58 protein-coding genes (2 of these 58 running past the window's edge) are annotated in these 54,833 nt (G+C 68.9%); 27 read left to right on the forward strand and 31 right to left on the reverse strand.

Annotation, left to right across the window (positions count from 1 at the left end; all coding sequences use genetic code 11):
- A protein-coding gene (locus ACWEN0_RS08440; protein WP_451970336.1) for a type II toxin-antitoxin system antitoxin SocA domain-containing protein crosses the window boundary here: on the reverse strand, positions 1 to 105 show its 5' end (the start). Its footprint begins 468 nt before the window's first position; only the first 105 of its 573 coding nucleotides appear in the window; it begins with the start codon at positions 103 to 105; its stop codon lies beyond the left edge, outside the window.
- Positions 106 to 528: 423 nt separating this feature from the next.
- Between ACWEN0_RS08440 and ACWEN0_RS08445 the strand changes: the two genes are divergently transcribed.
- Entirely contained in the window at positions 529 to 975 is a 447-nt protein-coding gene (locus tag ACWEN0_RS08445; protein WP_451970339.1) for a hypothetical protein, read from the forward strand.
- Positions 972 to 1,631: a hypothetical protein gene (locus tag ACWEN0_RS08450; RefSeq protein ID WP_451970342.1), complete on the forward strand. Its 660-nt coding sequence runs from the start codon at positions 972 to 974 to the stop codon at positions 1,629 to 1,631. The genes ACWEN0_RS08445 and ACWEN0_RS08450 overlap by 4 nt, the downstream gene beginning before the upstream one ends.
- 64 nt (positions 1,632 to 1,695) lie before the next feature.
- Here ACWEN0_RS08450 and ACWEN0_RS08455 read toward each other — a convergent pair whose 3' ends face one another.
- Positions 1,696 to 2,499, reverse strand: coding sequence for a hypothetical protein (locus tag ACWEN0_RS08455; protein WP_451970345.1), 804 nt, complete (start codon positions 2,497 to 2,499; stop codon positions 1,696 to 1,698).
- Between the two features lie 173 nt (positions 2,500 to 2,672).
- Here ACWEN0_RS08455 and ACWEN0_RS08460 point away from each other — a divergent pair, with 173 nt between their 5' ends.
- Positions 2,673 to 3,554 carry a hypothetical protein gene (locus ACWEN0_RS08460; protein ID WP_451970349.1) on the forward strand — a complete coding sequence of 294 codons (882 nt, stop codon included), beginning with the start codon at positions 2,673 to 2,675 and terminating at the stop codon, positions 3,552 to 3,554.
- Positions 3,555 to 3,571: 17 nt separating this feature from the next.
- Here the strand turns inward: ACWEN0_RS08460 and ACWEN0_RS08465 are convergent, their stop codons facing one another.
- The 3 genes from ACWEN0_RS08465 to ACWEN0_RS08475 form a co-directional block, all read right to left on the reverse strand.
- On the reverse strand, positions 3,572 to 4,756 hold the full coding sequence (locus ACWEN0_RS08465) for a hypothetical protein (protein ID WP_451970352.1): 1,185 nt from the start codon (positions 4,754 to 4,756) through the stop codon (positions 3,572 to 3,574).
- A gap of 229 nt (positions 4,757 to 4,985) precedes the next feature.
- Positions 4,986 to 5,789, reverse strand: coding sequence for a hypothetical protein (locus ACWEN0_RS08470; protein WP_451970355.1), 804 nt, complete (start codon positions 5,787 to 5,789; stop codon positions 4,986 to 4,988).
- A 125-nt stretch (positions 5,790 to 5,914) separates the two neighbouring features.
- Positions 5,915 to 7,345: an ATP-binding protein gene (locus ACWEN0_RS08475; RefSeq protein WP_451970358.1), complete on the reverse strand. Its 1,431-nt coding sequence runs from the start codon at positions 7,343 to 7,345 to the stop codon at positions 5,915 to 5,917.
- A gap of 590 nt (positions 7,346 to 7,935) precedes the next feature.
- Between ACWEN0_RS08475 and ACWEN0_RS08480 the strand changes: the two genes are divergently transcribed.
- Positions 7,936 to 8,175, forward strand: a complete 240-nt coding sequence (locus tag ACWEN0_RS08480; protein WP_451970360.1) for a DUF2188 domain-containing protein — start codon at positions 7,936 to 7,938, stop codon at positions 8,173 to 8,175.
- 431 nt (positions 8,176 to 8,606) lie between these two features.
- Here ACWEN0_RS08480 and ACWEN0_RS08485 read toward each other — a convergent pair whose 3' ends face one another.
- The 4 genes from ACWEN0_RS08485 to ACWEN0_RS08500 form a co-directional block, all read right to left on the reverse strand.
- On the reverse strand, positions 8,607 to 8,999 hold the full coding sequence (locus ACWEN0_RS08485) for a nuclear transport factor 2 family protein (protein ID WP_451970363.1): 393 nt from the start codon (positions 8,997 to 8,999) through the stop codon (positions 8,607 to 8,609).
- Positions 9,000 to 9,109: 110 nt separating this feature from the next.
- Complete coding sequence (locus tag ACWEN0_RS08490) at positions 9,110 to 10,297, reverse strand: RNA polymerase sigma factor (RefSeq protein WP_451970366.1); 1,188 nt, start codon at positions 10,295 to 10,297, stop codon at positions 9,110 to 9,112.
- A complete protein-coding gene (locus ACWEN0_RS08495; RefSeq protein WP_451970368.1) occupies positions 10,294 to 10,644 on the reverse strand; it encodes a YciI family protein in 351 nt (116 codons plus the stop codon). Before ACWEN0_RS08495 ends, ACWEN0_RS08490 begins: the two co-directional genes overlap by 4 nt.
- A gap of 153 nt (positions 10,645 to 10,797) precedes the next feature.
- The gene (locus ACWEN0_RS08500; RefSeq protein WP_451970371.1) at positions 10,798 to 11,448 is read right to left on the reverse strand and encodes a hypothetical protein; all 651 of its coding nucleotides are present in this window, start codon (positions 11,446 to 11,448) and stop codon (positions 10,798 to 10,800) included.
- A gap of 88 nt (positions 11,449 to 11,536) precedes the next feature.
- Between ACWEN0_RS08500 and ACWEN0_RS08505 the strand changes: the two genes are divergently transcribed.
- Complete coding sequence (locus ACWEN0_RS08505) at positions 11,537 to 11,914, forward strand: nitroreductase family deazaflavin-dependent oxidoreductase (protein WP_451970374.1); 378 nt, start codon at positions 11,537 to 11,539, stop codon at positions 11,912 to 11,914.
- 8 nt (positions 11,915 to 11,922) lie between these two features.
- Positions 11,923 to 12,459: a GNAT family N-acetyltransferase gene (locus ACWEN0_RS08510; protein WP_451970377.1), complete on the forward strand. Its 537-nt coding sequence runs from the start codon at positions 11,923 to 11,925 to the stop codon at positions 12,457 to 12,459.
- Here ACWEN0_RS08510 and ACWEN0_RS08515 read toward each other — a convergent pair.
- From ACWEN0_RS08515 to ACWEN0_RS08530, 4 genes are all read right to left on the reverse strand, one after another.
- Positions 12,449 to 12,775, reverse strand: coding sequence for an MmcQ/YjbR family DNA-binding protein (locus tag ACWEN0_RS08515; protein ID WP_451970380.1), 327 nt, complete (start codon positions 12,773 to 12,775; stop codon positions 12,449 to 12,451). The genes ACWEN0_RS08510 and ACWEN0_RS08515 overlap by 11 nt on opposite strands.
- A gap of 38 nt (positions 12,776 to 12,813) precedes the next feature.
- Positions 12,814 to 14,508, reverse strand: a complete 1,695-nt coding sequence (locus ACWEN0_RS08520; RefSeq protein WP_451970383.1) for a bifunctional metallophosphatase/5'-nucleotidase — start codon at positions 14,506 to 14,508, stop codon at positions 12,814 to 12,816.
- A 213-nt stretch (positions 14,509 to 14,721) separates the two neighbouring features.
- A complete protein-coding gene (locus ACWEN0_RS08525; protein ID WP_451970386.1) occupies positions 14,722 to 15,501 on the reverse strand; it encodes an alpha/beta fold hydrolase in 780 nt (259 codons plus the stop codon).
- Positions 15,502 to 15,552: 51 nt separating this feature from the next.
- Positions 15,553 to 16,632, reverse strand: coding sequence for a Gfo/Idh/MocA family protein (locus tag ACWEN0_RS08530; protein ID WP_451970389.1), 1,080 nt, complete (start codon positions 16,630 to 16,632; stop codon positions 15,553 to 15,555).
- A 168-nt stretch (positions 16,633 to 16,800) separates the two neighbouring features.
- Here ACWEN0_RS08530 and ACWEN0_RS08535 point away from each other — a divergent pair, with 168 nt between their 5' ends.
- Together ACWEN0_RS08535 and ACWEN0_RS08540 are read left to right on the forward strand one after the other, a co-directional pair.
- Entirely contained in the window at positions 16,801 to 16,926 is a 126-nt protein-coding gene (locus tag ACWEN0_RS08535; RefSeq protein WP_451970392.1) for a hypothetical protein, read from the forward strand.
- A 92-nt stretch (positions 16,927 to 17,018) separates the two neighbouring features.
- Positions 17,019 to 17,654, forward strand: coding sequence for a VanZ family protein (locus ACWEN0_RS08540; protein WP_451970396.1), 636 nt, complete (start codon positions 17,019 to 17,021; stop codon positions 17,652 to 17,654).
- On the opposite strand, the gene ACWEN0_RS08545 is transcribed toward ACWEN0_RS08540, so the two are convergent.
- Entirely contained in the window at positions 17,595 to 17,771 is a 177-nt protein-coding gene (locus tag ACWEN0_RS08545; protein ID WP_451970399.1) for a hypothetical protein, read from the reverse strand. The genes ACWEN0_RS08540 and ACWEN0_RS08545 overlap by 60 nt on opposite strands.
- A gap of 66 nt (positions 17,772 to 17,837) precedes the next feature.
- The gene (locus ACWEN0_RS08550) at positions 17,838 to 18,482 is read right to left on the reverse strand and encodes a class I SAM-dependent methyltransferase (protein WP_451970402.1); all 645 of its coding nucleotides are present in this window, start codon (positions 18,480 to 18,482) and stop codon (positions 17,838 to 17,840) included.
- Between the two features lie 27 nt (positions 18,483 to 18,509).
- On the opposite strand from ACWEN0_RS08550, the gene mug reads away from it, so the two are divergent.
- The 5 genes from mug (at position 18,510) to ACWEN0_RS08575 (ending at position 22,950) form a co-directional block, all read left to right on the forward strand.
- Positions 18,510 to 19,064: a G/U mismatch-specific DNA glycosylase gene (gene mug / locus ACWEN0_RS08555; protein ID WP_451970405.1), complete on the forward strand. Its 555-nt coding sequence runs from the start codon at positions 18,510 to 18,512 to the stop codon at positions 19,062 to 19,064.
- Positions 19,065 to 19,348: 284 nt separating this feature from the next.
- Positions 19,349 to 20,134: a response regulator transcription factor gene (locus ACWEN0_RS08560; protein ID WP_451970408.1), complete on the forward strand. Its 786-nt coding sequence runs from the start codon at positions 19,349 to 19,351 to the stop codon at positions 20,132 to 20,134.
- Positions 20,135 to 20,273: 139 nt separating this feature from the next.
- Entirely contained in the window at positions 20,274 to 22,109 is a 1,836-nt protein-coding gene (locus ACWEN0_RS08565; protein WP_451970411.1) for an acyl-CoA dehydrogenase, read from the forward strand.
- Between the two features lie 121 nt (positions 22,110 to 22,230).
- On the forward strand, positions 22,231 to 22,506 hold the full coding sequence (locus ACWEN0_RS08570) for a GlsB/YeaQ/YmgE family stress response membrane protein (protein WP_451970414.1): 276 nt from the start codon (positions 22,231 to 22,233) through the stop codon (positions 22,504 to 22,506).
- A gap of 150 nt (positions 22,507 to 22,656) precedes the next feature.
- Positions 22,657 to 22,950 carry a GlsB/YeaQ/YmgE family stress response membrane protein gene (locus ACWEN0_RS08575; RefSeq protein WP_451970417.1) on the forward strand — a complete coding sequence of 98 codons (294 nt, stop codon included), beginning with the start codon at positions 22,657 to 22,659 and terminating at the stop codon, positions 22,948 to 22,950.
- On the opposite strand, the gene ACWEN0_RS08580 is transcribed toward ACWEN0_RS08575, so the two are convergent.
- Positions 22,940 to 24,322 (reverse strand): MFS transporter, encoded by a 1,383-nt coding sequence (locus ACWEN0_RS08580; protein ID WP_451970420.1) that lies wholly within the window; start codon positions 24,320 to 24,322, stop codon positions 22,940 to 22,942. The genes ACWEN0_RS08575 and ACWEN0_RS08580 overlap by 11 nt on opposite strands.
- Before the next feature lie 118 nt (positions 24,323 to 24,440).
- Between ACWEN0_RS08580 and ACWEN0_RS08585 the strand changes: the two genes are divergently transcribed.
- Positions 24,441 to 25,277 (forward strand): helix-turn-helix transcriptional regulator, encoded by an 837-nt coding sequence (locus tag ACWEN0_RS08585; protein WP_451970422.1) that lies wholly within the window; start codon positions 24,441 to 24,443, stop codon positions 25,275 to 25,277.
- Positions 25,274 to 25,981, forward strand: a complete 708-nt coding sequence (locus ACWEN0_RS08590; protein ID WP_451970425.1) for a leucine-rich repeat domain-containing protein — start codon at positions 25,274 to 25,276, stop codon at positions 25,979 to 25,981. The genes ACWEN0_RS08585 and ACWEN0_RS08590 overlap by 4 nt, the downstream gene beginning before the upstream one ends.
- A gap of 4 nt (positions 25,982 to 25,985) precedes the next feature.
- On the opposite strand, the gene ACWEN0_RS08595 is transcribed toward ACWEN0_RS08590, so the two are convergent.
- Genes ACWEN0_RS08595 through ACWEN0_RS08605 form a run of 3 tightly spaced genes read right to left on the reverse strand, consistent with a single transcriptional unit; the run spans position 25,986 to position 30,178 of the window.
- Positions 25,986 to 27,998: a VanW family protein gene (locus tag ACWEN0_RS08595; RefSeq protein ID WP_451970428.1), complete on the reverse strand. Its 2,013-nt coding sequence runs from the start codon at positions 27,996 to 27,998 to the stop codon at positions 25,986 to 25,988.
- Between the two features lie 25 nt (positions 27,999 to 28,023).
- On the reverse strand, positions 28,024 to 28,356 hold the full coding sequence (locus tag ACWEN0_RS08600; RefSeq protein WP_013230909.1) for a GroES family chaperonin: 333 nt from the start codon (positions 28,354 to 28,356) through the stop codon (positions 28,024 to 28,026).
- Position 28,357: 1 nt separating this feature from the next.
- On the reverse strand, positions 28,358 to 30,178 hold the full coding sequence (locus tag ACWEN0_RS08605; protein WP_451971944.1) for an NHL domain-containing thioredoxin family protein: 1,821 nt from the start codon (positions 30,176 to 30,178) through the stop codon (positions 28,358 to 28,360).
- Positions 30,179 to 30,344: 166 nt separating this feature from the next.
- Here ACWEN0_RS08605 and ACWEN0_RS08610 point away from each other — a divergent pair, with 166 nt between their 5' ends.
- Entirely contained in the window at positions 30,345 to 30,920 is a 576-nt protein-coding gene (locus ACWEN0_RS08610; protein WP_451970430.1) for a hypothetical protein, read from the forward strand.
- Between the two features lie 38 nt (positions 30,921 to 30,958).
- Here the strand turns inward: ACWEN0_RS08610 and ACWEN0_RS08615 are convergent, their stop codons facing one another.
- Genes ACWEN0_RS08615 through ACWEN0_RS08630 form a run of 4 tightly spaced genes read right to left on the reverse strand, consistent with a single transcriptional unit; the run spans position 30,959 to position 35,977 of the window.
- The gene (locus ACWEN0_RS08615) at positions 30,959 to 33,271 is read right to left on the reverse strand and encodes an oxidoreductase (RefSeq protein WP_451970432.1); all 2,313 of its coding nucleotides are present in this window, start codon (positions 33,269 to 33,271) and stop codon (positions 30,959 to 30,961) included.
- A 53-nt stretch (positions 33,272 to 33,324) separates the two neighbouring features.
- Positions 33,325 to 34,098, reverse strand: coding sequence for an amino acid ABC transporter ATP-binding protein (locus ACWEN0_RS08620; RefSeq protein WP_451970435.1), 774 nt, complete (start codon positions 34,096 to 34,098; stop codon positions 33,325 to 33,327).
- Complete coding sequence (locus ACWEN0_RS08625) at positions 34,095 to 35,027, reverse strand: amino acid ABC transporter permease (protein WP_451970438.1); 933 nt, start codon at positions 35,025 to 35,027, stop codon at positions 34,095 to 34,097. The genes ACWEN0_RS08620 and ACWEN0_RS08625 overlap by 4 nt, the downstream gene beginning before the upstream one ends.
- Positions 35,028 to 35,044: 17 nt before the next feature.
- Positions 35,045 to 35,977 (reverse strand): ABC transporter substrate-binding protein, encoded by a 933-nt coding sequence (locus ACWEN0_RS08630; protein ID WP_451970441.1) that lies wholly within the window; start codon positions 35,975 to 35,977, stop codon positions 35,045 to 35,047.
- Positions 35,978 to 36,125: 148 nt separating this feature from the next.
- On the opposite strand from ACWEN0_RS08630, the gene ACWEN0_RS08635 reads away from it, so the two are divergent.
- From ACWEN0_RS08635 to ACWEN0_RS08645, 3 genes are read left to right on the forward strand one after another with little or no spacing between them, the layout of a single operon-like run.
- Positions 36,126 to 37,781 carry a circularly permuted type 2 ATP-grasp protein gene (locus ACWEN0_RS08635; RefSeq protein ID WP_451970444.1) on the forward strand — a complete coding sequence of 552 codons (1,656 nt, stop codon included), beginning with the start codon at positions 36,126 to 36,128 and terminating at the stop codon, positions 37,779 to 37,781.
- A gap of 10 nt (positions 37,782 to 37,791) precedes the next feature.
- Entirely contained in the window at positions 37,792 to 38,739 is a 948-nt protein-coding gene (locus tag ACWEN0_RS08640; protein WP_451970446.1) for an alpha-E domain-containing protein, read from the forward strand.
- Entirely contained in the window at positions 38,736 to 39,578 is an 843-nt protein-coding gene (locus tag ACWEN0_RS08645; RefSeq protein ID WP_451970448.1) for a transglutaminase family protein, read from the forward strand. Before ACWEN0_RS08640 ends, ACWEN0_RS08645 begins: the two co-directional genes overlap by 4 nt.
- Positions 39,579 to 39,633: 55 nt before the next feature.
- On the opposite strand, the gene ACWEN0_RS08650 is transcribed toward ACWEN0_RS08645, so the two are convergent.
- Positions 39,634 to 41,052 (reverse strand): M20/M25/M40 family metallo-hydrolase, encoded by a 1,419-nt coding sequence (locus ACWEN0_RS08650; protein WP_451970451.1) that lies wholly within the window; start codon positions 41,050 to 41,052, stop codon positions 39,634 to 39,636.
- Between the two features lie 370 nt (positions 41,053 to 41,422).
- Here ACWEN0_RS08650 and pdhA point away from each other — a divergent pair, with 370 nt between their 5' ends.
- The 5 genes from pdhA to ACWEN0_RS08675 all read left to right on the forward strand — a co-directional run bounded on the left by pdhA (position 41,423) and on the right by ACWEN0_RS08675 (position 47,610).
- Positions 41,423 to 42,628 (forward strand): pyruvate dehydrogenase (acetyl-transferring) E1 component subunit alpha, encoded by a 1,206-nt coding sequence (pdhA, locus tag ACWEN0_RS08655; RefSeq protein WP_451970453.1) that lies wholly within the window; start codon positions 41,423 to 41,425, stop codon positions 42,626 to 42,628.
- Entirely contained in the window at positions 42,628 to 43,620 is a 993-nt protein-coding gene (locus tag ACWEN0_RS08660; RefSeq protein ID WP_451970456.1) for an alpha-ketoacid dehydrogenase subunit beta, read from the forward strand. Before pdhA ends, ACWEN0_RS08660 begins: the two co-directional genes overlap by 1 nt.
- Before the next feature lie 16 nt (positions 43,621 to 43,636).
- A complete protein-coding gene (locus ACWEN0_RS08665; protein WP_451970459.1) occupies positions 43,637 to 44,941 on the forward strand; it encodes a dihydrolipoamide acetyltransferase family protein in 1,305 nt (434 codons plus the stop codon).
- 123 nt (positions 44,942 to 45,064) lie between these two features.
- Complete coding sequence (locus ACWEN0_RS08670; RefSeq protein ID WP_451971946.1) at positions 45,065 to 45,649, forward strand: TetR/AcrR family transcriptional regulator; 585 nt, start codon at positions 45,065 to 45,067, stop codon at positions 45,647 to 45,649.
- A gap of 14 nt (positions 45,650 to 45,663) precedes the next feature.
- Entirely contained in the window at positions 45,664 to 47,610 is a 1,947-nt protein-coding gene (locus tag ACWEN0_RS08675; RefSeq protein WP_451971949.1) for an ABC transporter ATP-binding protein, read from the forward strand.
- On the opposite strand, the gene ACWEN0_RS08680 is transcribed toward ACWEN0_RS08675, so the two are convergent.
- Positions 47,607 to 48,506 (reverse strand): quinone oxidoreductase family protein, encoded by a 900-nt coding sequence (locus ACWEN0_RS08680; protein ID WP_451970462.1) that lies wholly within the window; start codon positions 48,504 to 48,506, stop codon positions 47,607 to 47,609. The two genes, ACWEN0_RS08675 and ACWEN0_RS08680, sit on opposite strands and share 4 nt — an antisense overlap.
- Before the next feature lie 81 nt (positions 48,507 to 48,587).
- Between ACWEN0_RS08680 and ACWEN0_RS08685 the strand changes: the two genes are divergently transcribed.
- Together ACWEN0_RS08685 and ACWEN0_RS08690 are read left to right on the forward strand one after the other, a co-directional pair.
- On the forward strand, positions 48,588 to 49,139 hold the full coding sequence (locus tag ACWEN0_RS08685; protein WP_451970464.1) for a TetR/AcrR family transcriptional regulator: 552 nt from the start codon (positions 48,588 to 48,590) through the stop codon (positions 49,137 to 49,139).
- 39 nt (positions 49,140 to 49,178) lie between these two features.
- Positions 49,179 to 49,640, forward strand: coding sequence for an FxsA family protein (locus ACWEN0_RS08690; RefSeq protein WP_451970467.1), 462 nt, complete (start codon positions 49,179 to 49,181; stop codon positions 49,638 to 49,640).
- On the opposite strand, the gene ACWEN0_RS08695 is transcribed toward ACWEN0_RS08690, so the two are convergent.
- The 6 genes from ACWEN0_RS08695 to ACWEN0_RS08720 form a co-directional block, all read right to left on the reverse strand.
- Positions 49,641 to 50,825, reverse strand: coding sequence for a YDG/SRA domain-containing protein (locus tag ACWEN0_RS08695; RefSeq protein ID WP_451970470.1), 1,185 nt, complete (start codon positions 50,823 to 50,825; stop codon positions 49,641 to 49,643).
- Between the two features lie 73 nt (positions 50,826 to 50,898).
- A complete protein-coding gene (locus tag ACWEN0_RS08700) occupies positions 50,899 to 51,378 on the reverse strand; it encodes a SitI3 family protein (RefSeq protein ID WP_451970472.1) in 480 nt (159 codons plus the stop codon).
- 25 nt (positions 51,379 to 51,403) lie between these two features.
- Positions 51,404 to 52,891, reverse strand: coding sequence for a CdiA C-terminal domain-containing protein (locus ACWEN0_RS08705; RefSeq protein ID WP_451970474.1), 1,488 nt, complete (start codon positions 52,889 to 52,891; stop codon positions 51,404 to 51,406).
- Between the two features lie 3 nt (positions 52,892 to 52,894).
- Positions 52,895 to 53,185, reverse strand: a complete 291-nt coding sequence (locus tag ACWEN0_RS08710; protein ID WP_451970476.1) for a WXG100 family type VII secretion target — start codon at positions 53,183 to 53,185, stop codon at positions 52,895 to 52,897.
- Positions 53,186 to 53,252: 67 nt separating this feature from the next.
- Positions 53,253 to 53,783, reverse strand: coding sequence for an SCP2 sterol-binding domain-containing protein (locus tag ACWEN0_RS08715; RefSeq protein WP_451971952.1), 531 nt, complete (start codon positions 53,781 to 53,783; stop codon positions 53,253 to 53,255).
- 96 nt (positions 53,784 to 53,879) lie between these two features.
- Positions 53,880 to 54,542 (reverse strand): SCP2 sterol-binding domain-containing protein, encoded by a 663-nt coding sequence (locus ACWEN0_RS08720; protein ID WP_451970479.1) that lies wholly within the window; start codon positions 54,540 to 54,542, stop codon positions 53,880 to 53,882.
- A gap of 127 nt (positions 54,543 to 54,669) precedes the next feature.
- Between ACWEN0_RS08720 and ACWEN0_RS08725 the strand changes: the two genes are divergently transcribed.
- Positions 54,670 to 54,833: the 5' end (the start) of a TetR/AcrR family transcriptional regulator gene (locus tag ACWEN0_RS08725; RefSeq protein ID WP_086670992.1), read on the forward strand. It continues 493 nt past the right edge of the window; 164 of the gene's 657 nt are visible here — the first part of the coding sequence; its start codon is at positions 54,670 to 54,672; the stop codon falls past the right edge of the window.

Consider the following 54,833-nt stretch of genomic DNA (forward strand, 5'->3'; position numbering starts at 1 on the left):
CGGCATGGAGTGGAACACCAAGTGCCAGGCCTGCGAGTAGTAGACGAGCTTCTGCAGTTTCATCGTCGTCACCGGCCCAGTCTCGGCCAGCAGCGCCGCTGCCACGTCATGCACCCTAGCCACAGCAACACCACCTCCAAGACGGCCCGTGACCAGCACGTTTGCTTTGCCGTTTAAACGTCAAAACCTACTCTAAGTCTACAGGCACCCGACAGTTAGACACATCCACAGCGGCGTGTCGTGTTGACTCCGCCGCCGCGACCACAAATGCCGCGGAAGGGACTGTTCCCGGTCGGGTGAAGGTGACCAGAACGCCGCCGATGAGACGCGCGCGCATCAAGCTCGGCGGCTGTCCGGGCGACTATGGCCAGAGGTGACCAGCGCGGCCGCGGCATCGATGATCTATCGCGGGCACGTTCGAGAACGTTCATAGCAGGACCCGCAATTTCGCGGGCCTTGAGTGTGTAACGCGCCGTGTTCGCGCCGCGACTTGCGTGAAGCGGCAGGACGAGGAAAGGTGGTCTGGCTGTGAGTGGCTGGATGTCGACCGGGGCCGCGCTCGTCGCGGCACTGGCGGCAGTGATCGGAGCTCTCGTGTCGGCGGCGGCGGCGCGTCGGAGTGAGCGGAAGCTCATGGCGTCCACCGAGCGGGCGCTGGCCCGGTTGCGCGCTGAGGCCGCCCAGAGCGCTCTGCTGGCTGCCGGTGTGGAGTCCGCCGCGGACAGTCGTGCCCTGCTGGAGCTGTTGCTGCGTGCGGACGAGATTCAGATCCTGATGCGCACGAAGCAGGGTGTGGCATTGGATTTGGCGCAGTTATGCAGCGCGACCGCGTTGCCGCCGAGCCGGGCACGAGATTCGATCACGCGCCTGATGGGGCTGGGTCTGCTGGGCGCCGAGCACGACAAACATGGTGCCGGGTCTGCTGTTCGATACCGCAAGCAAGTAGCTGACTCGCTCATCGGAGGAGCCGGATGAGCGCGACGATGCCTGGTTTCCTATCGGCTGGAGTGCTGTCGGTTGCGGTGACCTCGATCGAGTTGAACTCGTCGCTGACCAAGCCGCTGGCCTATCGGCGACCAAACATTCTGGGGTGGCTGGCCGCCCGCGTCGGGCTGGACCTTGTGGCAGCCGTGCTAGTGCTGGTTCTGGTCCTGCCGCTTCTGGATCGACCGGGAACCTGGTCGGCTGGGTTTGTCGGCGGGATCGTCGCCGGCTTGAGCGGGCCGGTGTTGCTGCGCGCGCAGTTGGCAACGCTGAAGTCCGGCAAGGAACACACCGCTTTGGGGCTGGGGCAACGCTACCGAGAACTCCGGAAGATCATCGACGAGGCACTCGACGACCACGGCGCGGTAGCCCAATCCTCGTGGTTGACCACGGTCGTGATGCCCAAGATCGGAGAACTGCCCCTAGGCGAGATTGAGCGGTTCACCTGCAACTACATTCGCGGCGTAGACCGGTTCTCCGAGCGCGACAAGAAGAACCACCTCAACGCGATCGAGGCAGCCTGCGCGGACACCCGCACGCAGGAGAGCGAACGCAAACGGGTAATCGTGCAGAACATGCTGGACATCGGAGGGAGGCGGATCATCGCGGAAATGATCCGCGCCAGCAAAGGCACAGTCGCACGCTAGAGGCAGCACAACCTGGGAAACCACGTCCCTCGCCACGCCGCCGGGAGACAGAACACCCTGCCCCTCATGACTGGCCGCTGGCGAGCGAGGCCGGCCAGCCTTGCGCGGTTTCCCTCAGCAATAGGCGTTGCAGCCGCGGATCGGTCCAGATGTTGAGCTGATCGGCCAGCACCGGCACCAACTCTTCATCCTCGTCCGCCGCGTCCCGCAGCAACGCGACCAGCCCGGTGAGAACATGCTGGCTCATCTCCGCCACCGCACCGGCCATCGTCCGATCGCGATCGCCGGCCAGCAACACCGCCCGCTTGCGGTCGGCCTCCGATGCGTCGCGCATCGCTAACTTGCGTGCAGCGTCAACATGCTGCGGCACCGGCCCCAGGCCAGGCTCATCCACAACGCGGTACCGGGCGATCTGCGACCACGGCAACCCCGACATCATGTCGATGCCGCCACCATCGCGGATCAGCCATGACTCGACGCGGTCCCGGCCGGCGCGAAGTTTATCCAGCAGGCGGGCATGCCGAAGCTTCGGATCGCCCAGAGCCGTGACCACACGTTCCAATTCCTGCCACAGCTCATCATCACTCGGTGCCGGCTGGCTCAGCGCCATTAAGCGGTGCAGTACCCGAGACTGAACATCGTCCGGCACCTCGTCTGGCGGGTTCTCGATCCACGCAATGCGAAGCTCGCGGACCTCGTCCCGATCGGCTGGTGGCCGGCCCGCGCGAATCGCCGCATCCCGCTCCCGCCACTGCTCGAGCGTGATCTCGCCGTCCCACGCCCGGTCTCGCAAGATCCACAGCTCGTCGAGAACGTCGACCGGCCAACCCCACAACTCTTGGGCTGTCAGCACTTCATCAACATCCATAACGCCTACCCTGCCAGACCAGCACCCCGCCATACTCACTGACGCGCACCCGCCGGTAACGAGCGCCGTCCGCGCCCGCCAGCAGGCCCACACGGCTGGCATGCTTGCCGAAACGGCTGGCCTTCACCACCGCTGGTCACGCTCAGCCGGGAACCTAACCACCAAGAGAGTGGATGCGCGCGGAATGGGTCAGCGTCGCGTCGCTGGTGATCGCGCTCGGGTCGCTGCTCTACAGTCGCCGCAGCGCGCGCACCGGCCGGCGGTCCCTCGACGTGGCCAGTGTCATCGGGCAGGTCAACTACGAGAACGCCCGAGCCGGCCACACTCCGGCCGCCACTCTCGTGCTGACCGAGGTCGAACACCGGCCCGCCACCGCCCGCGACCAGGGCGGCATCGTCGGCGCTGAGGCTCGAACCTGGGCCGAACAGCACGAAGCCGACAGCCTGGAGGTCGTGGCCCGCGGCCAGTTGACCAACAACACCGGCCACGAACTGCTGGTGACCCTGCGCGACCACCCCCGCTCGCGCCGGCAGGGCAGATACAGCTTTCGTAACCAATCGGTCTTCATTCTCGACTGCGCGGAAGTCGACCTCGGCCGAACGGTCCTGCCCGCCGGAGCCGACGTCACGTTTGAGTGGATTGACCGCCGCACGCGGCAGGAGTGGACCGTGATCCATGGCCTCGGCGACGCCTGCGACGGAACAAGCTCCCCGTTCGCCGTCGGTTTGTCCTGGCGCGACTATCTGAAAGCCCCGTTCGACTCCTACGCCGCCGAACGGGTCCGGCAGCGCACGATCGCGCGGTCCGGCTTCTACATTGTCTGCGAATCCCGGGCCACTGAACGGGTCGCCACCATCTGGCACGCCGAAGTCGTCCAGGCACCGATCGCCATCTCAGGCCACAACCCGGACACCGGCCGAGTTACCTACGGACCGGCCGCGCGCTCGGTCACCGGCCCCATCGACGATGACATCATCCGCTACCGAGTCACGGCCGACCCTGCGCTCGCGCTCCTGCGCCCACCCCGACTACGTTACCTGCGCGGCCGTGACTAGCTGCGAGCGTCAACGATTCAGCGATGCACGCCATCTGGCATTACGTCGAGGCGATCATCAGCGGCAGGAACTGGCAGCCGCACCGACGCGGTGACGTCTTCGTCGTTGTGTGTATCGATTATGGGCGGAGTGTCCCAGGATTTCGGGTTCTCGAAATGGATAACACACCCGCCATAGCTGGCCCGGTGCACCCCGACGTAGCCGCCGGCGAACTCGGCCTGGCCGAACTCGACACTGCCCCGGTTAAACGAGCAGTCACCGAAGGCCAAGGTTCCGGCGAGGAACTTGGCGTGCCGGAAATCAGCCCAGGCGCCCTCGAACCTCGCGCAACTGAAGGTGACGCGAGTCCCGGAGAACTTCGCGTTGCCAAAGTCGATGCTGCCGCCCGCGAGGTTCATGTCATCCAAGTTCAGGGCGCCGCCGGTCAGCCACGAGTAGCTGAAGTCCAGGAAGCCATCACGCAGTTCCGCCCCGTGGAAATGCACGACAGATCCGGCGAGCTTCACGCACCCCAGGTTGAGGGTTCCTCCCGACACGATCGCGCCGCTGAAGTCGAGGACCCCGCCGGACAGGACAGCCCCGTCAAAGTCGACCTTGCCGCCCGGGAACACCGCCTTCTCGAAGGACACTGTGCCGCCGGTGACCCGGATCGCGTGGAAGTCCGCACTATCGATGAGCGCACCGGTGAAGTCGAAATCATGCCCCTGCCACGAGACAGGCACATCGCCGCGGAGATGGTCGGCGATCACCCGAAAGATGCTCTGGCGGACTTCACGCTCCCCATGCCACTGCGCCAGGCCGGCAACGGAGCTGGGCGGCTGCGGCTCGCAGTGCATTCTCAGGTGGGCGCACAGCACGTTGATGCACATCTGACGGCGCTCGATCGTTTCATCAGCGAGTTCGGCCATCGCGTATACCCCGGCCAGCCGCACCGTGGCGATCGCGTGGCCGAGTTGTTCGGCGGCTTTCATGAACCTGTCGGTGAATAGCTTGGTCTCTTCCCGCCTGCTGGCGGCCACCTCTCGCTGCTCGGCGACTTCGCCCAAGCGCTGCTTGCGGTAGGCGACCATCAGGAAGATGACACCGCCGATGCCGCCGGTGAGGGTCAACGCGATCTTGAGAAGATCGAGCACTTGCTGCCGGTCTCCGGCGGAGCTGGCGAGCCCGGAGCCGCTCAACAGCCACCACAGCAGCGCCGACATCCCGGCAAAGACGGCTATCCCGAGAGTCAGCCAATAGGCAATGTGCCGAGCCAACGTCGTCCTCAGCAGTGAAGGACGTGGTTCTGTCTCGCCGTCCAGTACTGCCGAGCGGCCACGGTGGGGCATGTCGAGACCTTCTTCGTCGTGAGCAACCGGACCCGAAAGCATTCCCACCCGCAGCAAGGCACACCACCACGGCGGTGTGCACCGCCCGGCGCGACCGGACGGGCTACGGCTCGAGATCCTCATCGGACAACTGCCATCCATGCGATGTCTCCCGCATCAGCAGCCCCTGCACCAGCGGATCTCGCCAAATATCCACCTGCTTGGCGAACGCCGGCTTCAGTTCGTCATCCCCGACTGCGGCGTCCTTGAGCAAGTCCACCAAGCCCAGCAAACCAGCCCGGTTGAAGTCCGCCATCGCCTCGTCCATCCGACGGTCACGATCGTCAACAAACAACGCAGCGCGGCGACGCTCGTCCTCGGACGCCTCGCTCAACGCCATTTTTCGTGCCGAGTCCACGTACTGCGGCACCGGCCCTAGGACCGGATCTTCCACCACCCTGTAGCGCGCAATTGTCGCCCATGGCAAACCTGACAACATGTCGACACCGCTGCCGGGCCGGGCCAGCCAGGACCGGACGGTGTCCCGGCGGGCCCCCAGCTTGCGCTGCAGATCCGCCCGGCGAAAATCCGGATCACTCATCGACTCGACGATCTCCGCCAGTTCCTGCCACAGATCTTCGTCAGTCGGTGCGGGCACAGTGAGCACCATCATGCGGTGCAGCAGCCGGTCACGGGCATCGCGCGGCACATCCGCCGGCAGGTCCATCAGGCAGGAAAGCCGGAACTCGCTGACTTCCTCGACGTCCACCCGCGGGTGGCCAGGCCGCAGTGCGGCGTCTTGTTCACGCCACTGCTCGAGCGAAAGCTCACCATGCTGCGCCCGCGACCGCAGCTGCCACAGCTGGTCAAGCACCTCGACCGGCCAGCCCCACAGCTCGTCAGCGGTCAGCGCCTGCTCAAAGTCCATCCGCCCAGCATTCCAGACCCTGACGCCCCAGGTCGCGAGTCGGCGCAGCGGCCCGCCCGAAGCCCTGGCTGATCACTCGACAGCCGTGGCCCTTCCAGGTTCGCGCCACACAACCAGCCGGCCGGTCAGGAACCGTCGATCAGCTCCCACACCGCCCGCGGGTCCTGGGGCGACTTCCCGATCCGGCGGACCAGGCCGAACTTCTGCAGAGCCCTTAGCCGGGTCATCGTCGCCGGACGGCTCAGCCCCAGCGCGTCCACAATGTCTCCCGTCCCCAGCGATCCGCCCGCCGTCCGCAGGATCGCCAGGACACGCTGACTGCCCGACGGCAGCTGGGCAGCCAGCCGCGGATCAAGACTGGGCACGTTCACCAAGCTCAGCCGCACCGTGCCCGCGGTCTGCCGGTAGATCGGATCGGTCAACCCCACGCGGCGCATCTCCGCGAAGATCCGCTTGATGCCCTCACCAAGTTCCTGCCCGATCCGCAGGTCCGCGCACACCCTGGCGATCCTGGGGTTGCGGGCGAACCGGCTGATCTCCAGCGGCTTAGTGGGGCTGGCCAAGCCGGGGAACCGCCCCGGGCTCTCGATCTCGATCCGGTTCGGGTAGATCTCGACCCGAATATGATCCCCGGCGAGACTGTACGAGCGGTGAATGACCGCGTTTACCAGCCCCTCCAGCCAGGCATCACGCGGCACGATCGGTGTTGGGCCGAACGTCCCGTCAGGCTGCAACGCCCGCCTCTTGGGCATCAGCTTCTCGATCTCGGCACTGGCTCGCTGCACCACAGTCGGGATCGGACCCTCGATCCGCAGATCCATCCCCTCTTCGATGTTCAACCCGGCACCCGTGCCGCGCTCGGTATCGAGGAACCGCAGGACACGAACATAGGCCTGAGGGAACAGCAGACCCGGCGTCCGGCCGAACAGCAGATACCCGCCGTTGGTCATCTTCTCGTCGCGGGTGAGCAGGCTCCGTGCCTGCAGGATCTTCTGTACCGACGACGCCCCCATCGATTTCTTGTAGTGGTTCAGCAGGTTGCCGTCCACGTCCGACAAGTCCACACCCGGCGCGGGCTGGCCGTCGTACTGGCTCTGCCCCTTGTCGAACTGCAACTCTTGGCGCTGCACGAACGTCAGCCGCCGACTCTCGTCGCCGACCCGCAGATAACAGTCACCCGACTGGGTCTCATGCACGTGTTCGCTGGGATCGATCCGGATCACCAGCACCACGTCAGGATCGCCAGCCTCATTCACGCAGGCGACCTCTTCGAACGTCGCCCGCACAGGCGGCGCGGTGAAGTCGAAAGGCGCTTGCCGGAAGTCGTTCAGCTTCTGCCTGCTGCCGGCGAAGCCCTGCACCTTGCCGTTATGCAAGCCGACGACGACCGTCCCGCCCTCGGCATTGGCGAACGCGACCAGCGCCGGCGCGAGATCCTTCGCCGCCATCCGCGAGGACTTCCGGTCGAACCACTGGTCCTCGTCCGCAGCGATCAGCAGAAGGCCGATCCGCTCGGGTTCCGCCACCAGGGCCTGATCGATCTCGTTCGCAGTCACAAGCCCTACTCTAAACTCTTACTAGTAGCGAGGACTCGTCTGGCCCGCTAGCAGGTCTGGTTTCTAGTGCGCTAGCGACTAGAGACGTTTTACCAGCTCAGGAGCCACTTGACTCCTTTCTAGTAACGTTACTAGTAGCTGTCAGCGAGTAATCTATGCACATCGTGTAACCGACTCGACGTCCGGATGAGGGTCGCTTCGAGCGTCATGCGCCACCTCCCCGAGTGACGGCTTCCTGACACGGCCCCGTAGTAGCTCGGCCTTCGGGCCACCACCAGTCGATCTACGGACCACACCGGACCGCTTCGCGCAGGGGCAGCACGAGCCCGGGCAGCTAGGGTCCGATCGAAGATCCCCGGTAGCGCTCGCGCAACTCAGTATCACTTTCTGTAACACACTCAGCGCAGGCCGGGAGCGATCAGTCCGCCAGCAGCCTCACTATGGCCTCACTTGAGCTGCAGAAACAGAGCCTTCAGATCGCACAGCAGCCACCGTTCACCCGGAAACTGATTGTGATCATGCCTCCTACGGTGATCTCCTCAAGAGCAACACCTTGCGCCCTGCGCGCAGGAGGACACGAGGAGCAGAGCATGAGCGACGACGACCGGCATGTGGTGCCCAACCCAGACGGCGGGTGGGACGTGAAGAAGCCCGATGCGCAGCGGTCCAGCGGGCACTACGACACCCAGCGGGAAGCGACAGCGCGGGCACGGGAGATCACCTCGAACACCGGCGGCGAGACGGTGATCCACCGTCCGGACGGCACGATTCGGGACAAGGACACCTCCCGCCGCGGCAACGACCCCTTCCCACCTCGCGACAAGCACTAGAAAGCCGGATGCTGGCCGGCTCGCGGCGACGCGGGCCGGCCAGCATCCGGCCCTCGAACAAGGCGGTCAAGCAACTCCACCAGCCGGGCCCACAGGTCGTGAACCCCGGGCCCGCTCAAAATCCATCCGCCGACTACCCCAGACCACGCATGCGACCCGCGGCTCACCACGCGATGCGCCAGAGGGAACTGGCGAGCTGAGCAGTCTCACGAATTCCCAGCTCACCAGCCTGATCTCCAGCAACATCCCAACAACATGCCCCGGTCAAACCGGGGCAACCACGGACAACCCCGGGAACGAGGATTCCCTGCTCAGGACCACTTTCCTGGGGCCGGATTTGGGTTCCCAAGCTGAATACGCGGGTTCGATTCCCGTCATCCGCTCTGGAACGAAAGCCCCGGACGTGGAGTCCGGGGCTTTCGCACTTCTTTTCAGGCCCAGAAATTGTCGTCGGCGGCTTCGTCGCTCGAGACGTCCGTCAGTTCCGTCGCCTGGCCGTCGCGGATGCGGAAGACCAGGGCGTGGCGCGTGTCGAGCTGCTTTCCCGCACGGGTGCCCGTCGAACGGTAGACCGTGACGACTTCCTCGTCGTTCGCGTAGACCTCCTCCAGCTCCACCTTCAGCGTTCCGCCGCTTCGCTCGGCCAGTTGCCCGTACATGGCGAGGATCGCGTCGCGGCCCTTGTGGTCGCCGGAGAACACGTTGTGCCCCGGCATGTGCTGGACGGCGTCCGGCGCGAGGATTTCCGACAGCGTCGCGACGTCGCCCGTGGAAAACGCCGCGTAGCCGCGACGGATGAGTGTGGCGTTCTGGTGTTCGGCCATGGGTGGCCTCCTCGGATAGGACGTCCGTTCATGGAACGCGCCCGTCCGGACGACGGTCAAGCCGCGGTTTTTCACTGAGCGGTAAGGAAAACACCCACAACAGGACTCGTCTACTGTGGACTCAACCGGCGACGCAGGTGCGCCGCGTGGGCGGCCGGGAGCCCGGTTTCCACCGCGCGCTCCAACGCCTCGGACGCCGACGGCGAACCCAGGCGGTGCAACAATTCCGCCCGCGACGCGTGCCACCACGGGTAGTCGTCCAAGTCCGGCAACGCGTCCACCAACGCCAATGCCGCCGCCGGGCCGTCCCGTTCCGCCACCGCCGCCGCGCGGTTCACCCTGACCACCGGGGTGTCCTGGACCGACAACAGCACGTCGTACCAGGAAATCACCGCGTCCCAGTTCGTTTCCGCATAGGACGGCGCCAAATCGTGGCAAGCCGCGATCGCCGCCTGGACCACGTACGGGTTCGGCACCGAAGGTGTTCGGCGCAACCCCACGCCGACCAGTTCGACGCCCTCCTTGATCAGCGCGAAGTCCCACGCCGAACGGTCCTGGTCGGCCAGCAGCACCGGCATCCCCGACGAGAACCGGGCCGCGCGACGGGCGTCCTGCAGCAGCACCAGCGCCAGCAGGCCCAAGGCCGTGGGCTCGTCGGGCATCAGCGAAACCAGCAGGCGCGCCAGCCGGACCGCTTCCGCGAGCAGGGCCTCGCGGCCCGTGTAGCCCTCGTTGAAGATCAGGTACACCGTCGCCGCCACGCCGGCCAGCCGGGACGGCAGTTCTTCGGCGGGAGGCACCCGGTACGGGATCCGCGCCTGGGCGATCTTCTGCTTCGCCCGGGTCAGCCGCTTCGCCATCGTCGCTTCGGGGACCAGCAGGCCGCGCGCGACCTCCGCGGTCGACAACCCGCCCAACGTCCTGAGCGCCAGCGCCACCTGGGCGTCCAGGGACAACGCCGGGTGGCAGCACGTGAAGACCAGGCGCAGCAGGTCGTCGCGGACGGAAACCGGGTCCGGGAACGGGTCGACGGCCGGCATCGCGTCCGCCTCCTTCCCGAGCCGCTTCGCCTCACGGCGGACGACGTCCACCGCGCGCCGGCGGGCCGCCACCAGGAGCCAGCCGCGGGGGTTGCCCGGGACGCCGTCGCGCGGCCACGTCTCCAGCGCGCGCACGACGGCGTCCTGGACCGCGTCCTCGGCCAGGTCGACGCTGCCGGTGACGCGGACCAGCGTGGCCAGTACCCGGGTGCCCTCCTCCCGGACCAGCCGCGCGACCGCGTCCCCGGCGTCGGTCACTGGCCGAAGTCGACGACCGGCCGGACCTCGATCGCGCCGTCCCAGGCGCCCGGGATGCGCGAGGCGACCTTGACGGCTTCGTCGAGGTCGGCGCACTCGAGGAGGTAGAAGCCGGTCAGGGCTTCCTTCGTCTCCGCGTACGGGCCGTCGCTGGTGACGACGTCGCCGCCCTTGCCGCCGGTGACGCGGACCGTCGTCGCGGTGGCCGTCGGGTACAGGGCCGCGCCGCCGCGGATCACGGCCTGCGCGCCGTCGTGGAACTCGTTGTAGTCCTTCATCATGTCGACGGCCTCGGGCTTGGTCGGGTCGACGTCGGAGGCGTAGATGATCGCGGCGTACTGGGGCATGGCTGCTCCTCACAGGTCCTGACCGGCGCCGATCGCCGGCTATCACTGTAAGGACGAACGGGCGAAGGCGCGGCTGGACACTTGCCGCGGAGAAAGTTTCCCGGGCGGGGTGGCGGGCATGGGCCTGCCGCTCGACCACCTGCCGATCCGGCTCTAGCCTTCGACGAGCTCCCACTCGGCGTCCGGCGTCGCACGGTCGTACACCTGGCCCGGGGCGGCCTTCAGCACGCTGCGGACGTCCGGGTACAGGTTCGCGACGTGCTCCAGCTCCAGGCCCTCGACCTCGAAGTCCTCCGCTTCCGGGACCTCGAAGCCGACGAACAGCCAGGTGCCGTCCTGTTCGCGGACGACCTGGCGGACCGCGCGCACCGGCTGCTGGGGGCCGGTCGGGATCTCCGTCAGGCCGCTGCTGATCTGCGCCTCGTCGTCCGGGGAGCCTTCGAACTCCCAGGCGGCGCGGCGCTGGGTGAGCAGCCGGATGTCCTCGTCCTCGTCGTCGGAGCCGGTCACCGACGAGAGCAGCCACGTGCGGTGCTCCGGGTCCCAGTCGGCGGCCATGCCCGTCGGCAGGCCGGCCAGCGCGGCCAGTTGCGGCAGCAGCTCGACGGCTTCGCGCAGCGACATCTTCCGGAAGCTCTCGCGGTTGACCAGCACGTCGTCGGACAGCTCGGTGCCGTCGCTGATGAACCAGTCGTCCTCGTCGTCCAGCACGACGAAGCCCAGTGCGTCCGGGTCGTTCACCAGGGCCAGCGCGATGATGACCGGCCCTTCCGGGTCCTGGCGCAGCGGCCATTCGGTCGACATGCGCCATATCCCACCATCGCCGCGGCGCGCGCCGGGAGCCGGGGTCACCCGTTCGGTTAATTCATCAATCGTTGATATCATCGGGCCCATGGTGCTTCCGAAGGGACTCGCCCGCTTCAACCGCGTGGTGACCAACCGGGTCAACAAGTACGTCGTCAACTGGGCCCCCGGGTTCGGCATGCTCGTCCACAAAGGACGGAAGTCCGGCAAGGAGTACCGGACGCCGCTCAACGTCTTCCGCACGGAAGACGGCTTCGTCGTCGCCCTGACCTACGGGCCCGACACCGACTGGGTGAAGAACGTGCTGGCCGCCGGGAGCTGCACCGTCATCACCCAGCGGAAGAATTACCGCGTGCATTCCCCCGAACTTGTGCATGATGAGACACGCCGAGCCATGCCGACACCCGTGCGGCAGTTCCTCGGCCTGCTGAACGTCCAGGACTTTCTGCTGCTCAAGCGGGACTAGGGGGAGAAATGCTGCTCGAGGGGGAGCTCGTCCGGCTGCGCGCGCTCGAACCGGAGGACGCCGAACGCATCCACGGCTTCGTGACCGACCCCGAGGTCGGCCGCTGGATGGAGAACGGCCACCCGCTCTCGCTCGCCCAGGTGCGCAAGCGCTGCGAAGAGCGCGCGGTCAACACGTACGAGAAGGTCGTCCTCGGCATCGAGGCCAAGGCCGAGCGGAAGCTCATCGGCATCGTCGACCTGCGCGACGCCGAGCCCGAGGTCGGCGAGGCCTACCTGGACATCTACGTCGGCGACGCCGAATACCGCGGCGGCGGCGGGTACGGCACCGAAGCGCTGCGCCTGATGTGCCGCTACGGGTTCGACAACATGCGCCTGCACCAGATCTCGCTGTGGGTCGTCGCCGAGAACGAGGTCGCCCGGCACGTCTACCGGAAGGTCGGGTTCGTCGAAGAGGGCCGGCACCGCGAGTCGTTCGTCGGCCTCGACGGGCAGCGCCACGACATGATCCTGATGAGCATGCTCAAAGGCGAGCTCACCTGGTGAGCCGGGGCGGTGCCTTCAGCCGCCACGCCTCTTCGAGCAGCTCACGCAGCTGATCGACGTCGACGTGCTCGAGGTCGACGATGATCGAGCCGTGGCCGTCGTAGTGCGGTGTCGTGAAGAAGGCCGCGTCGCCGGATTCCAGCAACGCGGCCTTCTCGTCGAGCCCGCACATCACGACCAGGCCGCCTTCGGCCTCGGTGCGCAGCCGCGCGAACCCCTTGCCCGCGACTTTCAGCGCGGGGGTGCGATACCACGTCGCCGCCTCGACCTCGGGCAGTGCCGAGGCCAGGCGGACGACGTCTTCCCAGGTCGTCATGGGTCCATTGTCGACCCGGTGGCTTGCAAAAACGGGAACTACGGCAGCTTCGTGATCCGGTCCGCCGCGGGCGGGGCCAGGTTCGGGTGGGCGCCCAGGTACGCGACCAGCGCGTCCAGGTCCACCGGCCCGCCGGCCAGGTTCGTGCCCTTGGTGAACTCGGTGAAGCCGTCCCCGCCGGCGGCGAGGAAGTTGTTCACCGACACGCGGAACGTCGCCGCCGGGTCGACCGGCGTGCCGTTCACCGTGATGTTCGAGACCCGCGAGCCCTGCGGCGCGGACGCCGAGTAGCTGTAGTGCAGCGAGCTCGAGATCTGCAGGAACTTCGGGTTCACGCCCGGCGCCCACTGCTGCTCCAGCACGTTCTTGAGGTTCGCGCCGGTCAGCGTGATCGTCTGCATGATGTTCGAGAACGGCTGGACGGTGAACGCCTCGCCGTAGGTCACCACGCCGTCGCCTTCGCCCTTGTCGGACGACTTGTAGGTCAGGTCGGCGCGGATGCCGCCCGGATTGGTCATCGCGATGACCGCGCTGTTCGACTGCGTGCCCGCGAGCTGCGCGTCGGCGATGACGTCGCCGAGGGCCGATTCGCCGGCCGCGTTGCCCGCCGCCTTCAGGTCCTCGGTGATGGTGCCGACCTGCTTGTTCGCGATCGGGCCGGACTTGGCCTTCGCGTCGTCGACCAGGGCCGTCACGGCCGGGTCCGGCGTGACCGTCCGCGTGACGATCTCGTTGAACGCCTTGGTCTGCGACCGGACGACGTCGCGCGTCTTCAGGCTGATCTTCAGGTCCACGACCGACAGCAGGCGGCCGAACGACGAGCCCTGGATGACCGGGCGCGGCTGGCCGGCCGGGTCGTTGATCACGCAGTTGTACTGCTGGTGGCTGTGGCCGGTGAAGATCGCGTCGACCTTCGGGGTCACCGCCTTCGCGATCGCGGTGGCCGGGCCCGGCAGGACCTTGCAGTCGTTCGGACCCTCGAGCTCGGTGCTGTCACCCTGGTGCAGCAGCACGATCTGGGCCTTGACCCCGAAGAAGTCGAGCAGGTTCGCGGTGCGGTTGATCGCCTCGACCTCGTCGCCGAACTTCAGGCCCTTGATCGCCTCCGGCGTGACGACCGACGGCAGGTCCTTGAGCGTCGCGCCGATGACGCCGATCGGCACGCCGCCCTCGAACTTGACGGTGAACGGCAACAACGCGGGCAGGCCGTTGGTGAAGTACACATTGGACCCGAGGAACGGGAACTTCGCACCGTCGAAAGTCTTCTGGAACTGGCAGCCGTCCGTGGGGTGGCAGCCCCCGAACTGCATGCGCTGCAGTTCCTTGTAGCCCTCGTCGAACTCGTGGTTCCCGACGACGGACGCGTTGACGCCCAGCATGTTCAGGAAGTCGATGGTCGGCTCGTCGTGGAACAGCGCCGAGGTCAGCGGCGACGCGCCGATGTTGTCGCCGGCGGACACGACGAACGAGTTGCGCACCTGCGAGCGGAGCTGCTTCACGTGCGTCGCCAGGTAAGCGGCACCGCCGGCGTCCACAGTGGTCCCGTCGGACTGCGTGACGCGGCCGCTGGAGCCGGACGGCGGCTCGAGGTTGCCGTGCAGGTCGTTGAACCCGATGATCCGGACGTCCGTGGTGGGGTCCGGGCGCTGGCCCGCGGACGCGGGCGCGGTGGTCACCGCGGTCGTCGCCAGCGCGGCCGCGGCGAGCACCACGAGCCGGGTTGAAAGCCTCATGCGTGTTTCCTCCGATTCGCGCCCAAGGTCCCCAACGGGCGCACGGCGGAGGATTCTGCCTCGCGAAGCGGTCAGCTACCAGGGTCAAAAGACGGACGTGCTGTGTGATCGTTACCAATCCGACCGGCAGCCACGGCGGAACGGGTCCTGTTGAGCGGATTCACTCCAGTCCGTGCCGCCTGCTTTCGGCCGGATTGGTAACGGGAACGTCACCTAACGGCTCCCCTCGAGCAGCACCCGCGCGACGAGCGCCGGGTCGTCGTTCATCGGCACGTGCCCGCAGCCGGGCAGCAGCTTGAACGTCCCGTTCGGAGCGATCTTCCGCAGGTCGGCGAGGCGCGGGCGGGCGAGGATCCGGTCGTGCTCGGCCCACGCGACCGTCACCGGGACGCCGGTGACCGGGCCCGTGAAGCGGAAGTCGCCGCGGGACTCGGCGGCAGTGGGCTCGAAGCCCGGCGCGGTCGCGAGCGCGTGGGCGTCCTCGACGACGGCGTCCGGGGTCAGCAGCGCCGGTTTCCCGACGATCATCCCGGTCAGCGCCGTGCGCCCGGCGGCCGTCGCGGCGATGCGGCGCACGACGTGCGGTGGCGTGCGCAGCGCGAGAGCGCGGTGGGCCTTGAGCGTGGCGATCGCGTAGAGCTTCTGCGGCCGGGTCCACAGCCCGGCGGGCGACAACGCCGTGACGCTGCGGACGAGCCCGGCCTGCCCGAGCGCCAGCGACAGCAGGCCGCCGAGCGAGTTGCCCGCGACGTGCGGGCGGTCGATGCCGAGCTCGGTGAAGAGCTCCTTGAACATCACGAGCGCGGGCTCGACGCCGTACCCGCCGGCCGGCTCGGGCGACTCCCCGAAGCCCGGCAGGTCCACGGCGATGACGTCGCGATGCGGCGTGAGCAGCGGGAACACCGGCGCCCACGCCTGACGGCGGTGGCCGATGCCGTGGATCAGCACCAGCGGTTCGCCGGTGCCGGCGCGGTCATAGACAACGTCGTCCATGACCCGAGAGTAAGACGGGGATAGCGGAAAAGCTACAACCGCCGGTAACAGTTACTCTGCGTCCGGGTGAACCCGCGTGCCGGAGTCGGCCGCCCGCTGGACGGCGTCGAGCACCCGGTGGACGCGCCGCGCGTGCGCGAAGTCCGGCAGGTCACCCTTGAGGTGCCGCGCGTAGGCGTGCGCGACGTTGTAGGACGGCTCGGCGGCGCGCCCGGCCAGCTGCGGCAGCTCGTACCGGCCGGGCACGGTGAGCCGTTCGAGCGTGCCGGTCCGGCTACCGCGCAACGTCAGCTTCGCGATCCAGAACAGCGGGTCCGCGGCGTTGACGACCAGGGTGCCCTCGGTGCCGTTGATCTCCCAGTGGAAGTCGGTGGCGGGCGAGGACCCGCCGCGCAGGTGCAGCGACGCGACCGCGCCGCCGGTGAGCACGCCGGTGACGGCGATCTGGTCCGGCGCGGTCATCGGGACCGACTCGCCGGTGACCTCGTCGCGCACGCGCGGCCGGACGGTCGCCATCGTCGCCGACAGCTCGCTGAACCGGCCGAGGACCATGTCGAGCGCGTCCACGGTGTGCGCGAACGGGATCGTCAGCATGGTCGCGCCCCCCTCGGGGTGCAGCTGGTAGTCGCGGCCGGCGCGGACCCTGGGTCCCCAGTTCCCGCCCGAGCCGATCAACGACGTCGACAGCACACGGCCGACGTAGCCGTCCTTGATCAGGTCACGGAGGTAGCGCAACGCGGGCGCGGACCGCCCTTGGAGGCCGACCGCGGTCTTCGCGTCCTTCGCGGCTTCGGTCAGCGCCTCGGTTTCGGCCAGGCTCACGCCGAGCGGCCACTCGCTCAGGACCTGCTTGCCCGCGGCCAGCGCGGGCTCGATCAGGGCCCGGTGCTCGGCCACCTTGACCGCGACGACCACCAGGTCGACCTCCGGGTGCCGGGCGAGCTCCCCGGCGTCGCCGAAGGTCAGCGGCACGCCGTACTTCTCCCCGGCGACGCGCGCCGACTCGGTACTGCTCCCGCTCAGCGCGCGGAGCTCGTAGCCCTCCACCGCGGCCAGCGCGGGCACGTGCGCGGTGGCGGCCCAGCCGCCGTTCGCGCTGAGCCCGACGATGCCGACCCGGACCGGTGCCATCAGTGTTCCTTTCGTTGCCCCCACAAGACTTCGACGTGCTGAGCGTCGTGGTCATTCCCGCTCGAGCGCAAGCCGCATCCGGTTACGTCTTCCGTTGCCGTGACGAATTCGACTCGCCGGGCGGTTCGGTAACACCCCTTGCCCCCGCAGCGATGACGGTGCATTCCGGTGACTGGGGGACGAATGGGCATCGAGGTCGTACTCGTGGTGCTGGCCGTCGTCGTGCTGCTGATCGGCGGCACGGTGTTCAGCGCGTGGCGGGCCGAGCGCTCCGAGGAGCGCGACGACGACTGACCGATCGGCCCGGCCGCGGTCGGCCGAGTGGCCGATGGGGTCCGGCTCTTCGACCGAAGTGGCCCCGGGGCAAGATCCATAACGTCGGTGGCATGACGAACGCACAGGTCACCGCCCTGCAGTACGGGTTCATCGGCTTTCTCGCGCTGTGGTCCGTGGTGCTGGTGCCGCAGCTGATCACCCAGCTCGCGCGCCACGGCGGCCTGCGCCTGCGCGGCATCGTCACGACCGCGGCGGTGCTGCTGTACGGCTGCATGACCTTCGCGGTCGTCTTCCTGCCCCTGCCCGGCCCCGGCACCCGCCGGCTGAGCCAGACGGTGCAGCTGCACCCGTTCCAGTGGATCACCGACATCCACACCGAGCTGCTCAAGCACGGCGAGCCGCTGTCGCAGTGGTTCATGACGCAGACGTTCCAGCAGGCGTGCCTGAACGTGCTGCTGTTCGTCCCGCTCGGGGTGTTCGCGCGGATCCTGTGGCGCCGCGGCCTGGTCGGCACGACGCTCATCGGCTTCGGGGCGTCGCTGCTCATCGAACTCACGCAGGTCACGGCGAACTTCGGCACGGCGCCCTACGTCTACCGCATCTTCGACGTCGACGACCTCATGAACAACACGCTCGGCGCCGGGGTCGGCTGGGTGTTCGGCGCGCTGCTGCTCACGCTCCTGCGTTCACCGGTCCGCGTGCAGCCGGCCCGGCGCGAGCGGGTCCACCTCGCCCAGTCGCGCTAACCGCGCCTTCCGCTGCAGGGCCGCCCGCTTGGCGGCCCGCCGGTCTTCGAGGACGACGACGAGCGTGGCGACGGCGAGCACCAGCGCGACGAGCCCGAGGACGATCGGAAGCTGCACGAAATCCTCCTCGGTACGGCGCTGTGCGGGAGATCACACAGGGTACGCAGGTCCGTGGCGACTTCGCTACCCCCCGCGACGGGCTCGGGCGGCGAACCAGGTCCGGTCGGGGGTGAGCCAGCGCTCGAAGACCAGGTCAGCCCCGGCCAAGGCCTCGTCGAGAACCAGGCGGCGGCAGGTGAACTCCTGGTCCCACCGCCGCCCGCCGGCCGAATAGCGGACCGTCGCCGACAGCAGGTCGCCGTCGCGGACCACGTCGGCCAGCTCGAGGTCCACTTCCCCGAGCCGCCCGCCCTGCCCGGACGCGACCGAGCCGAACCACTCGGGCGGGTGCCACTCGACGACCAACCGCCCGGAAGGGGCGAGGTGGCGCCGCGCGGCGGCGAGCAGCGCCTGCCGGTCCCGCACCCGCGCCGTGTTGATCAGGTGGCTCCCCAGCAGGACCGCGTCGAACGTCCGGCCGAGGTCCAGCTCGCCGATCCGCGCGCACACCCTCTCCGCTCGGACGTGCGCGAGCATCGCCGGCGAATCGTCGACGGCGACCACGGGATGCCCCAGCTCCAGCAGCGGGTGCGTGACCCGGCCGGCCCCGCAGCCCAGCTCGAGGATCGACGCCCCGGGCGCGACCGCGTCGTGCACGATCTCCGGCTCGCCCGCGGCGGGCAGCAACCGGTAGACCTCGACCGAACACCCGTCCGCGGTGACCTCCATCCCACGAGCATGCCGGAAACTGAGCCCGTGAGACCGACCAAGGACCAGCTCGCCGCCGCGCACGACACCACCATCCCGGACGTCATCGCGCCCGGCCTCGACGTGCTGTTCTGCGGCATCAACCCCGGCCTCTACTCCGGCGCGCTGCAGCAGCACTTCGCGCGGCCCGGCAACCGCTTCTGGCCCGCGCTGTACCACGGCGGCTTCACGCCGCGGCTGTACGCGCCGAGCGAGCAGGACGCGTTGCTCGACCTGAAGCTCGGCATCACGAACGTCGTCGCCAGGACGACCGCCCGTGCCGACGAGCTCACCGGCGACGAACTCCGCGAAGGCGGGAAGCTCCTCGAAGCGAAGGTGCTCGAGTACCGGCCGCGGTGGCTGGCCGTCGTCGGGATCACCGCCTACCGGACCGCCTTCGGCTTCCCGAAGGCGCGCGTCGGCCGTCAGGAGCACCGGATCGGGAGCACGCGCGTGTGGGTCCTGCCGAACCCGAGCGGCCTCAACGCGCACTGGACGCCGGCTGGGCTGGCAGAGGAGTTCGCCGCCCTGCGGAGCGCATCCGAAGCGCGTCGAAATCGTTGAACAACCGGCGAGCCACCCTCAGTAGCACCAACAGCCCCATCGGGTCCTCCCCAGCTCGGCCGAGCCACCTCTTCAAGATCGTCTTCTACCCATAGTTTGCTGTGACCAGCGGATTGGGCCATGAGGGGGAATTGGCGTCATGAGCTGCGCAATCGCGACTCGTACCAAGCAGGAGGAGTCACTTTTGGCCGGTCCCGCAGGGGGGACCGGGTGGTGCCGGACGCGTGAACCGAGGGGACGCGTCAGGCGTCCCAGGAGCGACGGCGCAGAGACGGAGGCCCGCGATGCACGGCATCGAGCCCACCCGCAGGCCCGCTGGGCCGATCGGACCCGGCGGGCGCAGTCTCGGCGTGGCGGTCGTCGATCCGGTCCCGATCTTTCGCGACGGCCTCGCCGCGCTCGTCCACCGCAGCCAGGGGCTGCACTGGGCGGGCCAGGCGGCCAGCCACCACGCCGCGCTGCAGCTGTGTGAGCAGGTCAAGCCGGACGTCGTCGTGCTCGATTCGGCACTCGACCCGAACTGCCACCTGACGAAGCTGCTCAACGCCGGCGACCCGGCACTGATCCTGGTCACGTTGATCCGGGACACGAACCGCACGCAGCAGTACCTCGCGGCCGCGATCGCCGCGGGCACGCACGCGATCGTGCCGCGGTCGATCGATTCACGGCGGCTCGCCGAAGCGATCCGGCGTGCGCACACCGAGCGCCGGTACATCGACCCGGCGCTGGCCGCGCTCACCGCCCGGCCGAAACGGGCGACCGTGCCGAAGGACGGCCTCGCCCACGACAGCCCGCCGGCGCCGCGCGGCGGGATGCCGCTGTCCCGACGTGAGTACCAGGTGCTCCAGCTGGTCGCCGAAGGCCTGGAGAACTCGGCGATCGCGAAGCTGCTGTTCCTGTCCGTCGAGACGGTCCGGACGCACGTCAAGAGCATCCTGCGGAAGCTTTCCGCGCGCGATCGGACGCACGCGGTCACCATCGCCTTCCGCGGCGGGATCCTCATCGCCCGCGCCGAAGACGGCCACGTGCCGGTGACCGCCGACACAACGGCCCTCCCGGGCCAGCGCTGACCCCGGAAACCACCCGGATTTCCGTACCCGGAAGTGCGGATCTGCTTGCTCCAGTTACCCGCAGGTAATATCCTGAAGTTACCGGCGAGTAAGGCGAACATGTGCCCGGCCGGGGAGCCGAACACATTGGAGTGACGACATGGGCCACTACAAGAGCAACGTCCGAGACCTGGAGTTCAACCTCTTCGAGGTCCTGGGCGTGCAGGAGCGCCTGGGCAAGGGCGTACTCGCCGAGTCCGACGAAGAGACCGCGCGCGGTGTGCTGTCCGAGCTGAACAAGCTCGCCACCGGTCCGCTGGCCGAGTCCTACGCCGACGCCGACCGCAACCCGCCCGTGTACGACCCGAAGACCTTCAGCGTCAAGATCCCCGAGTCGTTCAAGAAGAGCTACCAGCAGCTCATCGACGGCGAGTGGTGGCGCCTCGGCCTGACCAACGACCTCGGCGGCTTCGGCCTGCCCCCCACGGTCCAGTGGGCCGCCTCCGAGCTGATCCTCGGCGCGAACGCCCCGCTGTTCATGTACATGGCGGGCCCGAACTTCGCGATGATCGTCGACAAGAACGGCACCGAAGAGCAGAAGCACTGGGCGCAGCTGATGATCGACCGCGCCTGGGGCGCGACGATGGTGCTGACCGAGCCGGACGCCGGCTCCGACGTCGGCGCGGGCCGCACCAAGGCCGTCAAGCAGGAGGACGGCTCCTGGCACATCGACGGCGTGAAGCGCTTCATCACCTCCGCCGAGCACGACATGAGCGAAAACATCATGCACCTCGTGCTGGCGCGCCCCGAGGGTCCGGGCATCGAGACCAAGCCGGGCACCAAGGGCCTGTCGCTGTTCCTCGTGCCGAAGTTCCACTTCGACACCAAGACCGGCGAGCTGGGCGAGCGCAACGGCGCCTACGTCACGAACGTCGAGCACAAGATGGGCATCAAGGCCTCGACGACCTGCGAGCTGACCTTCGGCCAGCACGGCACCCCGGCCAAGGGCTGGCTGCTCGGCGAGGTGCACGACGGCATCGCGCAGATGTTCCAGGTCATCGAGTACGCCCGGATGATGGTCGGCACCAAGGCCATCGCGACGCTGTCGACGGGTTACCTCAACGCGCTCGAGTACGCCAAGGAGCGCGTCCAGGGCGCCGACCTGCCGAACATGCTCAACAAGACCGCGCCGCGCGTCACCATCACGCACCACCCGGACGTCCGCCGCTCGCTGATGCTGCAGAAGGCCTACGCCGAGGGGCTGCGCGCGGTGTACCTCTACACCGCGTCGTTCCAGGACCAGCTGTGGACCGGCGAGGGTGACCAGAAGGTCGCGCACGGCGTGAACGACCTGCTGCTGCCGATCGTCAAGGGCGTCGGCTCCGAGCGCGCCACCGAGCAGCTCGTGCAGTCGCTGCAGACCCTGGGCGGGTCCGGCTTCCTGCAGGACTACCCGATCGAGCAGTACATCCGCGACGCCAAGATCGACTCGCTCTACGAGGGCACCACGGCGATCCAGTCGCTGGACTTCTTCTTCCGCAAGATCGTCCGCGACAAGGGCGCGTCCCTGGCCTTCGTCGCCGGCGAGATCACGAAGTTCATCGAGTCCGAGGCGGGCAACGGCCGGCTCAAGAACGAGCGCGGGCTGCTCAAGCAGGCCCTCGAGGACACGCAGGGCATGCTCGGCTCGCTGATCGGCTACCTGACCGCGTCGCAGGAGGACCCGCAGAGCATCAACAAGGTCGGCCAGCACACGGTCCGCCTGCTGATGTCGGTCGGCGACCTGCTCATCGGCTGGCAGCTGCTCAAGCACGCCGAGGTCGCCATCGGCAAGCTCGACGCGGGCGCGTCTGCCAAGGACGTCCCGTTCTACGAGGGCAAGATCGCCGTGGCCTCGTTCTTCGCGAAGCAGGTGCTGCCGGAGCTGACCGCCCGCCGCGCGATCGTGGAGGCCGCCGACAACGCGCTCATGGAGCTCGACGAAGCCGCGTTCTGATCGTCACGAAAAGGGCCCTCCTCGCGTGAGGAGGGCCCTTTTCGTGTTTCAGCTTCACCCGATGAGGGCATTCCGGTCACCGAGTTCGCGGCGCGGCCGCGGATCCTGGAGAGGAGAAGCGATGACCATCGGCAGCATCCTTGGCGCCATCATCATCGGGTTGATCATCGGTGTCCTCGGACGGTTGGTCGCCCCCGGCAAGCAGAGCATCCCGATCTGGCTGACCATCGTGATCGGCATCGTCGCCGCCTTCATCGGCACGGCCATCGCGCGCGGTCTCGGCTACGCCGACACCAAGGGGATCGACTGGCTGGAGATCCTCACGCAGGTCGTCGTGGCCGCGATCGGCGTCAGCATCGCCGCCGGCGCGTATGGCCGCCGAGGCGTCAGCAGGTAGCGCTTTCCCCAGCCGGCCCGGTCCGGTCCGTCGTCGGGGGCGGACCGGCCCGGGCCTTTCTTCGCCGCTCACTCCATCGGGGGGCAAGGCGGGCGACGAGCCCGCATCGGTGCCACCGTGGCGCTTATTGCGCAATCCGAGGAGGCAACCGTGCTCGGCGGACTTTGGGGCATCATCTCGACGATCATCGTGGGCCTGATCCTGGGCGTCCTGGGCCGGCTGTTCGCGCCGGGCGACCAGAAGATCCCCATCTGGCTGACGATCGTCGTCGGCATCGTCGCGGCGTTCATCGGCAACTGGCTGGCCGGGGTGTTCGGCGTCCGGGACACCTCCGGCATCGACTGGATCCGGCACATCTTCCAGATCGTCGCCGCGGTCGTCGGGGTCATCCTGGCCTCGGGGATCTACGCCAAGGTCAAGGGCGGCAGCCGCTCTACCGCCTGAGCGCCAGGCCTGCGCCGGCGAGCAGCAGCCCGGCGGCGCAGGCCATCGCCGTGGTGAGGGCGGTCGCGGACGACGTCACGGCCAGCGTCAGGAACAGGCTGCCGAAGGTGGCGACGCCGACGACCTGGCCCAGCTGCAACGTGGTGGTCAGCAGGCCGCTGACGTCCGCCGCGCGCTCGGGCGGCACGTGCGTCAGCGCGTTCACCATCAGGGAGCCGAACGCCGGTCCCATCGACAGGCCGAACAGCAGCAGGGCGACGACGAACAGGGTCCCGCCGTCCCGGCCCAGCCCGAGCAGCACGTAGGCGACGGCGGACCCCACGTACCCGCACGGGGTCAGCCAGGCGTGCACCCGCCGCGGCAGCCGGTTCCAGAAGAACCCGCACAGCCCGAAGACGACCCCGCCGGGCGCCATCGCCAAGCCGGCGGCCATCGCCGTCTTGCCGAGGCCCGACTGCAGGTGCAGCGCCACGCAGAAGAGGAACCCGCCGTAGGACGCGACTCCCGCCGCGAGCGTGGCCAGCCCCGGGGCGACACCGCGGATCTTGAGCACGGCGAGGTCGACGAGCGGTTCGCGCACCCGGCGTTCGACGACCACGAACAACACGGCCAGCAGCGCGCCCACGGCGATCGAGGCGAACGTCCAGGCGGGCCAGCCGGTTTCGTGCCCGAGCACCAGCGGCAGCACGACGAGCACCACCGCGGGCGCGGCGATCCCGAGCCCGGCCAGGTCGAGCCGTCGGCCCGCCTTCGCGGCGCCGGCGGGCAGCAGCTTCCCGGAGAGCACGGCCACGAGCACGCCGAGCGGGACGTTCACCAGGAAGACCGGCCGCCAGCCCGTCCCGAACAGGTCGGCGCCGACGAGCACCCCGCCGAGCACCTGGCCGGACACGAACGCGACGGAGATGACGGCGGTGTACGCGCTGAGCGCCTTCGCCCGCGCGGCCCCCGTGAACTGCGCCTGGATGACGCTGACGACCTGCGGCATCATCAACGCGGCCCCGGCGCCCTGCGCGACCCGCGCGACGACCAGGACCGCCGCGCCGGGCGCGAGACCGCAGAGCAGCGAACAGACGGTGAACGTGACGACGCCGGTGACGAACAGCCGGCGCCGCCCGAACAGCTCGCCGAGGCGAGCACCGGTGATCAGCAACATCGCGTAGCCCACGGTGTAGCCGGAAACGACGAGCTGCAGCGCGGCGCCGGAGGCGTGCAGGTCGGTGCGGATGCCGGTCATGGCGACGTTCACGACGGTGACGTCGAGCAGCGCCATGAACTGGCCGAGCAGCAGGACGGCCAGCATGAACCACGGCCGCCGGTCTCCCCGGGCGGCCCGGTCCGGGGTGGCCGGGGCAGAGGTGGTCAGTGTCATGCGGCTGACCTTGGTTCTCTTCGGCTTCGCGCGGAGAGAGCCTGCGGGTGCTGGTGCCGGGAGTACCTGCTTCGCCGGGTCTTCCGAAACTGTCGTACCCCTCGGGCACCATGTCCCCATGACCGACACGCAGGTTCGCACGAGCCGGGAGGAACTCGGCCGGTTCCTCAAGGCGTGCCGGGCGCGGATCGGCCCGGAAGAGGTCGGGCTGGCGCCCGGCGTACGCCGTCGTACGAGCGGGTTGCGCCGCGAAGAGGTGGCGCTGCTCGCCGGCGTCGGCGTCACTTGGTACACGTGGCTCGAGCAGGGGCGGCCGATCAACGCGAGCGCGCAGGTGCTCGACGCGGTGGCGCGCACGCTGAGGATGGACCACATCGAGCGGGAGCACCTGTACCGGCTGGCGGAGCTGACCCCGTCACGGCTGCCGTCGTCGGCCGAAGTGGTGCCGGACGCGGTGCGCGAGGTGCTGCGCGCGCTGGATCCGTTGCCCGCCACGGTGGTCAACGGCCGGTTCGACGTGCTGGCGTCGAACGCGGCGCAGGAAGAGCTGTTCTGGGAGTGGCACAGCCTGCCCTGCCTGCACAAGAACCTGCTGTGGTGCTGCGTGACCGAGCCGAAGGCGCGGGAGTTCCTGCTGAACTACGACGAGGAGGTCCCGCACATGGTGGCGCGGATGCGGGCCGAGTACGGCGGGCACGTCGGCGAACCGTCCTGGGAGGAGGACATCCGCCGGCTGTCGGCGCTGAGCCCGGAGTTCGCGGCGCTGTGGGAGCGGCACGAGGTGGCCGAACCGCGGGCGCGGCTGCGCCGGCTGCACCACCCGCGGGCCGGGCGGATGACCTTCCGGCTGACCGAGCTGGCGGTGTCGGAGGTGCCGGGCCTGCGGGTCCAGGTGTCCACTCCGGACGACCCGGCCACCTGGGCCCTGCTGCCCTCCACACGGCGGTCGTCATGACGTCGGTCGAGCTGAGCGGCCGGGGGCTGACGTCGTTCCCGGCGCTGCCCCCGGGGGTGACCTGGCTGGACCTGTACGAGAACTCGCTCACGGCCGTGCCCGCGTCGCTGTGGGAACAGACCGGGCTGGAGGTGCTCAACCTCGCGGCCAACCGGCTGTCCTCGCTGCCACCGGGCATCTCGGCGCTGAAGTCGGTGCACACCTTGGACCTGGCGCACAACGAGTTCGGCTCCCTGCCGGACGAGCTGGGTGAGCTGGCCGGGCTGACCGAGTACCTGTACGTCAGTGACAACCGGCTGTCGTCGTTCCCTTCGGCGTGGTGCCGGCTGGACCGGTTGCGGTACCTGGGGTGCACGGACAACCGGCTGACGGCGCTTCCCGCCGATCTCTCGGGCTTCGCGTCGCTGCGCGAACTCCGGTTGTACCGCAACGCGTTGGACTCCCTGCCGGAGTCGATCGGTGCGCTCGGCGCGTTGCGGGAGCTGCACCTGCGCGGGAACCGGCTGAGTTCGCTCCCGGACTCGATCGGCATGCTGACCGAGCTGCGTCAGCTGGACCTGCGGGAGAACGCGTTGACGACGCTGCCGGCGTCCGTCGCCTCCCTGTCCAAACTGGACAAGCTGGATCTGCGGTGGAACAAGGATTTCCGGGAGCCGGCGTGGCTGCGCGACTTCGAGGAGGCGGGGTGCATGGTCCTTCGCTGACGGCTCAACAGAGGATGGTCGGACGCGGACCGTAGGTCGCGGTGTGCGACGTCCGCCGGACTTCGGCGCCGCTCGCGATGTCGTAGAGCACGCGCGTGTCGGTGACGCTGAAGCCGGGTGTCCCGATCGACGGCACGCACGGATCGGTTCCGCCGAACTGCACCGGCGGCGGGTCACCGGGGGTCTGCGCGCCGGTCTGGCTCTCGACGCGGTAGTGGCGGGTGCCCCAGATCCGGACCGTCACGGAGTCGCCGGAAACCGTGGCTTGGATGGCGATCCCGGTCTGGGTGTCGTTGGTCAGCTTGAGCTCGACCGGACTGCCGTCGGCGTTCACGGCCTTGGCGTCGCGGCCGGCGGGGTAGCGGTCGAGGTAGTGGTCGTGCTCGAGGTGCCCGGCGTCGGCCAGGCCCGCGAGGTAGCCCGCGTTGTACAAAGTGGACGCCAGCTGCGAGACGCCACCGCCGACGACGGTCGTGCCGGTGCCGTCCTCCTCGACCGGGGCGGGCACGTAGCCGTTGTCGGCGGTGCGCGGGCCGGAGCGGGCGCCGAGGCTGAACGTCTCGCCGGGCTTGACGATCGCGCCGGACACGCGGGCGGCGAGCGTCCGGTTGTTGGTCGCGGCCGGGCCGGCCAGGCCACCGGTGGTGAACTCGCCGACGACCTCCTTGATGCCGAGCGCGCCGGCGTCGTCGGTGCTCACGCTGGGTTTCGACGCGCTGTAAACGACGGGCAGGTCCCGGCCGTCGGTCTTCTCGAGCACGTCGATGAGGGGCAGGAAGGTCTTTTCCCAGTTGACCTTCCGGGCGTCCTCGGACGGCTCGACGGCCGGCTGGTCGCCGGTGAAGACGATCTGCGCGTCCTTGCCGTCGGTCTCGGTGCTCGCGAGGCCGTCCTTGAGCGCGGCCTGCAGCTTGCCCTGGTCGATGCGGACCTCGACGGCCCCGCCTTCGACCGCGGCGAACTGGAACGACCCGGCGATGGCGTCCGGCTTGAGGGGAACGTCCTTGCCCTGCCCGTGCACGACGACCGGCTTCGCCACCGCGGGCACGACGATCTGCTGGTAAGCGGCCTGCACCCCGGCCGCGGTCGCCTTCACGGGCGTGATCGCCATGGCGAGCTTGACCCCGCCGGCGTCGAGCCAGTGGTCGGTGACGGTGTGCACGGCACCGGCGAGGTCGGTCAGCTGCTGGCCCTGCCGCGGCAGGATCGGGTAGGGCGTGACGCCGCCGTCGCTGCCCTGAACGGGCGTGAACCCGACGGCACCTTCGGTGGCCGGGTGGTTCAGCTTGCCCTCGGCGAGCTCGCGCACGGCCTGGCCGATCTGGTTCGGATCGGTCCGCGTCGCGACGCCGACTTCGCGGCTGGTGAAGAAGGACATGATCCGCGTGATCGGGCTCAGCGGCTGGTGCCCGGCGAGGCCGAGGGTGTTCGGCCAGTCGAGCCCCAGCCCGGACTGCGCGGGAACGAGCGTCGCCTGCACATCACCACCGTGCACGACGACGGGCCGCGTGAGCCGCGGCTCGAGTTCCTTGCGCAGCTTGGCTTCCGCCTCGGCATGGGTAAGCCCCCCGACATCGATGCCGGCAACGGTCACCCCGCGCGGCACGTCCCCGGCGCTGGTGATGAGGTCGAGGGCGTAGAGGATGACGAAGAGCCCGAGCGCGATCCCGATGGCCATCATCGTGCGCGCAACCCCCTTGCGCATCCGAGCACCCGAAGTCTCGGGCGCCCGCGGCGGCGCAGGGGTTTCGAGGAGTTCACCGAGCAGATCATCGGCGAAGAGATCGGTAGCGGGCTCCGCGACGACGGTCGCGGGTTCTTCCGGCTCGAGCTCGGAACCCGGCTCTCCAGCAGGTTCCAGGACGGCAGGCGCCTCGGCGACCGGCGGCTCGGCGGCGCCCGGCTCCTCGGCGGCGCTCGGCTCCTCGGCCCCCGCCGGTTCGGGCTCGGTGGATGCTTCGGCGGCCGGATTGCTTTCGGCCACCGGCTCCTCCGAGGGTGCCTCGTCGTCTGCCACGCCCCCGCCCTCCGCGGGACCCGACCTACAGGTAGAGCCCCGTGCCGTGCTCGGTGCGCTCGGTCGCCACGGCGTGGATGTCGCGTTCGCGCATCACCAGGTGCCCTTCGCCCTGGATCTCGACCTCGAGCTGGTCCTCCGGGTTGAAGAGCACGCGGTCGCCGGTCTTGACGTTCCGCACACTGTTGCCGACGCCCAGTACATCACCCCAGGCGAGCCGCCGCGCCACCTGTGCGGTGGCGGGGATCACGATGCCGCCGCTGCTGCGGCGCTCGCCCTCTTCCGGGGACAGCCGCACGAGCACCCGGTCGTGCAGCATCTGGATCTCGAGTTTCGGCCCGTCAGACACGGCCTGCATGTTACTCGGCGGGCCGGGGTTCCCCCGCCATGACCAGGCTCAGCTCGTGCGCGCCGTCCGCGGCGAGGCGCACCGGGACGCCCCAGTCCTGCCGGGTGATGCGGCACGCCGGGTGGTCGCCGCCGTCGTCGCAGCTCGCCGCCTGCGCGACCACCTGCAGCACGCCTTCCGTCACGCCTGGCGCGAGCTGGATCTTGCGCGTGAGGTCCGTGCCGGTGCCGTCGCCGCCGGCCAGCAGCGACGGGGGTGAGGCGCTGATCTCCAACCGCGTCGACGGGCCGAAGCGGTCGTCGAGCTTCTCGCCCGGCGGCGCCGTGAACACCACCGAAAAGTCGATCTCACCAGGGGCCAGGACCGTCGGCGGTCTGCGGACGGCGTGCGCGTCGCCCGAGACGACCGTCGGCTCCGAGGACGAGTCCAGCGGGGCGATCCGGTTGCCCGCGGACTCGACGACCAGCAGTTCGCCGTCGTGCAGCAGGAGTCCCTGCGGCTCCGAGAGCCCGGTGGCGATCGTGGTCACTACGCGGGTGAAGACGTCGAAGCTGCGGACGGCGCCGTTGTAGGTGTCCGCGATCGCGATCTTGTCGCCGGGCAGCACCGCGAGGCCGAGCGGGTGCTGCAGCAGCGCCTGGTCGGCCGGGCCGTCGGTGTGACCGAACGAGAACAGGTCGACGCCGATCGCGGTGTGCACCGTGAACGACTCGCCGTCGGGCTCGATCCAGCGCAGGGCGGACGTCTCCGCGTCGGCGAGCCACAGCTTGTCGCCGTCCGCGGCGAGACCCGAGGTCTGCGCGAAGAACGCCTCGGCGACATCGCCGTCCTTGAGGCCTTCGACGGTCGTCCCGGCGAAGCGGCGGATCGTGCCGGAGACCGGGTCGAACACGCTCAGCGTGTGGTTGCCCGCCATCGCGACGACGACCCCGCCGGCCGGGCCCCACCAGGCGACGTCCCACGGGCTGCTCAGGTCGACGTCGGGGCCCTTGCCCGAGTCCGGGCCGGTGCGCCACTGGGCGCCCCTGCCGGCGACCGTCTTCACCTCGCCGGTGATCAGGTCGAGGCCGCGCAGCCGGTGGCCGGCGGTGTCGGCGACGACGGCGTGGTAGCCGGCGCGCTCGGCGACGTCGTAGGGCAGCAGCGCGATGCCGGACGGCTCGGCGAAGGTCGCGACGTCGAACGGGCCGTCCTGGCCGCCGCGCTCGCCGCTGCCGAAGCGCCGGATGACGGTCTCGCCGTCCGAAGCGAACTCGACGACGGAGTGGTGCCCGGTGTCCGCGACGAGGACGCGCCCCTCGGCGGTCGCGACGGCTTTGCTCGGGAACCGCAGCTCGCTGACCTGCTCTTCGACCGCCACGTACGGGCTGCCGCCACGCCGGAGCGTCCCCTTCGCTTCGTGCTTGGTGACGAGATCGGCGATGACGCGGCGAAGCGCCTCTTCGTGCCCTTCGCCCGCCGCGACGTGCACGACGTACCCCTCGGGGTCGACGACGACCAGCGTCGGCCACGCGCGGACCGCGTACTGCGACCACAGGTCCATTTTCGGGTCGTTGACGACCGGGTGGTGCACCTCGTAGCGCCGGACCGCGGCCTCGATCGACGCGCGCTCGCCCTCGTGCAGGAACTTCGGCGAGTGGACGCCGATCGTGACGAGCACGTCCGCGAACTCGGCTTCGAGGGGACGCAGCTCGTCGAGCACGTGGAGGCAGTTGATGCAGCCGCTGGTCCAGAAGTCCAGCAGGACGATGCGCCCGCGCAGCTCGGCGAGGGTCAGCGGGCGGCCGCCGGTGTTCAGCCAGACGTCGCCGCGCAGCTCGGGAGCGCGCACGCGGGCCTGCGGTCGGGGTGAAGTCACGGCAAGAGTGAACTACACGCGTTCACGCCCTGTTCCGAAGTCCGGCCGATGAGAGAACAAACTCACCCCACGGGGGTGCCCCGTGAAGACGGCGGAAAAGAACGCGCGGCGGGGTGAGCCGCCGCTTACGCTCGTCGTCATGACCCCCGTCCAGCCGGCCGGCGCCCTCTCGTTGGAGGAGGCCCGGCACCTGCAGGAGAACCTCCGGGAACCGGTGCGTCCCGGGCTGACCGAACCCGAGCTCGACGACGTCGAGCGCCGGTTCGGTTTCCGCTTCGCCGCCGACCACCGGACGTTCCTGGCCGCCGGCGTGCCGATCGGCGACCGCTGGCCGGACTGGCGCTGCGGCAACCCCGAGCAGCTGCGCAAACGATTGGCCTGGCCGGTCGACGGCGTGCTGTACGACGTCGAGCACAACGGCTTCTGGCTGCCGGAGTGGGGGACCCGCCCGGTCGGCCCGGAGGACGCGGTCCGCGAAGCCCGCCGGCGGCTGGCCGACGTCCCCCAGCTGGTGCCGGTCTGCGGGCACCGCTACCTGCCGGGGCTGCCCGGCACGACCGGCTACCCGGTGCTGTCGGTGTACCAGACGGACATCATCGTCTACGGCTGTGACCTGCGCGACTACCTGCACCGCGAGTTCGCGACCGGCGGCATCAGCACGGCCCCGCCGGACGGGCCGCGGTACATCGACTTCTGGTCGCGCTTCATCGACTAACCGGCTATTCGCTCGTCTAGCACCAGGACTAGAAAGACTTAGCTTTCCCTGCGCAGCATCCGGCTGACGCCCGCCGCCACCGTGGTCGCCAGGATCCAGCCCGACGCCGTGAAGCCCGCGGCCACCCAGTTGTCCGCGCCGTGCATGTACCACCGCGACTTGTTGCCGAAGTCGACGATCGGCACCAGCAGGTCCGCCGTGTAGATCACCGCGTTCCACTGCAGGCCGGTGTCCTGCTGGTTCACCACGCAGCGGGGGCCGTTCGCGATGATCTGGTGCGTTTCGTCCGACTTCCAGTGCACGCAGTCGTCGGTGCCCAGGCCGAACCACAGGCTGCCCAGCACCAGCAGCGTGAACAGCCAGCCGAGCGCGCGCACCGGGCGGTAGCCGTAGCCGACCATCGAGCGCTGCAGCCAGCTCCACAGCCGCACGCCCGGGCCGAAGAACTTGAACCCCCCGGCCAGCGCTTCGTAGCGGAACTGCTGCTTGCGCAACGCCACCGTCGAGGCGTGCTCTTCGTTCCCCGCCGCGCGCAGCATGTGCGCCAGCTGGTCGTACGGTCCCGGGCGGTAGCCGCGCATCGCCCGGCTCAGCAGCTCGATGCGGTGGTCGAGCGCCTTGTCGTCGTCGAGCGGGATGCTCTTGCCGAGCGCGTCGTAGCGGAAGTCCTCCAGCTCGATGCCCTCGGCCGCGGCCCAGAACGCCTCGTTGTCGGTCAGCGTCCCGCAGTGGGCGCGGCGCAGCACGACCCGGCCGGCCGGCGGCACGCTCGGCGTCAGCGTGAACTCGTCCGCCGCGACGTCACCGGCGTCGAGCGCCACGAAGAACGGCGAGAGCGACCCCAGCTGCGAACCCCGCAGGTCGACGCGCCGGGCGACCTGGGCACCGTCGAGGTTGACGCCGCCCTCGGCGACGAACGGACGGCCGTTGTTGTCCCGCAGCGTCAGGTCGCGGCCGACCCGGCCGGTCCGGACGTCCAGGGAGAAACTGCTGGTCGCGCGGCGTCCCGGGTCGGTCAGCCGGGTGCCCGCGAGGTTGATGCTGCCGCCGACCTCGACGCCCTGCAGGCGCAGCGTGCCGTGGATCGTCGCGTCCGTGAGCTGGAAGTTCCCCGCGATCCGCGAGCGGCGCGCCGAGAACACGTCCCGGCCCGGGTGGCGGAACATCGAGTTCCAGGCCAGGAAGTTGCCGCCGACGGTGACGTCGGCCAGCCGCAGCTGCCCGGCCGGCACGCGCAGGCTCGTCGCCTCGATGTCGCCGCCGATCTCGGTGCCGTCCAGGTGCAGCGCGCGGTCGTAGTAGGGCTGCGACTTGCCGCGCACGACGGTCACCTCGGCGCCGGCCAGCCGCAGCGAGCCGCCGATCCGGGCGTTGACCATGCGCAGCGTGCCGAGCGCCTGCAGGCCGTCGGACAGCTCGACGTTCCCGTCGACGCGCATCCGGTCGAAGACCAGCGCGGGCCGCGGGTCCAGGTAGGGGTCGTTCGACTTCCACGCGTCGACGGCGATCGGGCCCTGCTGGGACACCGTCAGCTTGGCCTCGCGCAGCACGATGTCGCTGGCCACCGTGGCGCTCGGCAGGTACATGATCCCGGTGGCGGAGAAGCGTTTCCGCTGGCTGGCGGGGCCGTAGTTGTCGACTTCGCAGAGCAGGCTGCCGCCGATCTGCAGGCCGTTGCCGTTGAGCGCGAAGCCGTCCGGGTTGTTGAGCGTGGCGCCGGAGAAGTTGACGTTACCGCCGGTCCGCACGCCGGGGAGCCGGACTTCGCCGTTCGCGACCATCCGGTACGCCAGCAGCGCGCCGGTCAGCACGAGCCGGTCGGCCTGGATCGCCTTGCCGTGGGGGTGCGAGATGACGGTGCGCGTGAGGACCATCGACCCCTCGATCACCGCGTCGGTCAGGTTGACCGCGGCGTTCGGCATCCCGCGCTCGCGGTCGTCGCCGCGCTGGACGGTGGTTTCCTCGATCTCGCGGTCGGCGCCGTCGACCTGCACGACGCTGCGGATCAGCCGGACGTCGTTGCGGCTGCGCATGTTGCGGGCCTTGAGCCCGGGCAGCCAGCACTTGCGGAACACCAGGCCGAGCAGGTTCGCCTCGCGCACGTCCGGCGGCTGCTCGAACCGGCAGCGCTCGAACCGGAACAGGTACTTGAGGTCGGCGGCCCGCAGGTCGAGCGTGCCGGTGATGTAGGCGTCCTCGACGTAGACGATCGGGGCGTTCGTGGCCTGCCGCCGCCAGCGCAGCAACCCGCCGTTGCCGGGTTTGAGCAGGTCCGACGCCTTGACCTCGTACCGGCGGTCGGGAATGCCCGCGAAGGGGTCGAGAGGTGGCAGCGCATTTTCGGTCGTCATGAGCCGCCCCCTCCCTCACCCTCCTTCAAAGTAGCGAACGTGAACGGTGTTCGTCAGGCATTCGGGTTGAGGACACGGGCGAGGAACGACTTCGTCCGCTCCTCGCGCGGGCTTCCGATGACCTGGTCGGGCGGGCCCTCTTCGACGACGACCCCGCCGTCCATGAACAGAACCTTGTCCGCCACCTCGCGCGCGAACTGCATCTCGTGCGTGACGACGACCATGGTCATGCCGTCCTTGGCCAGCTGCTTCATCACGCCCAGGACGTCGCCGACGAGCTCCGGGTCCAGCGCGGACGTCGGCTCGTCGAACAGCATCAGCTTCGGCTGCATCGCCAGCGCCCGCGCGATCGCGACCCGCTGCTGCTGCCCGCCGGACAGCTGCGACGGGTAGTTCTTCGCCTTGTCCCCGAGCCCGACGCGCTCCAGCAGCTCCAGGGCACGTTGCCGCACCTGGGCCTTCGGCTCGCGACGGACCTGGATCGGCGCCTCCATCACGTTTTCCAGCGCGGTCATGTGCGGGAAGAGGTTGAACCGCTGGAACACCATCCCGATGTCCTTGCGCTGGAACGCGACCTCCTTCTCGCGCAGCTCGTGCAACTTGTCGCCACGCTGCTTGTAGCCGACGAGCACGCCGTCGACGTAGAGCCGGCCGGCGTCGATCTTCTCGAGGTGGTTGATGCAGCGCAGCAGCGTCGACTTGCCCGAGCCGGACGGCCCGATCAGGCAGAGCACCTCGCGTTCGTGCACCTCGAGGTCGATGCCCTTGAGGACGTCGACAGAGCCGAAGCTCTTGCAGATCCGCTGTGCGGACACCACAGGGGTCATTGGGCGTTCCCTCCACCCCGGCTGAACATCCGCGCCGCCCAACCCTGCCGCCGGACCACGTCCCGCGACGTGCCACGCGAGAACCGCTTCTCGATCTGGAACTGGATCAGCGTCAGCACCGACGTCATGAACAGGTACCAGGCCGCGGCCGTGATGAGCAGCGGCACGGTCTTGTAGTTCTGCGAGTAGATGGTCTGCACCGCGACCATCAGCTCGAAGTAGCCGATGACCACGACCAGCGACGTCGTCTTCAGCATCGAAATCGTCTCGTTGCCGGTCGGCGGGATGATCACCCGCATCGCCTGCGGGAGGATGATCCGCCGCAGGGTCTTCGTCCGGCTCATACCGAGCGCGCTCGCCGCCTCCAGCTGGCCCGAGTCGACCGACTGGATGCCGCCTCGCACGATCTCCGCCATGTACGCGGCTTCGTTGAGGCCGAGCCCGAGCAGCGACGCCGTGAACTGGGTGATCAGCTGGTTGGTGTCCCAGCTGACGAACTCCGGCCCGAACGGCACGCCCAGCCCGAGCCGGGGGTACGCCAGCGCCAGGAAGTTCCAGATGATCAGCTGCGTGATCAGCGGCGTGCCGCGGAACAGCCAGATGTAGATCGCCGCCGCACCCGAGGTCAGCGGGTTCGGTGACAGCCGCATCACGGCGAGCAGGATGCCGCCGGCGATGCCGATGATCATCGAGATCACCGTCAGGATGAGGGTGTTCTGCAGGCCGCGCAGAACCCGGTCGTCGAAGAGGTAGTCCCCGACGACCGGCCACTGCAGGGCGTCGTTCGTGATCACGCTGCGGATCACGATGAACGCCAGGAAGACGATGATCACCCCGGCCACCCAGCGCCCGTAGTGGCGCACCGGGACGGCCGTGATGGGCTCGGCGTCGATCGGCGCCTCGGCGGGAGGCGCTTCGGAGGAACTCACGAAAATCGGTCCTTAACTCAGGAGGCCGGGTTGATCTCCGACTTGGTGACCGCGCCCGCGGCGTTCAGGCCCCACTTGTCCAGGATCTTCTTGTAGGCGCCGCTGTCGATCAGCTTCTGGATCGCGCCCTGGACGGCCTTGCCGAAGTCGCCGCTGTTCTTCGGCAGCACGATGCCGTACGGCGCGGTGTCGTAGGGCGCACCGACCGACTCGAGCTGGCCGTTGGTCTGCTTGACCGCGTAGTCGATGACCGGCGAGTCGGCCAGCTCGCCCTGCACGCGCTTGGCGGTGAGGGCCAGGTTGACGTCCGTCTGGGCCTGCAGCTGCGTGACCTCGATGGCCGGCTTGCCCGAGCCGGTGCAGGCGGCGTTCTTCTTGTCGAGGTCTTCGACCTGGGTGGTGCCCTTCTGGACGGCGATCTTCTTGCCGCACAGGTCGTCGGCCTTGAGGCCGTCGGGGTTGCCCTTCAGCGCGGCCAGCGAGGTGCCCGCGCTGTAGTAGGAGATCATGTCGACCGACTGCAGCCGGTCCTTGTTGATGCTGAACGACGAGATGCCCATCTCGTACTTCTTGGCGCCGATGCCCGGGATGATGCCGTCGAACGAGGAGTTCTGGAACTCCATCTGCACGCCGAGCACCTGGCCGATGGCGGTGCCGAGGTCGACGTCGAAGCCGGTCGCCTTGCCGCCGTCCTGGAACTCGTTCGGCGGGTAGCTCTGGTCCTGGCCGACCACGATCTTGCCGTCGGTCTTGACGTCGGCGGGCACCATCGCGGCGAGCGAGTCGTCCTTGGCCACGGTGCCGGTGTCACCCGACGACGCACCGGGCGCGGCACTGCTGGACGCGACACCACCCGCGCCACTGCCGCCGGCCCCGCACGCCATGGTCAGTCCGACCAGGGCGAACGCAGGCAGCAGCGCGATCGCCTTGAGCTGGGTTCCTCGGGCCACGTCGTCACTCCTCGTAGTTCTCAGTTCGTGAGAGCACGCATAATGCCACTCATCCATACCAAAGCACAGCACTGGTGAGTTACGGCGACGTTTCACACCGCGCCCACCAGCGTGGGAGTGTCGCGCGTTCGTGGCCACGTGGGTCAGGATGTCGTTCATGAATCCCACCCCGCCTCGGCTGCCCCCGTCCGGTCGACGCGCGAGGAAGGCGACGACCCGCCGGATCACCCGGCCCGGGGCCCGGTTCGACGGGTACCTCTCGCCGGAACGCCCGCACGCCGGCGCGTACGACGAGATGTTCGCGCCCGACGGCACGGTCCGCGGCCCGTACCGCGCGTTGTACGAGTCGATCGCCGCGCTCGACGCGCACGACCTCAACTCGCGGTCGCTCGCGCTGGACCGGGCGATGGTCGACCAGGGCATCACGTTCTCGCTGTCCGGGCAGGAGCGGCCGTTCCCGCTCGACCTGGTCCCGCGCGTGATCCAGGCGGCCGAATGGACCAAGCTCGAGCGCGGCGTCGCCCAGCGCGTCCGCGCGCTCGAAGCGTTCCTCGCCGACATCTACGGCGACCGGCAGATCCTGCGCGAAGGCGTGCTGCCGCGGCGGCTGATCACGTCGTGCGAGCACTTCCAGCGGGAGGCGTTCGGCATCAACCCGCCGAACGGCGTGCGCATCCACGTGTCCGGAGTGGACCTGGTCCGCGACGAGGAGGGCACGTTCCGGGTGCTGGAGGACAACCTCCGCAACCCGTCCGGGGTGTCGTACGTGATGGAGAACCGGCGGACGATGGCGCGGGTCTTCCCGGACCTGTTCGCCCAGCACCGCGTCCGGCCGGTCGGCGACTACGCGTCGCACCTGCTCCGGGCCCTGCGCGCGGCGGCCGCGGCGAACGTCGCCGACCCGATGGTCGTCGTGCTGACCCCCGGCGTCTACAACTCGGCGTACTTCGAGCACTCGCTGCTGGCCCGGCTGATGGGCGTCGAGCTGGTCGAAGGCCGCGACATGTTCTGCCGTGACAACGTCGTCTACCTCCGGACCACCGAGGGCGAGCGCCAGGTCGACGTCATCTACCGGCGCATCGACGACGAGTTCCTCGACCCGGTGCACTACCGGCCGGACTCGGTGCTCGGCATCGCCGGCGTCCTCAACGCGGCGCGCGCGGGCAACGTCGTCGTCGCGAACGCCATCGGCAACGGCGTCGGCGACGACAAGCTCGTCTACACCTACGTGCCCGAGATGGTGAAGTACTACCTCAACGAGAAGCCGTTGCTGCCCAACGTGGACACCTACCGGTGCTGGCTGCCGGACGAGTTCGACCACGTGATGGCCCACCTCGACGAGCTGGTCGTCAAGCCGGTCGAAGGCTCCGGCGGCTACGGGATCGTCTTCGGGCCCGAAGCGACTCCGGCGGAACTGGCGACGCTGCGGCGGAAGGTGCGGGCCAACCGGCGCGGCTGGATCGCGCAGCCGGTGGTCCAGCTCTCGACCGTGCCGTCGAAGGTCGAGGACCGGCTGGCGCCGCGGCACGTCGACCTGCGGCCGTTCGCCGTCAACGACGGCAAGGACATCTTCGTCCTCCCCGGCGGCCTGACGCGGGTGGCGCTGCCGGAGGGCAGCCTGGTCGTCAACTCGTCGCAGGGCGGCGGCTCGAAGGACACGTGGGTGCTCGCGTCCCGCGCGTCGACGGCCGAGCGCGAGCTCGAACAGCCCGCGCTCGGTGCGATGTCCACTGTGGACGGCCTGACCGCCGAGCAGGGGCCCGAGCTGACCTCGTCGCAGCAACAGCAGCAACAGCAGAGCTAGGGAGGTTCGGATGCTCGCCCGCAACGCGGAGTCGCTCTACTGGATCGGCCGGTACGTCGAACGCGCCGACGACACATCCCGGATCCTCAACGTCTCGGTCCACCAGCTGCTGGAAGACGCGACCGTCGACCCGGACTACGCCAGCCGGCAGCTGCTGGCCGTCCTGGGCATCGATTCGGAGGGCACGGACGCCCTCGACGTGTGGAAGCTGACCGAGCTGGTGGCGTACGCGAAGGACAACCCCGCCTCGATCGTCGGCTCGATCAACTCGGCCCGCGAAAACACGCGCGGCGCGCGCGAAGTCGTCTCGACCGAGCTGTGGGAATGCCTGAACGCGACGTGGAACGCGGTGCCCGATCGACAGCGTTACGCCCGGCGCGCGGGGCCGCACGCGTTCCTGTCGTTCGTGGAGGAGCGCGCGGCGATGTTCGCCGGCCTCGCCGACTCGACGATGTCCCGCGACGACGGCTGGCTGTTCATGGTGCTGGGCCGCTCGATCGAACGCGCGGACATGGTGGTGCGGCTGATGCTTTCCCGGGTCGCGGACCGCGCGTCTTCGCCGGGCTGGATCACCGTGCTGCGCTCGGCCGGCGCGCAGGACACGTACCTCCGGACGTACCGGGGCGCGCTGGACGCCGGCCGCGTCGTGCAGTTCCTGGTGCGGGACACGCTGTTCCCGCGCTCGGTGTTCCACGCGCTGCGGCAGGCGGAGGAGTGCCTGCAGCGGCTCGACCCGGGCGGCGGCTCGCGCAGCAACGAGAAGTCCGAGGCGTTGCGCCAGCTCGGCCGTGCCCGCAGCGAGCTGGAGTTCCTCCGCCCGGCGGACCTGCTGACCGACCTGCCGCGGCGGCTCGGGGCGTTGCAGACGACGATCAAGGAGATCGGGGAAGCGGTGTCGTTGCAGTACTTCAGCACGTCGCCGTGGGTGGCGTGGAGCGGTGCGGAGGTTTCTCTGTGACGTGGCAGCTGCGGGTGGCGCACCGCACGGGGTACCGGTACGCGACACCGGCGACGCAGTCGTACAACGAGGCGCGGCTGACCCCGCGTTCGGACCGCCGCCAGACGACGGTCGCGACCCGCATCGAGACGACCCCGGCGACGCGCGCGTACCGGTACACGGACTACTGGGGCACGGTCGTGACGTCGTTCGACCTCCACGCACCGCACACGGAGTTCACGGTCCTGGCGACGTCGGTGGTCGAGACGGCGGACGAGGCCGAACCGATCCGGACGGCGTCGTGGACGGAGCTCCGCAGCGACACGGTCGTCGACCACCGCACGGAGTACCTGACCCCGACCGACTACACCCCGCGCGACGCCACGCTGGCACGCGAGGCCCGCTCGCTGCGCCGCGGGCTGGACCCGGCGGAGTCGGTGCTGGCGGTGTGCGAGTGGGTGAACAAGCAGCTGAAGTACCAACCGGGGACCACGGGCGTCCACTCGACGGCGACCGACGCGTGGCAGGCACGCGAAGGCGTGTGCCAGGACTTCGCGCACGTGACGCTGGTGATGCTGCGCGCGATCGGCATCCCGGCGCGGTACGTGTCGGGCTACCTGCACACGAAGCCGGACGCGAAGCTGGGCGAGGTGGTGGAGGGCGAGTCCCACGCCTGGGTCGACGTCTGGACGGGCGGCTGGTGGGCGTACGACCCGACGAACGCGATCCCGGTCGGCCCGCGGCACGTGTGGGTGGCGATGGGCCGCGACTACACGGACGTGGCGCCGCTGAAGGGAATCTTCACCGGCGGCGGGCAGTCGACATTGGACGTCTCGGTGCAGCTGACCCGGCTGGCCTGAGCGGCACTTTCACGTGAAAGCGACCTGGAGGGGCGCTTTCACGTGAAAGCCCCGGTCAGCCGTGGGCGTGCGCGTCCAGGATGTGCGCGACGGCCTCGGTGACCTGCTGCGCGTAGTCCAGGTGCAGCCACTCGTCGGGCACGTGGATGTTCGAGTCCGCTCCGCACGCGCCGGTGACCAGGAACTGCGCCTCCGGGTACTTGCGCGAGAGCAGGCCCATGAACGGGATCGACCCGCCCATGCCGGTCGCGCGGTGGGGGCGGCCGAAGACCTCGTCGCTGACGCGGCGCAGCGCGGTCGTCAGCCACGGTGCTTCGGTCGGCGCGTTCCAGCCGTTCTCCGCCTGCGGCGAGCCGAGCGTGACCTTCGCGCCGTACGGGACGTCCGTGGTCAGCGCGTTCTTCACGGCTTCGAGCGCCTTCTCGGCCTCCGCGGTCGGCGGGAGCCGGAAGCTCAGGGTGAGCGTGGTGCTCTCGCGCAGCACGTTGCCGGCGTCGGCGGGCTTCGGGAAGCCGTCGGCGCCGATCACCGACAGCGTCGGGCGCCACGCGTTGTTGAGCATCAGCTCGAGCGCGTCCTCGGTGATCACGCGGCCGCCTTCGACCAGCGGGAACGCCTTCGTCAGCGCCTCGGGGAAGTCCTGCGCGACGGCCTTGAGCTCGGCGAGCCGGTTCGCCGGGACGTCCACCTTGAGCTCGTCCAGCAGCAGTTCGCCGGTCGCGCTGTCCTCGAGCCGCTCGATCAGGTGCCGCAGGATCCGAAACGAGCTCGCGACGACGCCCGAGGCGACGCCGGAGTGCTGCGCCGAGCCCAGCAGCTGCACGTTCACGTCGAGGTGCAGCATCCCGCGCAGGCTCGTGACCAGCCACAACCGCTCGTAGTCGCTGCCGCCGGCGTCCAGGCAGACCACCAGCGAGACGTCGCCGATGCGGCCGGCCAGGTGCTCGACGTACGCGGGGAGGTCGGGGCTGCCGGACTCCTCGCCGGTCTCCAGCAGCACGACGATCCGGGCGTGCTCGCCGCCGGCCGCGTGGACGGCTTCGATCGCCGTCGTCGCCGCATAGCCGGAGTAGCCGTCGTCGACGGAGCCGCGGCCGTACAGCCGGCCGTCGCGGATCACCGGGGTCCACGGGTCGAGGCCTTCGGACCAGCCGCCGACCGGGGGCTGCTTGTCGAGGTGGCCGTACATCAGGACGGTGCCCTTGTCCGCCGCGCCCGGGGTCGCCGGGACGTCGACGAGCAACAGGGGAGTGCGGCCTTCGAGCTGGACGACTTCGAGCGTCGCGCCGGGCAGGTCACGCCCGGCGATCCAGGCGCGGACGTGCTCGACGGCCGCGGCGAGGTGCCCGCTGTTCGCCCAGTCGGCGTCGAAGGCCGGGGACAGGGCGGGGATCGCGACCAGCCCGGACAAGCTCGGGGTGACGTCGTTGGTCCACGAGGCCACCACGGATTCACGAACGGATTTCTGCTCCACGCGGCCCATCGTGCCACGCACGTCCTGCCGTGCGGCACATCACAGCACGTCGACGGAGAGTGTGTACGGGTGTCCGCACGCGCAAGTACGCGTGCGGACACCCCTGGTGAGCAGGCGGACCGACTCCCTACTCTCGTAGGTCCGAAGCTCGGTCTTCCTAACGTTTTCCCTGTTCAGAGCCCGTTTCTCAGCAACAAATCAGCAACCGTGGCTCACCAAAGCGCGGACCTTCGTGCCAGGATGTCGGCGAGAACCGTCAACGCCGACGGTGACCGAGCGCTTCGGACCCGATGCGCTGGTCCCCGCCGGTGCAGTCGCTGTGGTCGCCACAAGCGGCCGCCAGAGGCACCGACACCAAGGAGTACAGCGCATGCCGTCCGAACAGTGGACGCACCCGGAGCCTGGAGACGGCCCGGCCGCCGTATCGGCCCAGCCCTCCCCCGAACAGGTGATCGCCGGATTGCGAGCAACCAGCGAAGGTGGCGCTGAGCTGACTCAGCTGCTCACCCCCGAAGGCGAACGGGTCCCCTCGCCCCAGTTCGACAAGTACGTCGACGACATCGACGCCGAAGCGCTGCGCGGGCTCTACCGCGACATGGTGCTGGTGCGCCGCGCCGACCGCGAAGCGAACGCGATGCAGCGCCAGGGCCAGCTCGGCATCTGGGTCCCGCTGCTCGGCCAGGAAGCCGCGCAGATCGGCTCGGGCCGCGCGCTGAAAAAGAACGACATGGCGTTCCCCAGCTACCGCGAGCACGGCGTCGCGTACGCGCGCGGGGTCGACATGAAGGAGCTGCTGGGCATCTTCCGCTGCACCGACCACAGCGGCTGGGACTACCAGGGCCACGGCTTCCACCCGTACACCATCGTGATCGGCAACCAGGTGCTCAACGCCGCCGGGTACGCGATGGGGCAGAAGTTCGAGGGCAAGGTCGGCGACGACGACGGCGAAGCCACCATCTGCTACTTCGGCGACGGCGCGACTTCGCAGGGCGATGTCCACGAAGGATTCGTCTGGGCCGCCGTCTACGACGCGCCGCTGGTGTTCTTCTGCCAGAACAACCAGTGGGCGATCTCCGAGCCGACCGAGCGCCAGTCGCGCCTGCCGCTGTACCAGCGCGCCCGCGGCTACGGCTTCCCCGGCATCCGCGTCGACGGCAACGACGTCCTGGCCTGCCTGGCGGTGTCGCGCTGGGCCCTCGACGAGTGCCGCCACGGCAACGGCCCGGTCCTGATCGAGGCGTTCACCTACCGGATGGACGCCCACACGACGACCGACGACCCGACGCGCTACCGGCTCTCCGACGAGCTGGAGGAGTGGAAGCTCAAGGACCCGATCGAGCGCGTCCGCGCGTTCCTGGCCCGCGGTGGCGGTGCCGACCAGGCGTTCTTCGACAGCGTCCAGGCCGAGGCCGACGCCTTCGCGGCCGAACTGCGCGACTACACGTTCAACATGCCGGAGCCCCCGCCGGACCGGATCTTCAGCAACGTCTACGCCGAGGGCAACCCGGTGCTGGACGCGCAGCGCGAAGAGTTCCTGTCCTACCTCGACGGCTTCGTATCAGCGGGTGAGCACTGATGACCGACCTCCAGAAACTCACCATCGGCAAGGCGCTCAACCTCGGCCTGCGCCGGGCGATGGAAGAAGACCCCAAGGTCCTGATCATGGGTGAGGACGTCGGCAAGCTCGGCGGCGTCTTCCGGATCACCGACGGCCTGCAGAAGGACTTCGGCGAGCAGCGCGTGCTGGACACGCCGCTGGCGGAGTCCGGCATCATCGGCACCGCGGTCGGCCTGGCCGTGCGCGGGTTCCGGCCGGTGTGCGAGATCCAGTTCGAAGGCTTCATCTTCCCGGGCTTCGACCAGATCTCCTCGCAGCTGGCGAAGCTGCACTACCGGACGCAGGGCAAGGTCAAGATGCCCGTCGTGATCCGGGTGCCGTTCGGCGGCGGGATCGGCGCGGTCGAGCACCACTCGGAGTCGCCGGAGTCGCTGTTCGCGCACATCCCCGGCCTCAAGGTCGTGTCCATTTCGAACGCCGCCGACGCCTACTGGGGCATCCAGCAGGCGATCAAGTCGGACGACCCGGTGCTGTTCTTCGAGCCCAAGCGGCTGTACCACTCGGGTGCGCTGCGCGCGGAGATCGACGTGGCCGGGACGCCGTCGCGGGTGTTCTCGTCCCAGGTGGTCCGCGAAGGCACGACGGCGACGGTCGTCGCGTACGGCCCGTCGGTGAAGGTCGCGCTCGACGCGGCCGCCGCGGCCGAGGACGAGGGCAAGTCCCTCGAGGTCATCGACCTGCGCACGCTCTCGCCGCTGGACCTCGGCCCGGTGTTCGAGTCGGTGCGCAAGACCGGCCGGCTGATCGCGTTGTCGGAGGCGCCGTCCGAGTCGTCGCTGACCTCGGAGATCGCCGCGCGCGTCCAGCAGGAGTGCTTCTACTCGCTGGAAGCCCCCGTCCTGCGCGTGACCGGGTTCGACACGCCGTACCCGCCGGCCAAGCTCGAGGAGCACTACCTCCCCGACCTGGACCGGGTGCTGCACGCCGTCGACCGTTCGCTCGCCTGGTAAGGGGGATCTCCGCACAATGCCTACGTACAAACAGTTCCCCCTGGCCGACACGGCGGAGGGGCTGACCGAAGCCGACATCCTGGCCTGGCAGGTCAAGCCGGGCGACACCGTGACGGTCAACCAGATCGTGGTCGAGATCGAGACCGCGAAGGCCGCCGTCGAGCTGCCGATCCCGTGGGCCGGCGTGGTCACGGAGCTGCTGGTCGAACCGGGGCAGACGGTCGAGGTCGGGACGCCGATCCTGACCATCGACGTCGACCCCGGCGGTGCGTCCGCCGCTCCCGCTCCCGCGCCCGCCGAACAGCCGGCCGAGGAGGAGATGAAGCCGCTGGTCGGCTACGGCTCCAAGACGGTCGTCACGCAGCGGCGGGCCCGCAAGGGCTCGGAACCCGCTGCTCCGGTGGCCGCGGTCGCCGCTCCGCCGGCGCCGGCGCCGGCTCCGGTCGCGCCTCGCGGCGGGTACGTCCCGCTGGCGAAGCCGCCGGTGCGGAAGCTGGCGAAGGACCTCGGCGTCGACCTGCACGCGCTGACCGGCAGCGCTTCCGGCGGCGTCATCACGCGTGAAGACGTCGAGCGGGCCGCCAACGGCACCCCGGTCGTCGAGTCCGTTGTGGACAGCGGATCCCGCGAGCGGCGCGTGCCGATCAAGGGTGTCCGCAAGGGCACCGCGGCGGCGATGGTGCAGAGCGCGTACACCGCTCCGCACGTCACGGAGTTCCTGACCATCGACGTCACGCCGATGATGGAGTTCCGCGAGAAGCTGAAGAAGTCGCGGGAGTTCGCCGGGGTGAAGGTCACGCCGCTGACGTTCGCGGCGAAGGCCGTGTGCCTGGCGGCGAAGCGCACCCCGGACGTCAACGCGGTCTGGGACGACGCGGCGCAGGAGATCGTCTACAAGGACTACGTGCACCTCGGCATCGCGGCGGCCACGCCGCGCGGCCTGATCGTGCCCAAGGTCCGTGACGCCGACTCGATGTCGCTGAAGGAGCTGGCTGTCGCGTTGACGCAGCTCACGGACGTGGCCCGGGAGGGCAAGACGCCGCCGGCCGACATGCTGAACGGCACGATCACGATCACCAACGTGGGCGTGTTCGGCGTTGACACCGGTACGCCGATCATCAACCCGGGCGAGTCCGCGATCCTGTGCCTCGGCGCGATCAAGGACCAGCCGTGGGTGGTGGACGGCGAGATCAAGGTCCGCAAGGTGCTCCAGCTGTCGCTGAGCTTCGACCACCGCGTGGTCGACGGCCAGCAGGGCTCGGAGTTCCTGGCCGACGTCGGCGCCCTGCTGGCCGACCCGGCGATGGCCATGACGTACTGAGTTTTCGCAGGTGAGGGCCGTCTCCGGGCGGCCCTCACTTTTACCCATTTGACGGAGTGAGCACTCACTCCGCACACTGGTGACATGACCCCAGCACCCGAAACCCGGCGCAGAGCGCCGAGCATGAGCGCCGAAGACCGGCGCGCCATGATCGTGCACGCGGTGCTGCCGCTCCTGATGGAGCACGGCACCGCGGTCACGACCAGCCAGATCGCCCGCGCCGCCGGCATCGGCGAGGGCACCATCTTCCGCGCGTTCAAGGACAAGGACGAGCTGTTCGACGCCTGCACCGCCGAGGTGCTGCGCCCCGACCACGTCCTCGACGCGATCGCCGAGATCCCCGTCGAGCAGCCCCTGGCGGACCGGCTCGTGGAGGCCGCCGAAGCGCTCGGCGCCCACTTCGAGCGGATGGGCGCGCTGATGGGGGCCCTGCACGCGTCCGGCAGGCACAAGCAGCGCGACCCCGAGCAGCGCCTGAAGAACCGCACGATGAAGGGCGGCCGCAGCGAGTCGATGACCGCGATGCGCGGCGCGATCACCGAGCTCTTCGAACCCGAGAAGGACCGGCTGCGGCTGACCCCCGAGCAGCTCGCCGCGTTGTTCCTGACCCTGCTGTTCGGCGGGCGCCGGATGGCGCCGATCGACGACGTCCCCACCACGCGCCAGGTGGTCGACGTCTTCCTGCACGGCGCGGTGGAGGCCCCGTGATCCCGGGCGGCGGGATGGAGTTCATGCTGGCCCGGCGCGGCCGGCGGCGGCACGTGTCGACGGTGCCGGAAAGCGGGCTCACCGGCCCGGTGGAAATCCCGGAGCCCAAGCAGGACGACCAGCCGAAAGACCTGCGCTCCCGGCTGAAGCGCGCCAAGACGTCGGTCGCGGGAACGGTCCGCGGCCTGCCCAAGGTCGTCAAGCTGACGTGGCAGGCCAGCCCGGTCCTGACGATCCTCCTGGCGCTGATCACGCTGCTGTCGGGGCTCCTCCCGACCGTGACCGCGTACGTCGCAAAGCTGCTGCTCGACTCGGTCGTCGCGGCGATCCAGCACAAGGGCACCACGGGCGACATCGTGAACGTCGCGTTGTTCCAGTTCGGCGTGCTCGCGGCGACGGCGATCAGCAGCGCGCTGACGTCGATCGCGCAGTCGCTGCTGCAGGAGCGCATGACGCTGACCATCCGCCACCAGGTGATGGCGCACGCGAGCGAGCTGCACCTGGCGTACTTCGAGGGCTCGACGTCGTACGACATGCTGCGCCAAGCCGCGCAGGAAGCACCGACGCGGCCGCTGTCGATGATGAACTCCGCGCTGGGGCTGGTCCGGACGTTGATCACGTTCGGCAGCATGGTCGCGCTGCTCGTCGCGATCAGCCCGCTGCTGGCGCTGGTCGCGCTGCTGGCACCGATCCCGGCGTTCATTTCGCAGTCGAAGTACGGCTCGCGCGCGTTCTGGCTGACGTTCCTGATGTCGCCGATCAAGCGGCGGATGGACTACCTGTCTTCGCTGGTCACGACGGACACGTACGCCAAGGAGACGAAGCTGTTCGGGCTCGGCCCGTACTTCGTCGACCGGTTCCGCCGGCTCGGCCTGGTGTCGTACGAGCGCCAGCGCAAGCTGACGATCAACCGCAACGTCAGCTCGACGTCCTGGGGGCTGCTGAGCACGTTCGCGGGCTCGGCGATCGCGCTGTACATCGCCCTGGAGGCGGTGGGCGGCCGGCTGACCCTGGGCGACCTGGCGCTGTACACGGCGGCGGCGACGTCCGTGCAGACGTCGGTGTCCGGCCTGTTCACGGCGTTTTCGGGGATGTACGAGAACAACCTGTACCTGGACACGCTGTACCGCTTCCTGGACACGAAACCGGAGATCACGGCGCCCGCGTCACCCCGCCCCTTCCCGTCCACTGTGGAGGGTCACATCGAGTTCGACTCGGTGACGTTCGCCTACCCGGGCTCGGAGGAACCGGCCCTGGACGACGTCAGCTTCGAGATCCGCCCGGGCGAAACGGTGGCGGTGGTGGGCCGCAACGGCGCGGGCAAGTCGACACTGTTCAAGCTGCTGTGCCGGCTCTACGACCCCACGGGCGGCCGGATCCTGCTGGACGGCGTGGACATCCGCGACTACGACCCGGTCGAGCTGCGCAAGCGGATCAGCGCGATGTTCCAGGACTACGTGACGTACCAGGGAACAGCGGCGGAGAACATCGGCCTGGGCGACCTGTCGCGGCTGCAGGACCGCCCGCACATCGAGGATTCGGCCCGCCGAGCGGGCGCGGACGAGCGCATCGAGCGCCTGCCCAGCGGCTACGACAGCCCGTTGGGCCGCTGGTTCGACCAGGGCGTCTCGCTGTCCGGCGGCGAGTGGCAGAAGATCGCACTGGCCCGGGCATTCCAGCGAGAGGCGCCGATCCTGATCCTCGACGAGCCGACATCGGCACTGGACGCCCAGGCGGAGCACGACCTGTTCACACGACTGCGCTCCCTGTCGGAGGGCCGCACGACGCTGTACATCTCGCACCGGTTCTCGACGGTGCGCCAGGCGGAGCGGATCCTGCTGCTGGACCACGGAAAGGTCGCGGAGTACGGAACGCACGAGGAGCTGATGGCGGCCAAGGCCGGGTACGCGGACCTGTTCACCCTGCAGGCGCAGGCTTACCTCGACGAGGTGCCCAGCTAGGGGACGAGCACGACCTTGCCGACCCCTTCGCGGCTCTCGACGCGCGCGTGCGCGGCGGCGACATCGGCGAGGGGGTAGGTCCGGTCGATGACGGGGGTGAGCGTGCCGTCCGCGACGAGGCCGAGCGCTTCGCCGCGGGCGGCCGCGACGTCCTTCGCGTAGGCGTCCGGCCCGCCGAAGCCGATCAGCGTGAGCCCGCGCGGGATGAGATCGGCGATGGAGAGGGCCGGGAACTCGCCGCTGAGCAGGCCGTAGGCAAGGATCCGGCCGCGCGGGCTGACCTTGGCCGTCAGCTCGGCGGCACGCGGCCCGCCGATTGACTCGAAGACGACGTCGATGCCCTCGGGGACCTTCTTCCGCCAGTCCGGGTCGTTGTGGTCGATGTCGCCTTTTCCATTGCCGGCGGTGGTCACGACCCGGGCGCCACGTCGTTCGGCCAGGCGGGCAAGGTAGCCGCCGATCGCCCCGGACGCGGCCTCGACCAGCACGGTCTCGCCCTCGACGACGTTCGCGGTCTTCATCAGGGTGATCGCCACCGACGCGGGAACGGCCGCGGCGACCGCGACCTCGGCGGAAAGCGTCTCGGGCACCAAGGTGTACTGGCTGGCGGCGACGACTTCCGCGTACGCCCCGCCGGTGAAGGACATGGTGACGACTCGGCGTCCGACGAGCGTCTCGTCGTCGGCCTCGAGGACGATCCCCGCGGCCTCGTGCCCGAAGACCGCCGGCGAGTCCCCCGCCGCGATCAGTCCGGACCGCATCTGCGTCTCGTAGAACGGCACCCCGATGGCCTCGGCCCGGACGATCACTTCGCCATCGCCACGCCGCGGCTCGGGCCGGTCCTCGACCTTCAGGACGTCGGGCCCACCCGTGCCGTGCTGCACCACTGCGCGCATTGCTTCCCCTTAACTGGACCATCGGTCAACTTATGGTCGCCTACTATATGGACCGCCAGTCAAGTTGTCGAGGAGTTGCTGATGGAACGCGCCGACGCGGCCCGCAACCGCCGGGCGATCTTGCGCGCGGCGGAGGAGTTGCTGTCGTCACACGACCTCGCAGAGGTGTCGATGGACCGCGTCGCGGCGGCGGCCGGCGTCGGCAAGGGCACGGTGTTCCACCGCTTCGGCAACCGCGAAGGCCTGATGCGGGCACTGGTGGAGTCACGGGTTGAGACGCTCGCTCTTGCCATGGAGTCAGGGCCGCCACCACTGGGCCCGGGCGCCCCACCGGCCGAGCGCCTGGCGGCGTTCTTCGACGCGGTGGTCGAGCTGGCCTCGAAGAACGTCAAGGTGATGGCGGCGTTCGAGCAGGCATCGACGGACCGGTTGAACAGCCCGATCTACCGGTCGTGGCACGCGCATGTGTCGGGCCTGATCGCGTCAGCGACGCCGGCCCTGGACGCGGACCTCATCGCGCACCTGCTGCTGGGCTCGCTGCACAGCGACCTGATGCTGCGGTTCCTGAAGACGGGCGAGACGGCCCGGCTGTCCGCAGGCCTGAGGTCGATGATCGAGACACTGCTCAGGTAGGCCCGGGAGCAAATCGGACAGCTCGTTCGTTGTCTGGGTATGGCTGTCGCGTTCCTGCTCTACGTCATCGCCGAGATCGCCGCGATCTGGGCGGTGGGCTCGGCCGTGGGCGTGCTCGGCACGCTGGGCTTGCTGCTGGCCGGCGCGTTCCTCGGCTCCTGGCTGGCCCGCCGCGAAGGCGGCAAGGCGATGCGGGCGTTCATGTCCGCGGCCCGAGCCGGGCAGCCGACGGAGAAGGAACTCACGGACGGCATGCTCGTCGCCCTCGGCGGGGTGTTGATCCTGGTGCCGGGGTTCGTCAGTGACGTGCTCGGGTTGCTGTTGATGCTGTCGCCATCGAGGGCTTTGGTCCGGCGGTGGTGGCTGCGGCGGATGGAGAAGCGGGCGGTCCGGTTCGCCAACCAACGTCGGGGGCCGGTGATGGTGGTGGACAGCGAGGTCGTCGCCGAAGAGCCGCCGAAGCAACACCCGGTGATCGAGGGCCGCATCATCGAGGGCTGATCACGAATACACTGATCGGTGGTAGTCGATGAACTCGCCATCGACCACATGATCAGGGTGCTCCCGCAGCCGCCCGGCCGGTGTGCCCTCGCGAAGTACAGTGCGATCCGGGGCGATCACCACCGCGCCTCGGTCGAACTGCACGTGGCAGTTGGGACACAGGCAAAGGACGTTCGAAGTCCAATCCGGCCCACGGTGCAAGCCGCCGAGAGCCTTGATGTGCGCGCCTTCCGAGTATCCCAGGCCGTCTCCCACCGACAACCGCGTGCCGCAGATCTGGCAGGTGTGGTCGTGAATCCGCTTGACTTTCTCGGCGACCTTGGTGGTCCGCACGATGCGTTGCGTAGTGACCGCTTTGCGCCCGGGCTGGGCGTTGCCCACAGGGTGGCTTGGCTCCGTTGGCAGCAAGTAACCGCCGGAAACGAACTTCGCGTCGATCGGGCTGCTCACCTTGATCAGCCGAAACCGGCACACCAAATAGCCGCCCTGCCCGGGCACCATGACCGCGTCTTCAACACGGAACAACCCGTCGTAGCGGTAGCCCTGATCGGGGGCGTACGGGGATTTCGGGTCTGCGCCGCGCACGACCCGCACTAATGCGCCCATCTTCCAGCTGGTCTGGAGCGCGGCGTTCCCTGAAGCGGAGAACGTTTGGTTGGCGATTTGGCGACCGCTGCCGTCCCGGCCGCCGTGACCGGTGTAGAGCAGCTCGTCACCACGGTCATCGTCGTCCTCGTAGCCACCTGAGGACACGATCGACTCAGCCCCATCCTTGCCGGTGCCCACGATGCCGGCCTGCAGCGCTCGGTGGACTCCCGCAGCAGCCACCGCGGCACGACTGGCGAAAGTGACGCCCTCCGGACATCCAACGATCTCACCGAAAACGCGCCCGCCCTTGGCTGATTTCGCTTGAGCGTCGCGGAAGTAGAACCCGAGTTCGGCCAGGTACTCGGTGATCGCCTCAGGGCCGCTCGGAAGGTCCGACGGACGGAAGGCGTGCCCTGCGGCAAAACCGTGAGCCGAGCCGACCAAGGCGTCCGAGTCGTACTCCTTGCCCTGGTACACAACGGCGTACCGAGGCGCCCCGCGGTACCCGTACCTTCTCAAGAAAGCCTCGCGCCCGAGGTTGTCGAACTCCTCAATGGCTTTGAGGACGTGCTCCTGCTCAACGTCGACCAGACTCATGGATCCACCCTAATGGTGGACACCGACAGTTTGCTGTCACTAAGCCTGAACAGCTAAGACTCCTGCACGGCCTTCACTCCTCGGAGAAGGACTTGGTCTCCCGCCGGTAAACCTGGTGCACCGTGGCGAGACGGTGCGCCGGCCAGATGTCGTCACGCTCGTTCAGGGTCAATTCACCGTTGCGGCGCATGAGCCAAATGACGTCCATGCCGGAGAGCACCGCATCGCCCTTGATCCGGTCCAGGAGACCGGAGACCAGCCGGACCATGTCGTCCTGCTGTTCGGACACCTTGGCGTGTTTGTAGAGACTGAACCCCACCGCCACAGTCGGCGTGATCCCGAAGTCGGTGACCACCGGCGCCCAGGGTGCGGGCTTGCGTTCGTAGACGCGAACCCAAGTGCGAAGAGTGGTGACCGCTCCATCGCGGAGCACCTGCTCGGGTGAAACCGACGCGTCGAACAGGGCCAGCGGACGGCCGACGTTGAGCAGTTCGCGAGCGACCTGCTCCGGCGACGAAGTAGTCGCCATTTCGAGATCATAAGAGATGGCCATCCGAGCATGTCCCTTGCGTGGTGAATCACGGGTACAGGTGAAGTATATTGCCCTGCTTGTCGATCGCGATGGCTTCCTTGAGACCATCGATCGGCCAGTCGTGCAGTTGCGCACGCATTGCGTTGAGGTCTACGGAGCTGTCAGCGAGGTTCAGCACGATCCGGTCAGTCTGCTCTTTTTGAACCTTCTTCGCCATTTCGTCGGCAATGTTGCGCGCCCGACCGGTCGACGGCGCGTAGTTGTCGAACACTTTTCCGTCGACGCGGTAGTCAGGGTTTCTGCCGTTGGGCAGTGTCGATGGGTTCTGCTCTACGTCGTAGCCCGCTCGGGAGAGGGTAGTGGCTGATTCGTTCTCGCGCTGGAGCGAACGCGCGGTCTCCGGGTCGGCACCCTTCGGGATGTTGGTCGGGTGGCCACCGGGAGTCGCGTTGGGGTCCGGAGCGCGGGACGGCTCGGTGTGGCCGCTGATCTCGTCGCTGATCTTCCCGGCGTCGACCCCTTCGACCTCCGGGTTCGGCGTGCCGCTCATGGCGGCCTGCATCGCCGGAACCACACCTTGGGTGATCGCGACCGCCCCACCCGCGGTAATGAGGATGGCCTCCGCGGTGGCGGCGACTTCGGCGATGGGAATCGCCAGGGTCGCGCCGGCTTCGACTCCGAACAAGTCGAGCGCTTCGATCACACCCACGATGAGCACGTCCAGCCCACCGTCGGTGAGGACGCTGCCGATCGCCAGGACCAGCCCCACGATACTGAGATCGTCGACGATCGACTTGATCTTCTCCTTGATCTTGTCCTGGGTGTCGTTGTTCCAAATCCGGAAGTCGACGAGACTGTTCGCGACGTCGTCCAGCGTCTGGGGCAACCCGGTGAGGATCGAATGCTCACCGGCCGCGCGCAGCCAGAACTGCTCCAGTTCGACCAGGTCGTCCGAGCTGTTGTTACCTACCAGCCCTTGCAAGCGTGAGTGCAGATCGCCGACGAGAGCGCGAATGGCAGCGGCCGCATCGCGGCACGCCTGGGCGGCAGCATCGATGCGTCCGGTGTCGGCAGTGGGTATGTACTTCTCCAGGAAGTCCGGCATCCACCACGGTGAATCACCGTTCAGGGTCACGAAGTCCGCGTTACCGGGCCACGGGTTCGGGGAGACGGGATTCCAGGGCTGTGTTCCACCGGGTTTGCCGGGCACGCTGTTCTGGTCGGCAGTCGCGTGGTTGAGGGCCGATACGTCGATGCCCTTGCCGATCGCGCCGAGCAAGTCGAACGCCGTGCGGAAGCCGTCGTTCAGGATGCAGTCGAGGGCTGCAGCCCAGCCGTCCTGGTACTTGTGGGCGCCATCGCTCGCACCGGCCGCGCCGACTGCTTGGTCGAGGTGGTCGAGCAAATCCTGCCGAATGTGATCGAGACTGTTCTGTGCGTCGACGAACTGCTTCGCGACGACGTGAAAGTCCGAAAGCTCGACTCGCACCGGACGGCTCGGACCACCGTCCGGCCCGCGTTCCAGCACCGCCACGACTCAAACCCGCCAAATCCGGACATTTGCGTCGACCGCAGCTCTGTGGTTGTCGTGCGCGTTCACCACGACGGCGCGGATCCAATGCAACTGGTCCCGCAAATCGCGGGCAGACGCGAACCACTCGGTGATCGCCTCGTGGAACGCGTCTTGGCCCGCTCCCGTCCAGCAAGTTGCCAGGTCAGCGACGACTCTTCCCAGTTCGTCGAGACTCTGGTCCGTGTTATCTATGTGGACGCCAATATCGTCCACCAAAGTTCCCAAAACGGAAAAATCAACCGTCAACTGCGCCATGCACCCCTCCGTAAGCAATCGCCTACAGCCCGGATGCGAGAGTAGTCGAAGTTTCCGCGAGCTGCGACTAGTCCGCGGTCGGCTTCGGGATGTCGAAGTAGCTCGAGAACCGGACCGCCGGCGCGTACTCGCCCTTCACCTTCACTCGGCCCGTCACGAACATCGCCGCTACCGCCGCATTGCCCGTGGCCATCCGGATGAAGTCGTCCACGGACAACGTGATCGTTGTGTCCGGGGTCCGGGACAGGTCCGTTGACGACACGCACACGCCGTCCTCGATTACTGTCTGGAAACGGTCGTAGTTGTCTTCGCCGGCTCCGTCGGAAAAGCGCCATGAAACCACGAAGTCGACGTGGCGGGCTCGCTCCGGCAGGAAATGCTCGGACATTCGGCGGAAAATCTCGTCCAAGAACACCGCGCGCAACTCTGCGTGGTCGGCGATTGCCTTCAGCTGGTCGCGGGAGGCTCTGCGGACCACGTCCACCAGGACGTCCGTGCTCAGGGAGCTCAGCTCGATTCCGGCGCCCGCCGAGCCCAGCATGTGCAAGGTCTCCAGGACCTGGATGAACTGGTCGGGCGTCAGGTTGCCGATGACCAGCTTCTCCGCGAACGCGTTGACCGCGTGACTGCCGCGGACTCGGCTGTGGCGGGGCCGGGAAAGGCGCCACTTCGCTTTTCGGGGCACGGCCACGGACTATACGGGGTGCGGGAGGTCGAAGAATCCGATCAAGCCCGCCGCAAAGGCCAAATCACCCTTGACCTTGATTCTTCCCGTGACGAACAACACCGCCGGCGTCGCCTGGTGGGTGATGAGCCGGAAGAAGTCCGCCGGCGCGATGGTGATGGTGACCCTTGCCGCGGAGTTCATCTCGCGGCTCACCGTGCACGAGCCGTGCGAAATCACCGTCTCGTAGCGGTCGTAGCCTCCCTCTCCCACGCCGCCCGACAGCCGCCAGTGGACCACCGCGTGCAGGTCGCGGGCGCGGTCGGACCTGATGTGCGCGCCCATGCGGGCGAAGATCTCGTCCAGCACGCGCTCACGCAGGGGGCGCTCCGCGACGACGCTCTCGAGCTGCGCGCGCGACGCCGACGCCACCAGGGAGGCGAAGCGCGCCGGTTCGACCTTGCTCAGGTCGAACGCCGGCGCGCGCGAAGCCAGCCGGAGCAGTGCGTTCAGGAGTCTTCGGAAGTCGTCCTTGCCCAGATCGCGGGGATCGACCGCCTCGGCGAGCGCGTTGACGTCTAGGGCGTGCGCCTCCGGGCTCAGCGGGTCGAGCCGCTCCAGCGCGTCCAGCAGCGCCGCCCCACGGAGCCCCGCGACCTGATCGGCGCTGGTCATCCCGGCGTTGTCGGCCATGGCCACTCCCTCTCCAGTTACCCACGCGTAAGGCTACCCGCCAGTAGGTAGGCGGGCAAGCGTGCCGAAATCACCCTCCCGGGGCAGCTGCCGGTACCGTCTCCGGGCAGAAACAGGGAGGTCCAGCGTGTCAGAGGATGATCAGCGTCCGCCCGAACGGGCCAGGCGGCTGCCGCGCGCCGTGCGTGAGCGGCAGATCCTGGACGCGGCCGTCCAGGTCTTTTCCCGCCACGGCTACCACGCGGCCTCGATGGACGAGATCTCCGACGTCGCCGGGGTCTCGAAGCCGAT

This window comes from Amycolatopsis sp. NPDC004378 (assembly GCF_053602455.1).

Coding starts and splice junctions, on each gene's coding strand:
- ACWEN0_RS08450 (WP_451970342.1), top strand. CDS start 972: ATGAGCGCGACGATGCCTGGTTTCCTATCGGCTGGAGTGCTGTCGGTT.
- ACWEN0_RS08455 (WP_451970345.1), bottom strand. CDS start 2,499: ATGGATGTTGATGAAGTGCTGACAGCCCAAGAGTTGTGGGGTTGGCCG.
- ACWEN0_RS08460 (WP_451970349.1), top strand. CDS start 2,673: ATGCGCGCGGAATGGGTCAGCGTCGCGTCGCTGGTGATCGCGCTCGGG.
- ACWEN0_RS08465 (WP_451970352.1), bottom strand. CDS start 4,756: ATGTCGGCGCTGCTGTGGTGGCTGTTGAGCGGCTCCGGGCTCGCCAGC.
- ACWEN0_RS08470 (WP_451970355.1), bottom strand. CDS start 5,789: ATGGACTTTGAGCAGGCGCTGACCGCTGACGAGCTGTGGGGCTGGCCG.
- ACWEN0_RS08480 (WP_451970360.1), top strand. CDS start 7,936: ATGAGCGACGACGACCGGCATGTGGTGCCCAACCCAGACGGCGGGTGG.
- ACWEN0_RS08485 (WP_451970363.1), bottom strand. CDS start 8,999: ATGGCCGAACACCAGAACGCCACACTCATCCGTCGCGGCTACGCGGCG.
- ACWEN0_RS08495 (WP_451970368.1), bottom strand. CDS start 10,644: ATGCCCCAGTACGCCGCGATCATCTACGCCTCCGACGTCGACCCGACC.
- ACWEN0_RS08500 (WP_451970371.1), bottom strand. CDS start 11,448: ATGTCGACCGAATGGCCGCTGCGCCAGGACCCGGAAGGGCCGGTCATC.
- ACWEN0_RS08505 (WP_451970374.1), top strand. CDS start 11,537: ATGGTGCTTCCGAAGGGACTCGCCCGCTTCAACCGCGTGGTGACCAAC.
- ACWEN0_RS08510 (WP_451970377.1), top strand. CDS start 11,923: ATGCTGCTCGAGGGGGAGCTCGTCCGGCTGCGCGCGCTCGAACCGGAG.
- ACWEN0_RS08515 (WP_451970380.1), bottom strand. CDS start 12,775: ATGACGACCTGGGAAGACGTCGTCCGCCTGGCCTCGGCACTGCCCGAG.
- ACWEN0_RS08520 (WP_451970383.1), bottom strand. CDS start 14,508: ATGAGGCTTTCAACCCGGCTCGTGGTGCTCGCCGCGGCCGCGCTGGCG.
- ACWEN0_RS08525 (WP_451970386.1), bottom strand. CDS start 15,501: ATGGACGACGTTGTCTATGACCGCGCCGGCACCGGCGAACCGCTGGTG.
- ACWEN0_RS08530 (WP_451970389.1), bottom strand. CDS start 16,632: ATGGCACCGGTCCGGGTCGGCATCGTCGGGCTCAGCGCGAACGGCGGC.
- ACWEN0_RS08540 (WP_451970396.1), top strand. CDS start 17,019: ATGACGAACGCACAGGTCACCGCCCTGCAGTACGGGTTCATCGGCTTT.
- ACWEN0_RS08550 (WP_451970402.1), bottom strand. CDS start 18,482: ATGGAGGTCACCGCGGACGGGTGTTCGGTCGAGGTCTACCGGTTGCTG.
- ACWEN0_RS08560 (WP_451970408.1), top strand. CDS start 19,349: ATGCACGGCATCGAGCCCACCCGCAGGCCCGCTGGGCCGATCGGACCC.
- ACWEN0_RS08565 (WP_451970411.1), top strand. CDS start 20,274: ATGGGCCACTACAAGAGCAACGTCCGAGACCTGGAGTTCAACCTCTTC.
- ACWEN0_RS08570 (WP_451970414.1), top strand. CDS start 22,231: ATGACCATCGGCAGCATCCTTGGCGCCATCATCATCGGGTTGATCATC.
- ACWEN0_RS08580 (WP_451970420.1), bottom strand. CDS start 24,322: ATGACACTGACCACCTCTGCCCCGGCCACCCCGGACCGGGCCGCCCGG.
- ACWEN0_RS08585 (WP_451970422.1), top strand. CDS start 24,441: ATGACCGACACGCAGGTTCGCACGAGCCGGGAGGAACTCGGCCGGTTC.
- ACWEN0_RS08590 (WP_451970425.1), top strand. CDS start 25,274: ATGACGTCGGTCGAGCTGAGCGGCCGGGGGCTGACGTCGTTCCCGGCG.
- ACWEN0_RS08600 (WP_013230909.1), bottom strand. CDS start 28,356: ATGCAGGCCGTGTCTGACGGGCCGAAACTCGAGATCCAGATGCTGCAC.
- ACWEN0_RS08610 (WP_451970430.1), top strand. CDS start 30,345: ATGACCCCCGTCCAGCCGGCCGGCGCCCTCTCGTTGGAGGAGGCCCGG.
- ACWEN0_RS08615 (WP_451970432.1), bottom strand. CDS start 33,271: ATGACGACCGAAAATGCGCTGCCACCTCTCGACCCCTTCGCGGGCATT.
- ACWEN0_RS08620 (WP_451970435.1), bottom strand. CDS start 34,098: ATGACCCCTGTGGTGTCCGCACAGCGGATCTGCAAGAGCTTCGGCTCT.
- ACWEN0_RS08635 (WP_451970444.1), top strand. CDS start 36,126: ATGTCGTTCATGAATCCCACCCCGCCTCGGCTGCCCCCGTCCGGTCGA.
- ACWEN0_RS08640 (WP_451970446.1), top strand. CDS start 37,792: ATGCTCGCCCGCAACGCGGAGTCGCTCTACTGGATCGGCCGGTACGTC.
- pdhA (WP_451970453.1), top strand. CDS start 41,423: ATGCCGTCCGAACAGTGGACGCACCCGGAGCCTGGAGACGGCCCGGCC.
- ACWEN0_RS08660 (WP_451970456.1), top strand. CDS start 42,628: ATGACCGACCTCCAGAAACTCACCATCGGCAAGGCGCTCAACCTCGGC.
- ACWEN0_RS08665 (WP_451970459.1), top strand. CDS start 43,637: ATGCCTACGTACAAACAGTTCCCCCTGGCCGACACGGCGGAGGGGCTG.
- ACWEN0_RS08670 (WP_451971946.1), top strand. CDS start 45,065: ATGAGCGCCGAAGACCGGCGCGCCATGATCGTGCACGCGGTGCTGCCG.
- ACWEN0_RS08675 (WP_451971949.1), top strand. CDS start 45,664: ATGGAGTTCATGCTGGCCCGGCGCGGCCGGCGGCGGCACGTGTCGACG.
- ACWEN0_RS08680 (WP_451970462.1), bottom strand. CDS start 48,506: ATGCGCGCAGTGGTGCAGCACGGCACGGGTGGGCCCGACGTCCTGAAG.
- ACWEN0_RS08685 (WP_451970464.1), top strand. CDS start 48,588: ATGGAACGCGCCGACGCGGCCCGCAACCGCCGGGCGATCTTGCGCGCG.
- ACWEN0_RS08690 (WP_451970467.1), top strand. CDS start 49,179: ATGGCTGTCGCGTTCCTGCTCTACGTCATCGCCGAGATCGCCGCGATC.
- ACWEN0_RS08695 (WP_451970470.1), bottom strand. CDS start 50,825: ATGAGTCTGGTCGACGTTGAGCAGGAGCACGTCCTCAAAGCCATTGAG.
- ACWEN0_RS08700 (WP_451970472.1), bottom strand. CDS start 51,378: ATGGCCATCTCTTATGATCTCGAAATGGCGACTACTTCGTCGCCGGAG.
- ACWEN0_RS08710 (WP_451970476.1), bottom strand. CDS start 53,185: ATGGCGCAGTTGACGGTTGATTTTTCCGTTTTGGGAACTTTGGTGGAC.
- ACWEN0_RS08720 (WP_451970479.1), bottom strand. CDS start 54,542: ATGGCCGACAACGCCGGGATGACCAGCGCCGATCAGGTCGCGGGGCTC.